This window comes from Cardinium endosymbiont of Philonthus spinipes (assembly GCF_964030745.1).
Classification (GTDB): domain Bacteria; phylum Bacteroidota; class Bacteroidia; order Cytophagales; family Amoebophilaceae; genus Cardinium.
This window is the reverse complement of sequence record NZ_OZ034918.1, coordinates 230,685-288,355: the sequence shown is the minus strand read 5'-3', so window position 1 is coordinate 288,355 and position 57,671 is coordinate 230,685. Positions and strand designations below refer to the sequence as shown.

Annotated in this window: 43 protein-coding genes and 6 tRNA genes (2 of these 49 cut by a window edge); 28 read left to right on the top strand and 21 right to left on the bottom strand. The window is 39.8% G+C overall.

Features of this window, described 5'->3' with window-relative positions; all coding sequences use genetic code 11:
* A protein-coding gene (locus tag AAHM81_RS01160) for a sodium:solute symporter family transporter (protein ID WP_342265534.1) crosses the window boundary here: on the top strand, positions 1-3,340 show its 3' portion. The gene continues 242 nt to the left of window position 1, outside the view; the window shows 3,340 of its 3,582 coding nt (coding positions 243-3,582); its start codon lies beyond the left edge, outside the window; it ends in the stop codon at positions 3,338-3,340.
* A gap of 52 nt (positions 3,341-3,392) precedes the next feature.
* Positions 3,393-5,456, top strand: a complete 2,064-nt coding sequence (locus tag AAHM81_RS01155) for a DNA primase (RefSeq protein ID WP_342265533.1) — start codon at positions 3,393-3,395, stop codon at positions 5,454-5,456.
* A gap of 534 nt (positions 5,457-5,990) precedes the next feature.
* Here AAHM81_RS01155 and AAHM81_RS01150 read toward each other — a convergent pair.
* A tRNA-Arg gene (locus tag AAHM81_RS01150) sits at positions 5,991-6,064 on the bottom strand.
* Between the two features lie 269 nt (positions 6,065-6,333).
* Here AAHM81_RS01150 and AAHM81_RS01145 point away from each other — a divergent pair.
* From AAHM81_RS01145 to AAHM81_RS01070, 16 genes are all read left to right on the top strand, one after another.
* Entirely contained in the window at positions 6,334-7,155 is an 822-nt protein-coding gene (locus AAHM81_RS01145; RefSeq protein ID WP_342265532.1) for a hypothetical protein, read from the top strand.
* A gap of 170 nt (positions 7,156-7,325) precedes the next feature.
* A tRNA-Tyr gene (locus tag AAHM81_RS01140) sits at positions 7,326-7,406 on the top strand.
* A gap of 36 nt (positions 7,407-7,442) precedes the next feature.
* A tRNA-Gly gene (locus AAHM81_RS01135) sits at positions 7,443-7,515 on the top strand.
* Positions 7,516-7,531: 16 nt separating this feature from the next.
* Positions 7,532-7,606: transfer RNA gene (locus tag AAHM81_RS01130), tRNA-Thr, on the top strand.
* Positions 7,607-7,697: 91 nt separating this feature from the next.
* The gene (gene tuf, locus AAHM81_RS01125) at positions 7,698-8,885 is read left to right on the top strand and encodes an elongation factor Tu (protein ID WP_342265531.1); all 1,188 of its coding nucleotides are present in this window, start codon (positions 7,698-7,700) and stop codon (positions 8,883-8,885) included.
* Between the two features lie 70 nt (positions 8,886-8,955).
* Positions 8,956-9,028 (top strand) — tRNA-Trp (locus AAHM81_RS01120).
* Positions 9,029-9,039: 11 nt separating this feature from the next.
* Positions 9,040-9,231 carry a preprotein translocase subunit SecE gene (secE, locus tag AAHM81_RS01115; RefSeq protein ID WP_342265530.1) on the top strand — a complete coding sequence of 64 codons (192 nt, stop codon included), beginning with the start codon at positions 9,040-9,042 and terminating at the stop codon, positions 9,229-9,231.
* A gap of 16 nt (positions 9,232-9,247) precedes the next feature.
* A complete protein-coding gene (gene nusG, locus AAHM81_RS01110; protein ID WP_342265529.1) occupies positions 9,248-9,802 on the top strand; it encodes a transcription termination/antitermination protein NusG in 555 nt (184 codons plus the stop codon).
* Positions 9,803-9,877: 75 nt separating this feature from the next.
* The gene (gene rplK, locus AAHM81_RS01105) at positions 9,878-10,321 is read left to right on the top strand and encodes a 50S ribosomal protein L11 (RefSeq protein ID WP_342265528.1); all 444 of its coding nucleotides are present in this window, start codon (positions 9,878-9,880) and stop codon (positions 10,319-10,321) included.
* An 11-nt stretch (positions 10,322-10,332) separates the two neighbouring features.
* Positions 10,333-11,025, top strand: coding sequence for a 50S ribosomal protein L1 (gene rplA, locus AAHM81_RS01100; RefSeq protein WP_342265527.1), 693 nt, complete (start codon positions 10,333-10,335; stop codon positions 11,023-11,025).
* Between the two features lie 4 nt (positions 11,026-11,029).
* Complete coding sequence (gene rplJ / locus AAHM81_RS01095) at positions 11,030-11,569, top strand: 50S ribosomal protein L10 (protein ID WP_342265526.1); 540 nt, start codon at positions 11,030-11,032, stop codon at positions 11,567-11,569.
* A gap of 199 nt (positions 11,570-11,768) precedes the next feature.
* Positions 11,769-12,146 (top strand): 50S ribosomal protein L7/L12, encoded by a 378-nt coding sequence (gene rplL, locus AAHM81_RS01090; RefSeq protein WP_342265525.1) that lies wholly within the window; start codon positions 11,769-11,771, stop codon positions 12,144-12,146.
* 52 nt (positions 12,147-12,198) lie between these two features.
* Positions 12,199-16,038 (top strand): DNA-directed RNA polymerase subunit beta, encoded by a 3,840-nt coding sequence (gene rpoB / locus AAHM81_RS01085; protein ID WP_342265524.1) that lies wholly within the window; start codon positions 12,199-12,201, stop codon positions 16,036-16,038.
* A 35-nt stretch (positions 16,039-16,073) separates the two neighbouring features.
* The gene (gene rpoC, locus AAHM81_RS01080; protein WP_342265523.1) at positions 16,074-20,369 is read left to right on the top strand and encodes a DNA-directed RNA polymerase subunit beta'; all 4,296 of its coding nucleotides are present in this window, start codon (positions 16,074-16,076) and stop codon (positions 20,367-20,369) included.
* A 200-nt stretch (positions 20,370-20,569) separates the two neighbouring features.
* Positions 20,570-20,782: a hypothetical protein gene (locus tag AAHM81_RS01075; RefSeq protein WP_342265522.1), complete on the top strand. Its 213-nt coding sequence runs from the start codon at positions 20,570-20,572 to the stop codon at positions 20,780-20,782.
* Positions 20,783-21,008: 226 nt separating this feature from the next.
* On the top strand, positions 21,009-21,368 hold the full coding sequence (locus tag AAHM81_RS01070) for a hypothetical protein (RefSeq protein WP_342265521.1): 360 nt from the start codon (positions 21,009-21,011) through the stop codon (positions 21,366-21,368).
* 67 nt (positions 21,369-21,435) lie between these two features.
* Here AAHM81_RS01070 and AAHM81_RS01065 read toward each other — a convergent pair whose 3' ends face one another.
* Both AAHM81_RS01065 and AAHM81_RS01060 read right to left on the bottom strand, forming a co-directional pair.
* Positions 21,436-21,912 (bottom strand): HIT family protein, encoded by a 477-nt coding sequence (locus AAHM81_RS01065; protein WP_342265520.1) that lies wholly within the window; start codon positions 21,910-21,912, stop codon positions 21,436-21,438.
* Positions 21,913-22,079: 167 nt separating this feature from the next.
* Positions 22,080-23,150 carry an Mrp/NBP35 family ATP-binding protein gene (locus tag AAHM81_RS01060; RefSeq protein ID WP_342265767.1) on the bottom strand — a complete coding sequence of 357 codons (1,071 nt, stop codon included), beginning with the start codon at positions 23,148-23,150 and terminating at the stop codon, positions 22,080-22,082.
* A 308-nt stretch (positions 23,151-23,458) separates the two neighbouring features.
* Here AAHM81_RS01060 and AAHM81_RS01055 point away from each other — a divergent pair, with 308 nt between their 5' ends.
* Positions 23,459-24,178, top strand: a complete 720-nt coding sequence (locus tag AAHM81_RS01055; protein ID WP_342265519.1) for a hypothetical protein — start codon at positions 23,459-23,461, stop codon at positions 24,176-24,178.
* Between the two features lie 18 nt (positions 24,179-24,196).
* Positions 24,197-25,271, top strand: a protein-coding gene (gene prfB, locus AAHM81_RS01050) for a peptide chain release factor 2 (RefSeq protein WP_342265518.1) whose coding sequence is annotated in 2 segments (ribosomal slippage) — positions 24,197-24,253 and positions 24,255-25,271 — 1,074 coding nt in all. Because the reading frame shifts where the segments join, the coding sequence is not laid out codon by codon here.
* A gap of 344 nt (positions 25,272-25,615) precedes the next feature.
* On the opposite strand, the gene AAHM81_RS01045 is transcribed toward prfB, so the two are convergent.
* The 10 genes from AAHM81_RS01045 to AAHM81_RS01000 all read right to left on the bottom strand — a co-directional run bounded on the left by AAHM81_RS01045 (position 25,616) and on the right by AAHM81_RS01000 (position 38,716).
* Positions 25,616-25,819: a hypothetical protein gene (locus tag AAHM81_RS01045; protein ID WP_342265517.1), complete on the bottom strand. Its 204-nt coding sequence runs from the start codon at positions 25,817-25,819 to the stop codon at positions 25,616-25,618.
* Complete coding sequence (gene tnpC / locus AAHM81_RS01040; protein ID WP_342265360.1) at positions 25,812-27,257, bottom strand: IS66 family transposase; 1,446 nt, start codon at positions 27,255-27,257, stop codon at positions 25,812-25,814. The genes AAHM81_RS01045 and tnpC overlap by 8 nt, the downstream gene beginning before the upstream one ends.
* A gap of 44 nt (positions 27,258-27,301) precedes the next feature.
* Positions 27,302-27,457 carry a hypothetical protein gene (locus AAHM81_RS01035; RefSeq protein ID WP_342265256.1) on the bottom strand — a complete coding sequence of 52 codons (156 nt, stop codon included), beginning with the start codon at positions 27,455-27,457 and terminating at the stop codon, positions 27,302-27,304.
* A gap of 190 nt (positions 27,458-27,647) precedes the next feature.
* Positions 27,648-29,312, bottom strand: a complete 1,665-nt coding sequence (locus AAHM81_RS01030) for an AAA family ATPase (protein WP_342265516.1) — start codon at positions 29,310-29,312, stop codon at positions 27,648-27,650.
* A gap of 209 nt (positions 29,313-29,521) precedes the next feature.
* Complete coding sequence (locus AAHM81_RS01025) at positions 29,522-31,561, bottom strand: hypothetical protein (protein WP_342265515.1); 2,040 nt, start codon at positions 31,559-31,561, stop codon at positions 29,522-29,524.
* A 208-nt stretch (positions 31,562-31,769) separates the two neighbouring features.
* A complete protein-coding gene (locus tag AAHM81_RS01020) occupies positions 31,770-32,258 on the bottom strand; it encodes a glutathione peroxidase (protein ID WP_342265514.1) in 489 nt (162 codons plus the stop codon).
* 215 nt (positions 32,259-32,473) lie between these two features.
* On the bottom strand, positions 32,474-35,911 hold the full coding sequence (gene dnaE, locus AAHM81_RS01015; RefSeq protein WP_342265513.1) for a DNA polymerase III subunit alpha: 3,438 nt from the start codon (positions 35,909-35,911) through the stop codon (positions 32,474-32,476).
* A gap of 269 nt (positions 35,912-36,180) precedes the next feature.
* A tRNA-His gene (locus AAHM81_RS01010) sits at positions 36,181-36,256 on the bottom strand.
* A 106-nt stretch (positions 36,257-36,362) separates the two neighbouring features.
* A complete protein-coding gene (locus AAHM81_RS01005) occupies positions 36,363-37,586 on the bottom strand; it encodes a hypothetical protein (protein WP_342265512.1) in 1,224 nt (407 codons plus the stop codon).
* Between the two features lie 329 nt (positions 37,587-37,915).
* On the bottom strand, positions 37,916-38,716 hold the full coding sequence (locus AAHM81_RS01000) for a C2H2-type zinc finger protein (RefSeq protein WP_342265511.1): 801 nt from the start codon (positions 38,714-38,716) through the stop codon (positions 37,916-37,918).
* A gap of 297 nt (positions 38,717-39,013) precedes the next feature.
* On the opposite strand from AAHM81_RS01000, the gene AAHM81_RS00995 reads away from it, so the two are divergent.
* From AAHM81_RS00995 to AAHM81_RS00975, 5 genes are all read left to right on the top strand, one after another.
* Positions 39,014-39,478, top strand: coding sequence for a nucleoside deaminase (locus AAHM81_RS00995; RefSeq protein WP_342265766.1), 465 nt, complete (start codon positions 39,014-39,016; stop codon positions 39,476-39,478).
* A 192-nt stretch (positions 39,479-39,670) separates the two neighbouring features.
* The gene (locus AAHM81_RS00990) at positions 39,671-40,309 is read left to right on the top strand and encodes a superoxide dismutase (protein ID WP_342265510.1); all 639 of its coding nucleotides are present in this window, start codon (positions 39,671-39,673) and stop codon (positions 40,307-40,309) included.
* Between the two features lie 172 nt (positions 40,310-40,481).
* Complete coding sequence (gene ftsH / locus AAHM81_RS00985) at positions 40,482-42,485, top strand: ATP-dependent zinc metalloprotease FtsH (protein ID WP_342265509.1); 2,004 nt, start codon at positions 40,482-40,484, stop codon at positions 42,483-42,485.
* 37 nt (positions 42,486-42,522) lie between these two features.
* Positions 42,523-43,803: a hypothetical protein gene (locus tag AAHM81_RS00980; RefSeq protein ID WP_342265508.1), complete on the top strand. Its 1,281-nt coding sequence runs from the start codon at positions 42,523-42,525 to the stop codon at positions 43,801-43,803.
* Entirely contained in the window at positions 43,800-44,549 is a 750-nt protein-coding gene (locus AAHM81_RS00975; RefSeq protein ID WP_342265507.1) for a PASTA domain-containing protein, read from the top strand. Before AAHM81_RS00980 ends, AAHM81_RS00975 begins: the two co-directional genes overlap by 4 nt.
* A 5-nt stretch (positions 44,550-44,554) precedes the next feature.
* Here the strand turns inward: AAHM81_RS00975 and AAHM81_RS00970 are convergent, their stop codons facing one another.
* Positions 44,555-45,364: a hypothetical protein gene (locus AAHM81_RS00970; protein WP_342265506.1), complete on the bottom strand. Its 810-nt coding sequence runs from the start codon at positions 45,362-45,364 to the stop codon at positions 44,555-44,557.
* A 634-nt stretch (positions 45,365-45,998) separates the two neighbouring features.
* On the opposite strand from AAHM81_RS00970, the gene AAHM81_RS00965 reads away from it, so the two are divergent.
* The gene (locus AAHM81_RS00965) at positions 45,999-46,202 is read left to right on the top strand and encodes a histone H1 (RefSeq protein ID WP_342265505.1); all 204 of its coding nucleotides are present in this window, start codon (positions 45,999-46,001) and stop codon (positions 46,200-46,202) included.
* A 272-nt stretch (positions 46,203-46,474) separates the two neighbouring features.
* On the opposite strand, the gene AAHM81_RS00960 is transcribed toward AAHM81_RS00965, so the two are convergent.
* Both AAHM81_RS00960 and AAHM81_RS00955 read right to left on the bottom strand, forming a co-directional pair.
* Entirely contained in the window at positions 46,475-46,678 is a 204-nt protein-coding gene (locus AAHM81_RS00960; RefSeq protein ID WP_342265504.1) for a hypothetical protein, read from the bottom strand.
* A gap of 196 nt (positions 46,679-46,874) precedes the next feature.
* Positions 46,875-47,147 carry a hypothetical protein gene (locus AAHM81_RS00955; protein ID WP_342264990.1) on the bottom strand — a complete coding sequence of 91 codons (273 nt, stop codon included), beginning with the start codon at positions 47,145-47,147 and terminating at the stop codon, positions 46,875-46,877.
* A 179-nt stretch (positions 47,148-47,326) separates the two neighbouring features.
* Here AAHM81_RS00955 and AAHM81_RS00950 point away from each other — a divergent pair, with 179 nt between their 5' ends.
* Positions 47,327-47,812, top strand: coding sequence for an Lrp/AsnC family transcriptional regulator (locus AAHM81_RS00950; protein ID WP_342265503.1), 486 nt, complete (start codon positions 47,327-47,329; stop codon positions 47,810-47,812).
* Positions 47,813-47,858: 46 nt separating this feature from the next.
* Here the strand turns inward: AAHM81_RS00950 and AAHM81_RS00945 are convergent, their stop codons facing one another.
* Positions 47,859-51,389, bottom strand: a complete 3,531-nt coding sequence (locus tag AAHM81_RS00945) for a sodium:solute symporter family transporter (protein ID WP_342265502.1) — start codon at positions 51,387-51,389, stop codon at positions 47,859-47,861.
* 98 nt (positions 51,390-51,487) lie between these two features.
* Here AAHM81_RS00945 and AAHM81_RS00940 point away from each other — a divergent pair, with 98 nt between their 5' ends.
* Complete coding sequence (locus AAHM81_RS00940; protein WP_342264943.1) at positions 51,488-52,516, top strand: IS5 family transposase; 1,029 nt, start codon at positions 51,488-51,490, stop codon at positions 52,514-52,516.
* Between the two features lie 189 nt (positions 52,517-52,705).
* Here the strand turns inward: AAHM81_RS00940 and AAHM81_RS00935 are convergent, their stop codons facing one another.
* The 4 genes from AAHM81_RS00935 to AAHM81_RS00920 form a co-directional block, all read right to left on the bottom strand.
* Positions 52,706-52,873: a hypothetical protein gene (locus AAHM81_RS00935; protein ID WP_342265501.1), complete on the bottom strand. Its 168-nt coding sequence runs from the start codon at positions 52,871-52,873 to the stop codon at positions 52,706-52,708.
* Between the two features lie 212 nt (positions 52,874-53,085).
* Positions 53,086-55,977: a sodium:solute symporter family protein gene (locus tag AAHM81_RS00930; protein WP_342265500.1), complete on the bottom strand. Its 2,892-nt coding sequence runs from the start codon at positions 55,975-55,977 to the stop codon at positions 53,086-53,088.
* A 110-nt stretch (positions 55,978-56,087) separates the two neighbouring features.
* Positions 56,088-57,392 carry a UDP-N-acetylglucosamine 1-carboxyvinyltransferase gene (gene murA / locus AAHM81_RS00925; RefSeq protein ID WP_342265499.1) on the bottom strand — a complete coding sequence of 435 codons (1,305 nt, stop codon included), beginning with the start codon at positions 57,390-57,392 and terminating at the stop codon, positions 56,088-56,090.
* Between the two features lie 90 nt (positions 57,393-57,482).
* Positions 57,483-57,671 carry the final stretch of a DUF4290 domain-containing protein gene (locus AAHM81_RS00920; RefSeq protein WP_342265498.1) on the bottom strand. 375 nt of this gene lie beyond the right edge of the window, so the window shows 189 of its 564 coding nt (coding positions 376-564); its start codon lies beyond the right edge, outside the window; its stop codon occupies positions 57,483-57,485.

Genomic DNA, 57,671 nt, shown 5'->3' with positions numbered 1-57,671 from the left:
ATCTTCCTTTGGCTTGTGGGTTGTTGGCAAATTGGCTTTGCGTATGGGGCCATTTATGTACCATCTTTCTATAGCAGAGACGATAGGCACGATCTATGGTAGATATCCAAGAATTATAGCCTCCTTAGTGGGTATCTGTGGCGCTATTGTCATTGTTACTATGCAAATCAATGTCATAGTCCAGGCCATTGGCATATGTGTGAAAGTAGTGAACCCAGATGTAATGCCTATCTTGGCGACCTTGCTCCTTACCTTTTATTCGACATTTGGTGGCATTCGTGCTGTTACCTTCACAGATGTGCTGCAATTTATAACCTTTGCCATTATTATTCCGCTTTTGGCTTGGTTTATGTTTCTAAAAATAGGTAAACCCATTTCAGAAATCTTTCCCATCTTGCAAAGCCATGCTAAATTTCAATTTAGTCATGTATTCCGTTTTGATGTCCAACTAGTTGGTATGTTGCTGTTACTGTTATCTTTGATTGCTTCCTCTATACTGCCTCAACTGATGCAGCGGGTATATATGTCTTCTGGTCCCCTACAAGCTCAAGAAGTTTTTTCGTATGCTACGCTCTTCAGTATCGCTATATCTATTTTTATCATTTTGATTGGTCTATTTGCTTTTGTAGAGGCACCTGCTTTATCAAAAGACACTATTTGGAACCATAGCATGGGTAATATGTCACCCCTTTTTAAGGGGCTGCTTGCCATTAGTTTGCTCGGTATGGCCATGTCTACAGCTGACTCTTCTTTAAATGCTTGTGCGATTATGGTTGGCCATGATATGGTCAAGGGGCTATGCAATGAAAAAAAGGTGACCGATGCCTTTCAACTTAAAATAGCAAGATGGACCACGTTACTGGTAGGCCTATTGGCTATGATGTTGGCTTTTTACTGTAATGACCTATTGCAGTTGCTCTATTTGGGGCTTGCCGCTTGTGTGCCTATTGTCACCGCTCCTTTTATATTAGCTATATTTGGCTTTCGAGGCACTGCCCGTACTGCTTTGGTTGGAATGGCTACAGGTGTGCTAGTGATGTGGGCTTGGACAAAATGGATATATCCCTTAACAGGTATCGATGGCTCTTTCCTTGCTATGATAGCCAATGGTCTGGCTATGATGGCTGTCCATTACCTACTTAAACAGCCTAAAGGTGTAGGGTGGGTCGAACCCGATAATGCTTTTAAACAAATGCAACAAGCGCAAGCGCGCAAGCGCGCAGAACGTCAAGAAGCCATTAAAAATGCTTGGGCCAATAGAAAAGTTACCTTGGCTGAGCTAAGACCTAGCGATGGTACCCTACGCTTAACGGGGCTCTATATGATTGTTACTGCTATTCTAGGTTATTGGTTTATTAAGCCAGATCTTCTCTATTGGGCTATATGCCAAGGCCTTTTGGGTACGCTTTTTACATCCTATGGTATATTTACACGCTATAAAGCCTTCTTTAGTCAAGCCAGTCCAAATTGGTTGATTGGTTTATGCTGGTTAATAGGATGTGCTTTTTACCTTCCTTTAAATTTACTTTGGTACTGGTGGCATCTAGTTGATCCGATCTTTAATGCATCGTTATCTTTGGCCCATTATACGGTAATCTTATGGGTGTTACCGCTCTATCTGGGCATAAGCGTAGTGGTGGCTGTATTATTAGTAGTCATTTATCCTATCTTTGTTGGGTTGTCTCTTCCTGTTTTATCCTCCCTATTTCCCTTGTTTATGGTAACCCTACTCGTGGTGGCTGTTATTATTTGTTTTAAAGTAAAAGCAGGCCATTATATGGCGCAAAACCTCTACTTGAGAAGTCAAGATAAGATTAGGGCATCTCAAAAGCTAAAAGAATCGCTCTATGATTTGGCTATGGTGCCATCTGCTGCCCTTAATCCTGCTAAAGGCCATGGCGCTGTTTTGGAACAAGTAATAGGCAAAATTGAGCAATCTGTCTCCTTTTTAGATGGCAATATGCCCCTTTATAAGCAAGACTTCCAGAGTATTATCAATAAACTCTATGATTGGGTGGCTTATTTCAATAGAAGGGCAAAGGTCAAAGATCATGCACTACTCCAACCTACTAAAATTACTTTAGACAAGTTGATACGTAAGGTAGAGTTTACTTTATCACAAGAGGTGGCGCATCCACCTAAGTTGTTCGTAGAGCACATAAAAGAACCTAGTGAATGGTTGTTGCCTTATATTATATGCGATATCCATCAAGTAGTCTATTTATTGGTTCAGTCCATTTTACGAGTTGGTAAGGTAGAGGGTTCCGTTCCACCGGTTGTGCGCGTAAAACTCCAACCTACTGCTTTGCAATTCAAGCAAGCCGATCCTATTGATGGCCCTTATCCTGTATATATGCTTTTTCAAGCTACTGCTTTGGTAATAAGCCAGGTTACTACTGTTCCTGAAGTGTTGCCTAAAGTACAGCCTATCTATGATGATATGGTAAGTGCTGTGGGGCTGAAAGGGCAGCAGGCAGCACCACCGTCTATAGACCTCCAACAGGAAACCATATCTAGTATTGTGGAGGCCCATTATGGCTATTGCGAAACGACTGGTGGAGAACAGCAAGCTAGTATATTACTAGTGCTTCCTAATGATGTTGCTGATATTCTCGGTAAAATGACTACAAAACTACCTATAGATTGTTTAACCTTAGATGCCCCTGTTACGCCTAAGGAACACGCAGATTCTATGGTCGAATTAATGCAGTTCCATGACCATGTTGCTCAATTTTCTCATGACATGGATCCTATTGATGTGGGAACGATTTCCGGTCTGCTGTTGTTACTGCGGCAACATTTTGGCTTTAAGCGACATGCTTCGGGCCAACTATTTTATGTACGTGCAGTAGGCATTTCCAAACTAGTGGTAGAATGGGTTTTTCACTCCCCTAAAGTAATTTATGCCTCTTTACTCTATGAGTTGGTCCGTCACACCTGTTTACCCCTTTCTTATGTTAGGGACCACTATAATCTAGGTGTTTATGCCTTTGTACTGAATGTATTGGGCATCGATCAACGTGAATCGTTGGATCATCCTTCTTTGCTATATTTGGAAAACCGGTTACAAAAAGCAGTCAAGGAAGATCATGTACAGCTTTCTGTACTCTTTATAAAACTGGCTGAGCGACTCTATGATTTACGTCATGCTTCAGGCTATATCTACGTACAAGAAGTAATCCATATGGCGCAAGAAACCCTTGCCATAGATGTTAAGCTAGCCAATAGGTACTTGGATCCAGAGATAGGAGCGGCATTAGAAGCAGCAGCTAAAAAAGCGCTAAAGCTTTGCAAGGATAAAGATAAAGGCAGGAGCAAGGATAAAGAACAAGACAGTTAATGCGTGTGGGCTGTTAGATACAAAGTCATTTATATCTATTGTAAAAATGTCTATGATTGTTAGTCAAGAAACCGTTCAAGCTGTTCAACGTGTTGCTTGCATTGAGGAGGTAGTTGCTGATTTTGTCCCCCTTAAAAAAAAGGGACAAAATTTTTGGGCCTGTTGTCCTTTTCATCACGAGCATACCCCTTCCTTTTCCGTATCGCCCACGAAAGGGTTTTATAAATGTTTTGGTTGCGATGCTTCTGGAGATGTTATAAACTTTGTACAGCAAATAGAAGGGTCTACTTTTGTAGAGGCTATTACCTACCTTGCGCAAAGATATGGCATACCGGTAACCTCAGCATCAGATGGTAGCCCCGATTTGCAAGATTATCGAGCAAAAGAAAGCCTCTATATTCTATTGAATTTAGCTAAAAACTATTATATAGATTTACTCTGGCACCACCCAGAAGCAGCTAAGGTAGCATTGCCCTATTTGGCGCAACGGGCTATTCCATCTGCAATAGCAAAAAAGTTTGAGCTGGGCTATAGTCTGGATAAATGGGATGGGTTCTATAGTTTTGCCATAGCAAAAGGGGTAGTATTAGAACAATTGATCGCAGCAGGGTTGGTGGTTCAAAATGGAGCTAAGATTTATGACCGTTTTCGAGGAAGGTTGATGTTTCCTATTCACAATAGTAGTGGGCAAGTCGTTGCCTTTGGCGCACGCCATATGGCTATTAGACCGCTTTCGCAACCTATTTGTGATGAGCAATTTTTAGGAAAAGTGCAGTCGAGCACCGACACATACTCAGTTGTATGTGAGGAGCATAGACCACAAAATTACCATGTGGCAATTGGGTTGCCCAAGAAGCCTACTGCTGGAGATAGCCCTAAGTATGTCAATTCATCTGAAACCCTTGTCTACCAAAAAGGCAGTTTATTATATGGCCTTTCTTTTGCTAAGCAAGCGATCAAACAGGCAAATAATTGTTATCTGGTAGAAGGATATACCGATGTATTGGCCTTTCATAGAGCAGGTGTAGAAGCGGTAGTTGCCTCTGCTGGTACAGCACTTACTGAAAATCAGATAGACCTGTTGCGCCGTTTTGCTACTAAGGTTACATTGGTTTTTGATGGAGACCAAGCGGGTATTGGGGCTGCTCTTCGTGGTATAGATAAATTGTTGGCAAAGGGGCTTGAGGTAAAGGTTATATCATTGCCTGTAGGAGAAGATCCAGATAGCTACCTGGGTAAGGTAGGTGCAGATGCTTTTAATCATTATATCAGTTGTGTGGCGCAAGACTTTATTACCTTTAAGGCTGGTTTTTATCAGTCTACTCAGCAGAGTCCAGCCGAACAAGCAAAGGCTATACGAGAAATTGTACAAAGCATTGTAGCCATTCCAGACGAAATAGAAAGAACCTTATTGCTGAAAAAATGTAGCAAACTTTTTGCTATAGAAGAAGAGGTGCTTTTTACTACCTATCATGCATTGCGCCATCAAACCGCTCCAGTATGGCAGCAAAAAAAAACATTTACTAAGCAGCATAGTAGGCAAAAAAGTAACCCATATGTAGACCCTAAAAACCTTCCTTTGACTGGTAAGCTTGCAGCGAGCATTGAAGCTTATGAACGAGAAATTATGCGTATTCTACTCACTTATGGTGCTACAAAATTAGATGAGGGTAGACCATTGTATGAATATATTCTCTTAGAATTGGCTGATGTGGCCTTTAGATCTACTGATTGCAGCTTGGTTTTTGAGTATTGTAAAGAGGCATTCCAGAAGGGTAGTGTAGTGGATATTCAATGTTGCTTAGATAGCACAGCAGAGCGCATTAGAAAATTGGCCATCAACTTAACCGCTTTTCCTCATGATATTAGCCAAGCTTGGGTGAAAAAATATGGTATTTATACTATAGAAGAAGCGCAACACGTACAAAAAATGAGTTTAGAAGTAATTCTGAGACTAAAAATTCGTTTGGTACAAGAACTTATTGAAGAAAATCGAGCAGCACTGAAACAAGAACTGACTGAAGAAGAGGAAGAACAGTTACTCAAAGTGCACCAAGTGCTTAAGGATTCTGAACGCAGCATTGCCAAACAACTTGGTACAGTAGTTGCCCAATAGCCCCCTTTCAAGACCTATTTCTGAGTATCTATTCACGTCACTGGTTAATAATGAATTTTATTCCACTTTTACATGGAGTATTGGTATACGCAGTACTTATGGCCACTGATAAAAGATTTGGCGAACAGTAAAGGCAATGAAACAATCTATTGTTCAGCGGGAAAAACAGAACTTGCTCACTTCGTGGGCTGCAAACAGGCTGTTTTTCTAATCCGCTGAACAATAGATTGTTTAAAGACTTCCGCTTTACTGAAGCGCCGCATTCCTTTATCGGTGGCCACAATAGCTTTTCTTATCATTACCAGCCCCGCGTCTCCTTCGATAAAAAATGGCGCTCTAGTAAAACACTAACAGCTGAGCGATATATTTTTCAGTGGATTAGAAAATCGTCTGTTTGAAGCCCGCTTGCGGGCTGAGTTTACGACTTTCCCGCTGAAAAATATATCGATTCAGCTATTTACTATCGGGCCAGACTTTTTATCGAAGGAGATAAGGGGCCCCAACCACAGGCGTGAATAGATACAATGCCTTGCGTGGACTTGAAGGGATTCGAACCCCTAACCGCTGCATCCGTAGTGCAGTGCTCTATCCAGTTGAGCTACAAGTCCATTAACCTCCTTTATAACCTATTTCTAATGGTAATTTGCTTATCGAAGTTGGTCTATGCTCCTCAAATACATTTAGCATGCTGCGGTGCTCGACTGCACTTCCTCTAAAAATTGCTCATCACAAATAGGCTATGCAAGCGGTCTATTCTTTAAGCTGGTATGCAAATTTAATAAACAAAAATTTATTTCAAACTAATGTTTTGACATATTTAAAAAAAAAAGTACCTTTGTTAGGTAACATTTTATACACTACAATATTATTAACCCACATGAAAAGCAAGATTCTGCCTTTGTTGTTTTTTTTTACTACTTGCCATATTTTCTCTGCAGCTGCTACCGATAGTGTAGGTGCTCCTGTTGTAGAGGAGCAAGAAAATCAATCCGATACTTATATACCGCTTGTGCAAAACTATCCGAGCTTTACGGTTGAGTTTCTAGGAATGGATTACTTATACAATCTAGATCCGAAGCTATCTGTAAAGTTTCATAACATGAAAAAGTTTGACTGGTCTGGTTTGTTTCGCGGAAATGGGGCTATTCTATATGCGATTCGACTTAATCAATCCCGTTTTGCCTTTTGTCCAGGAATTGGTTGGAGTACTTTATACTATGCGTTTTCAGGTAGAGAAGATTCAGGTAGCGATCATGGAAGGATTTATCCAAAGCTTAAAAGAGCGTCAGAGTCCCGTACAGAGTGTGAGGATATCAAGCATAAGCAGGGGAGGGCAGTGTTAGGTTCTGCTCTTAAGATTCCCTTTATTGATTGCTTACTTAGGTTTCGATTTAATAGTGTGTTAGAGGATCCTAAGGCAGGCTTTCATACTTGGTTGGGTGTTAAGTTTGGTTTTCGTCGACGTCCTTCTATGATTATTAATTACAGGGCCTATAATGATTCGGGTGCTTCGTCGGTTGATAATGGTCATTTTAACCTTAGGCGATATGCTTTGGGTATTCAGGCTGGAGTCGGCTATAGTCGTTTTGGTTTAATAGGTGGTTTTCACTTGACACCCCTTTTTGAAGCAGGTCAGGGTCCTAGTCACTCTGATGCGCTTAGGCCTTTCTCTATTGGTTTGTATATAGATCTTATATAGGTTTTTACTAATAGGGATGTGGTTGGTTGTGTTGTTAAAAGAGGTTTTGTCTTTTCATTCATTTTAGGTTTCTTGTAGAAGATAAATATTTTTCGTAGATTTGCTTGACCCATTCAAGTAGTGGGCATGCTATATTTATATTGCGCTTGTCTTTTTTTTTAGTTATACCTGGGGAGATGCCAGAGCGGCCAATTGGGGCGGACTGTAAATCCGTTGCGTAAGCTTCGAAGGTTCGAATCCTTCTCTCCCCACTAGGTGGTAGTGGTAATAGTTGTAGTGGTATCTAGGCGGGAGTAGCTCAGTTGGTAGAGCGGCAGCCTTCCAAGCTTCAGGTCGCGAGTTCGATCCTCGTCTCCCGCTCTTTGATTGCTATAGGGCCGGTGTAGCTCAGTGGTAGAGTGCTTCCTTGGTAAGGAAGAGGTCACGGGTTCAAGTCCCGTCATTGGCTCCATTTTGGAATGGAGAAGTTAGTTTTGGGTAGCCCCCAAAAATGTATTGGATGAATTATTTATTGTATTGAAAGTATAAAGAATTATTAAACTATGGCAAAGGAGACATTTAATCGGTTAAAGCCCCATGTAAACATTGGTACCATTGGCCACGTTGACCATGGAAAAACAACACTGACGGCTGCTATTACTACTGTTTTGGCTAAGCAAGGGTTGGCGGAAAAGAAAGAGTTTTCAGCCATTGATGCAGCTCCAGAGGAAAAGGAGCGGGGTATTACCATTAATACTGCTCATGTAGAATATCAAACCAAAAACAGGCACTATGCCCATGTTGATTGTCCAGGTCATAAGGATTATGTTAAAAACATGATTACAGGTGCTGCTCAGATGGATGGGGCGATTCTTTTGGTTGCCGCTACAGATGGCGCGATGCCTCAAACCAGGGAGCATATTCTTTTGGCTAGCCAGATTGGTGTGCCACGTATCGTGGTATTTTTAAATAAGGTAGATCTGGTAGATGATCCTGAAATGATTGAGTTGGTGGAGCTTGAAATTAGAGAGTTGTTAAATGCTTATAAGTTTGATGGTGATAATACTCCTATTATTCGTGGTTCTGCGCTGGGTGCTTTAAATGGAGAGCAGCAGTGGGAAGCAAAAGTTGAGGAATTGATGGATGCGGTAGATAGTTATATTCCCCTTCCTGTACGATTGGTAGATCAAGATTTCTTAATGCCGGTAGAAGGGGTATGTACCATTACCGGTCGTGGAACGGTTGTAACTGGTAGAATTGAAAAGGGGGTGATTACTACTGGTAGCCCTGTTGAGATTATTGGTATGGGAGCTGATAAGTTGACTTCTACTGTTACAGGTGTGGAAATGTTTCGAAAAAACTTGGATAGAGGAGAGGCTGGTGATAATGTAGGGCTACTGCTTCGTGGTGTAGATAAGGCTTCTATTCAGCGCGGCATGGTGGTTTGTAAGCCAGGAAGTGTTAAGCCGCATAGCAAGTTTAAAGCTGAGGTTTATGTATTAACGAAACAAGAGGGAGGGCGCCATACACCATTCTTTAACAAGTATAGGCCGCAGTGCTATTTTAGAACAACAGATGTTACAGGTGAGGTAAGGTTGCCTGAGGGGACTGAAATGGTTATGCCAGGTGATAATGTTAATTTGGAAATTACCCTAATTCACAGTATTGCTATGGAAGTAGGATTGCGTTTTGCGATTCGTGAAGGAGGTAGAACGGTTGGTGCTGGAAGGGTTACTGATATTATTGAATAGCCTGTTTTTTGACCATTTTTTTTCTGAATAAAAAATCACTGTTTCTATTTCTAGTTATGGTATAAACAATACGGGTGTAGCTCAACTGGTAGAGTGGTGGTCTCCAAAACCATAGGCTGGGAGTTCGAGTCTCTCCACCCGTGCGTCAAATAATATGTCAAAAGTAAAGATATTTATACAGAATCTGATACAGGAAGTAAGGCATAAGATTACTTGGCCTCCCTACCATAAGTTGCAAAATAGTGCGCTGCTTGTGCTTGTGGCCTCCTTTGTATTTGCGCTTCTTATTGGGCTCATGGATTGGTCTTTAAAAAAAGCTTTTGTCTGGTTTTATAATGCTTTTTAAACAGTGGATGGGTTGAATGAATGCGTTACAATGGTATGTGCTTAAAGTAGTCGCTAAGCAAGAAGAAAAAATAAAGGCTAATCTGCAGGTAGAACTTGCAAGAAATAATTTACAACATATTGTTGGTGACCTATTAATACCTTACGAAAAGGTTTATGAGGTTCGTGCTGGAAAAAAATATGTAAAAAATAGGCATTTATTTCCTGGCTATATATTCTTGCAGGCAGACTTATCAAATGATTTTCTTGTGCAGTTACTAAAAAGTATAACAGGTGCTTTAGGATTTTTAGGGGTGAGGGGATGGCGTGGTACGCCTGTTCCATTGAGTCAAGTAGAAATAGACCGGATTATTGGTAAAACTGGTAGTCTTGAGCCTAGTCATCTCAAGTTGCATACTATTTTTGCGTTAGGGGAAGTAGTGGAAATTATAGATGGGCCTTTTGCAGGCTTTTCTGGAAATGTACAGGAGATTTTTGAAGAGAAGAAAACACTAAATGTGGTGGTTAAAATCTTTGATGAACGGAGTACTCCTGTAGAGTTAAGTTATACGCAGGTTAAAAAGGTTTTTTAATCAAAGTAGCGCATTTGCGCCTTTGGATTTTTTTCGACCGAAAAAATCTAAAGGGTTTTATAAAATTCATATAGTATGTCTAAGCCAATTTTAGGTTATGTAAAGTTGCGGGTTAAAGGTGGATCAGCCAATCCATCTCCACCAGTAGGTCCAGCCTTGGGTAGTAAGGGTATCAATATCATGGAGTTCTGTAAGCAATTTAATGCCAGAACTAAGGATCAACAAGGAGAAATTGTACCTGTAATCATTACTGTTTATCAAGATAAGTCTTTTGACTTTATCATTAAAACATCCCCTGCGGTAGTTTCTATTATGAAGCTTGCTCAGATTACCAAAGGCTCCCCTGAGTCCAATAGGCGTAAGGTGGCTACAATTACCTGGGATCAGATTGGACAAATTGCAACGGATAAGCTTCCAGATTTAAATACCTTAAATGTACATGCAGCCATGCGTATGATAGCTGGAACAGCAAGAAGTATGGGTGTTACAGTACAAGGTACTGCCCCTTGGGTTAAATAAAAGATAGGAAAATGGCCATTCAAAAAAGGAATAAACATAGCACGACGGTTGCTTCAAAAGAGGTATACCATTTAAGTGAGGCTGTTCAGCTGGTGCAAAAAAATACTTTTACAAAGTTTGATGCTTCCATGGATGTTGCAGTTCGTTTGGGTGTGGATCCTAAAAAATCTGACCAGATGGTGAGGGGCACCGTATCCCTGCCACATGGAACAGGTAAGTCTTGCAGAATTTTAGTGCTCTGTACAGCCGATAAAGAACAAGAAGCCAAGCAAGCTGGAGCTGACTATGTGGGATTAGATGACTATATAGACAAGATAGCAGCCGGATGGACAGATGTAGATGTGATTATCACCATGCCAACCGTTATGGTGAAACTGGGCAAGCTTGGTAAGATCTTAGGGCCTCGTGGGCTAATGCCCAATCCTAAGGTTGGTACGGTAACCATGGATGTTGCCAAAATGGTTAGAGAGGTAAAGAGCGGAAAGGTAAGCTTTAAGGTCGATAAGTATGGCATTGTACATAGTAGTGTGGGCCGCGTCTCTTTCCCTCAGGAAAAGATCGTAGAGAATGTGACGGAGTTGTTGCGAGCGATTGTTAAGTTAAAGCCTGCCTCCTCAAAAGGGCTTTATGTAAATAGTATTAGTCTTTCTAGCACGATGAGTAGAGGCGTTTTCGTAGATAGGAGCATTGCCGTTGGGCTTTAGAAAAATGAAACGAGAAGAAAAATTACAGGTTATAGAAAATCTAGTGGAAAGATTTTCTACTTTCGACTGTTTTTATGTGGTGGACGCTATGGGTCTTACCGTGGAACAGGTAAACAAGTTTAGAAAAAGTTGTGCAGAACAAAATATAGTCTATCAAGTAGCTAAGAATACTTTGATACAGAAGGCACTGGAGCGATCTGAAAAGTGCGCTGCTTATGCTCCTTCTTTTTCCAGTATATTAAAGGGTTTTTCTGGTATTTTGTTTAGCCGCGACAGCGGGCGTGCTCCCGGAAAAATGTTAAAAGCTTTTTTGGAAGCTGAAAAATTAAGCCTACCTGTGTTGAAGGGTGCTTCTATTCATGGTGAACTATTTATTGGTGTAGAACACCTAGATGCCTTGAGTAACCTAAAATCAAAAGAGGAGGTTTTGGGCGATATTATGGCGCTTTTGAAAGCTCCTATTTTAAATGTTGTGGCTGCGATTCAGTCTGGAGAAAAACGTTTAATGGGAGTAGTAGAAACTTTGTCAAAAGCATCCACTTAACAAAAGACTGCTTTCGAGGCTTGTTTATGCTGAGCGATTTGTAGAAGACAGGGGTGTGCAAGGCCAGAGCCTACTAGATGTAGGGGAGGATTTAACCACCAGATGGATGTGCAAATTACCAGTAGTAGCTCAAAAGCAGCTTAAGGGAAGTTTCTCTATATTTTTGTATCTATCTAAATCTTATAAACCTTTATAAATTATGGCCGAGTTAAAAGTGTTAGCCGAACAACTTGTTAATTTAACGGTTAAGCAGGCAAATGAGCTATCTGATATTTTGAAAAATGATTATGGTATTGAACCCGCTGCTGCAGCGCCTATGATGGTGGCAGCTGGTCCTGCTGCTGCAGCTGACGCCGCCCCAGAAAAAACAACTTTTGATGTAGTGGTTAAATCAGGAGGTGCCTCTAAGTTGGCAGTGGTAAAACTGGTAAAAGAAATAACAGGATTGAATTTAAAAGAGGCCAAGGAGTTTGTAGATGGGGTACCAGCTACGATGAAAGAAAACCTTCCTAAGGAAGAAGCAGAGACGATTAAAAGAAAATTAGAAGAGGCTGGTGCAGAGGTTGAGTTGAAGTAAGCTTGTAGCACCTTTGTGAAGAAAAAACAATCTAGTAAAATAAAATTGCCATATGCCTTCTGCTGATGCCGCTGCAAACTATACTGATTTGCTTGAAATCCAGTTAAAGTCTTTTAGGGACTTTTTTCAACTGGGTGTTAGTCCAGAAAATAGAACTAGTGAGGGGCTCTATAAAGTTTTTATGGACCATTTTCCTATTGAAGATTCTAAGCGAAATTATATTCTGGAGTTTATTGATTACAATCTAGAGCTTCCCCAATATACTCCTCGGGAGTGTATTGAGCGTGGGTTGACCTATGATGTTCCCTTGAAAGCAAAGTTGCGCTTGTTGCAAAATGACGAGCATACTGGAAAATATGAAGGAGTGGAGCAAGAGGTTTTTTTGGGTAATGTGCCCTATATGACCGATCAAGGCTCCTTTATTTTGAGTGGTGTGGAGCGTGTAGTTGTTTCTCAAGTGCATAAGTCTTCTGGTATTTTCTTTTTTCAGAATAAACATATTAGTGGCTCAAATGTGTACGCTGCTAAAGTAGTTCCTGCCAAAGGTGTTTGGATTGAATTTTCAGTTGATATCAATTCGGTAATGTATATTTACCTAGACAGGAAAAAGAAAATACCGATTACTACTATGCTACGTGCTATTGGGTATAGTAGTGATAAGGATATCTTAGATATTTTTGGTCTTGCAGAGGAGGTGGCAGTCAGTAGAGAAGCGTTGGAAAAACATATGGGCCGTAAATTAGCTGCCCGTGTTTTACAAAGCTGTGAGGAACGTTATGTAGATGAAGAGACTGGTGAAGAATATGTGCGTATCACGCATGAAGTCCTTGTAGAGCGCAATACTGTATTGGATGAAGCAATTATAGAGCTGATTCTATCCTATGAGGTCGCTTCTATTATCTTGCATAAATCAGAAGCAACTTATACGGATTATCATCTTGTCTATAATTCTTTTGGAAAGGATAACACCAATGATACCAAAGAGGCAATAGAACAAATTTACCGTCAGTTGCGTAATGCAGAGGCTCCTGATGAGCAGACGGCTCGTGAAACGGTAGAAAGCCTTTTTTTTAGCAGTAAGCGCTACACCTTGGGTGAAGTGGGGCGTTACAGGATCAATAAAAAATTAAATTTAGACATTCCGGTAAAAACTTCTGTATTGACCCAAGAAGATATCATACAGATTATTCATTATCTCATCAAAGTAGTCAATGGTAAGGCAGAAGTAGATGATATTGATCACTTAAGCAATCGCCGTGTTCGTTCTGTTGGCGAGCAGCTTTTTGCCCAATTTGGTGTAGGGCTTTCCCGCTTGGCTAGAACCATTAGGGAGCGCATTAACATTAGGGATAATGAGCTGTTTAAGCCTGCAGATCTGATTAATGCACGTACACTTTCCTCTGTTATCAATTCTTTTTTTGGTATTAATCCACTTTCTCAGTTGATTGATCAAGTGAACCCACTGGCAGAGATTACCCATAAGCGGCGTGTATCTGCGTTAGGGCCTGGTGGGCTTTCTAGAGATCGTGCTGGCTTTGAGGTTCGTGACGTACACTATTCCCATTATGGAAGGTTGTGTACCATTGAAACACCAGAGGGTATGAACATTGGCTTGATTTCTTCGCTTTGTATGTATGCCCGTGTAAACAATATGGGCTTTATTGAGACCCCTTATAGACGTGTAGAAAATGGAAAAGTTGATCTGAGTGGTGCTATCTGTTACCTAAGTGCTGCAGAAGAAGAGCATGCTAATTTCGCCCCGGCTAATGTGGGCTTAGATGCAAATGGCGTGATCTTAGATAGTCGTGTTAAAGTCCGTAACGGGGATGAATATCCTCTGGTAAAACCAGAGCAGGTTAACTATATGGATGTGGCCAGTAGTCAGATCGCTTCGGTTGCTGCTTCTTTGATTCCATTTTTGGAGCACAATGATGCCAGCCGTGCGTTGATGGGTTCTAACATGCAACGTCAGGCCGTTCCGTTGATTCGACCAGATGTGCCTATCGTTTGCACCGGTGTAGAAAAGAGGGTAGCCAAAGAGTTTAGGGGGTTGCCTATTGCAGAGGGTAGTGGTCTGGTGACCTATGTAGATAGTAGAAAAATTGTGGTCCAGTATGATCGCTCTGCAGAAGAAGCGCTCGTTGCATTTGATGATGCTTCGGTAACCTACTCCATGGATAAATTTAGGGGTACCAATCGCAGTACTTGTATTAATCTCTCACCCATCGTTTCTAAAGGAAATCGCGTAGAAAAAGGTCAGGTGCTTTGTGAAGGTTATGCTACTAAAAATGCTGAGTTGGCACTGGGTAAAAATCTAAAAGTGGCTTTCCTATCTTGGAAAGGGTATACTTTTGAAGATGGTATTGTGATCTCTGAACGTATTGTGCGGGATGATGTTTTTACCTCTATTCATATTAAAGAATTTATTCTAGAGGTTAAGGATACCAAATTTGGTGCAGAGGAGTTGACCAATGAAATTCCAAATGTTAGTGAAGAAGCGATTGCCAAGTTAGACCTTGATGGAATCGTTAAGGTGGGTACAGAGGTTAAAGAAGGAGATATTTTAATTGGTAAAATTACACCAAAAGGAGAGATAGATGTTACCCCAGAAGCAAGACTTTTGAAGGCTATTTTTGGCGATAAAGCAGGTGATGTAAAGAATACTTCCTTGAGAGTTCCATCTGGCATGGAAGGCATTGTGATTGATACTAAAATTTTCTCTAGCCCTGAAAGAAATAAGGAAAGCAAGGAAAAAGTCAAAAAAGAACTAGAACTATTAAAGAAAGCGCATACAAAGAATTTACTAAAGTTGCGTGATATAGCGATTAAAAAATTATCAGTTGTTTTAGATGGAGTGGCCACTAATGGTATCTATCACCAATTTGGTGATGAAATTATTGCGGAAGGGACCAAACTGACAGCGCTGTTAATTGCTGAAAAGCTCTTTCCTGCTAAAAATATTTACCGTGATGAGTCCCTTTACAATGTTCCAGCAGAAGCCAATTTACTTGGAGATCTTGTACTGAGCAATTGGACAGCTGATGCATCCAAAAATGATCTAGTGCAGCGTACTGTAGCTGGTTACATTAAAAAGTGTACGGAATCTATTGTACGTTTTAAACGTGAAAGGTTTACGCTAGAAGCGGGTGATGGGCTACCCAAAGGGGTTGTCAAAGTAGCTAAGGTCTATATTGCAGAAAAAAGAAAGCTCAAGGTTGGTGATAAGATGTCTGGACGGCATGGTAATAAAGGTATTGTTTGCAAGATCGTTCCCCAAGAGGATATGCCATTTTTAGCAGATGGTACACCAGTAGATGTTGTCTTGAGTCCACTAGGGTTGCCTTCTCGTATGAACTTAGGTCAGTTATATGAAACCGTTTTGGGTTGGGCTGGTGAGCAGTTGGGCAAACGGTATACCAATCCTATTTTTGAGGGTATGACCTTAGATCAGATTTCTGGTGAGCTGGAGCAAGCTGGTTTACCTGCTTTTGGTAAAACAACCGTTTATGATGGAGGAACAGGGATGCCATTTAGCCAAAAAGTTACCGTTGGTGTGGTGTATCTCCTTAAACTTGCCCATTTAGTAGACGATAAGATGCATGCCCGTTCTACAGGACCTTATTCCTTGATTACGCAGCAGCCATTAGGCGGTAAAGCCCAATTTGGTGGACAAAGATTTGGTGAAATGGAAGTATGGGCGCTTGAAGCATATGGTGCTGCTTATACTTTACAAGAAATGCTCAATACCAAATCAGATGATGTAGTGGGCAGATCTAAAGCCTATGAAGCAATTGTGAAAGGTAATAATATTCCAAAGCCAAATTTATCCGAATCATTTAATGTATTGATTCATGAACTAAGGGGACTAGGTCTTGAAATTACACTTGTATAGTACAGTTTGACATATTTAACATTGCTTTTAACCATATGAAGTTTAAAAGAAACAGGGCACAATCCACTCAATTTTCTGGTATTATTGCCAGTCTTTCCTCCCCAGAGGTTATTTTATCTCGTTCATCGGGGGAAGTGACCCTTCCAGAAACCATTAATTATAGAACCCATAAGCCTGAAACCAAAGGGTTGTTTTGTGAGCGTATATTTGGCCCTGTAAAAGACTGGGAGTGCCATTGTGGTAAATACAAAGGCATTCGCTATAAAGGCATTGTATGCGATAGGTGTGGTGTTGAAATTACAGAAAAGAAACAGCGTAGGCAACGGGTGGGCCACATTGAATTGGTAGTACCAGTCACGCATATTTGGTACTTTAGAGTGCTCCCTAGCAAGATTAGTTATTTGCTCGGTATACCTACTAAAAAAGTGGAGCAGATTGTATACTATGAGCGTTATGTAGTGATTCAACCTGGTATTAAAAAAGAAGATGGTATAGCTGCCATGGATCTTCTCTCCGAGGATGAGTACTTGGATATTCTAGATCAGTTACCCGAAGACAATCAATTACTCAGCAATTCAGATCCAAATAAATTTATTGCACTCATTGGCTCAGAAGCTATTGAACGTGCATTAAAGGGGCTGGACTTAGAAAAGCTTTCAGTTGAATTAAGAGAACAACTACTCACCGATGCTTCTCAACAACGTCGACTAGAAATTGTTAAAAGGTTAAAAATTGTAGAAGGATTTAGAGATGTCCATAAGAAAGTAGAAAATCGTCCAGAATGGATGGTGATGCGTATATTGCCTGTTATTCCTCCTGAACTGCGTCCTCTTTTCTCATTGGGCGGTGGTAAGTTCGCTACTTCTGACTTAAATGACCTTTATAGAAGGGTTATTATTAGAAACAATAGACTCAAAAGATTGTTAGATATCAAGGCTCCTCAGATCATCATACGTAATGAAATGCGTATGTTGCAGGAAGCTGTCGATTCTTTATTTGATAATTCCCGTAAGGTAAATTCTGTTGCTTCGGAGGGTATTCGGCCATTAAAATCCCTTTCCGATATGTTGAAAGGTAAGCAAGGCCGTTTTAGGCAGAATTTGCTCGGTAAACGTGTGGATTATTCCGGTAGATCTGTTATTGTGGTGGGGCCTGAGTTGCGGTTACACGAGTGCGGGTTGCCTAAAGAGATGGCCGTTGAGTTATTTATGCCCTTTATCATACGTAGGCTTATAGAGCGTGGTGTAGCAGAAACTGTAAAAGTTGCTAAAAGGTTAATAGAAGAAAAAGATCCGGTTATTTGGGATGTATTGGAGAATGTACTCAAAGGCCATCCCGTATTGCTCAACCGTGCACCAACCCTACACCGATTAGGTATACAAGCCTTTCAACCTAAGTTGATTGAAGGTAAAGCCATTCAACTACACCCTTTGGTTTGTACTGCTTTCAATGCCGATTTTGATGGGGATCAAATGGCTGTTCACGTTCCGCTTGGGCAGGAGGCCATTGCCGAAGCCTCATTACTGATGTTGGCATCCTACAATGTATTGAATCCCTCCAATGGCATTCCTATTACCATTCCATCTCGTGATATGATTTTAGGATTGCATTACCTCACCAAAGGCAGGCGTAGTACGCCCGATCATTTTGTATTAGGGGAGGGGATGTCTTTTTATGCGCCTGAGGAAGTATTGATTGCATTGGCACATGAAAAGGTTTCTAAACATGCTTACATCAAACTTCGACTTCCTACTACGCATGCAGATGGTAGGGTCGAGCATGCGTTTATAGAAACGACAGTTGGTAGAGTATTGTTCAATGAATATTGTCCAACTGGAATGGCCTTTGTGAACGAAACCCTTAATGTGCGGAATATGCAGCGCATTGTAACAGATATGTACAGTAAATTTGGTACAGTTGTTACCGTCGAGTTTTTAGATAATATTAAAGCTTTAGGGTTCAATACTGCATTCAAGGCAGGGATGACCATTGGGCTAGATGATGTAAAGATACCTGATAATAAACATGAACTCATTGCCCAAGCTACCACAGAGGTAGAGTCCATTTGGGGCAATTATATGTTGGGGTTGATAACCGATAATGAAAGATACAACCAAGTTATCGACGTTTGGACCAGAACCAATACACGTATTACCAACCAACTCATGGAACAGTTGGAGCAAGATCAAGACGCCTTTAATTCCGTTTACATGATGATGATTTCTGGTGCAAGGGGATCCCGCGAACAGGTGCGTCAGTTGGGTGGTATGAAAGGATTAATTGGTAGGCCTCAAAAAAGCACACAAGGTGCTGTAGGCGAAATTATTGAGCATCCTATTATTTCTAACTTCCAAGAGGGGTTGAATGTGATTGAATATTTTATTGCTACGCATGGTGCTAGAAAGGGATTGGCTGATACTGCTTTGAAAACAGCAGATGCAGGTTACCTAACCAGAAGGTTGGTAGATGTAGCTCAAGACTTAACCGTTATTGAAGAAGATTGCGCTACCCTTAAGGGTATTAGTGTTACTGCGGTGAAAGTTGAAAATAGAGTGGTTGAATCCCTTGCAGAACGTATTCTAGGGCGTGTGGTTGTAGAGGATGTTTTGGATCCTCAAACAGGTGCATTGCTGGTTGCGCGTGGCCAGGCAATTGATGAGCAAATTGCTGCTAATATTGAAAAGGTTGGCCTTGAAGAAGTATTGGTACGTTCTGTATTGACATGTGATTTATCTCAAGGAGTTTGTGTAAAATGTTATGGTCGAAACTTAGCCACAGGCAATATGGTATCTGTTGGTGAAGCAGTGGGGGTTATTGCTGCACAATCCATTGGTCAGCCTGGTACACAGCTTACCATGAGAACCTTCCATGTAGGAGGTATTGCCTCTAACGTCACCGTTGATGCTAAGGTCAAAGCCAAATATGCAGGTGTGGTAAATTTTGAAGACCTGATCGTTACCAGCTATGTGGATGCAAATGGTCAGCCAGTAGAAGTGGTCATGAGTCGCTCTGCTGAGTTGCAGATCTTAGATGTTGATACAAGAAAAGTATTAATTAGCAGCCACTTACCATATGGTTCTCATCTTAAGGTAAAAAATAATCAAATTATAAGTTACGATCAAGAGCTTTACCATTGGGATCCTTATAATGTGGTGTTATTGGCTACACAAGATGGTATGGTGAACTTCCTAGGCCTTGAGGAGGGTATTACCTATCAAGAAGAGTTTGATGAACAAACTGGTCGTAAAGCAAAGGTCATGATTGAATCTAGAGATAAGACCAAACATCCAAGTGTAGTTTTATGTGATGATGCCGGTGTGACCATTGCCTCCTATACCCTTCCTATTAAAGCACAGTTAGCCGTAGAAGTAGGAGACAAAGTGCATAAAGGAGAAGTACTTGCTAGGGTTCCCCGTATTATCAATCAATCTCGAGATATTACTGGTGGTTTGCCACGTGTAGTTGAGCTTTTTGAGGCAAGGAAGCCTGCCAATACTGCCTTTATTAGTGAGTTGAGTGGGGTGGTAACCTATGGGGGTATTAAAAGAGGCAATAGAGAAATTTTTATTGAATCTAAAGAAGGCATACAGGTCAAATATATGATCCCATTGTCTAAACATATTCTGGTTCAAGATAACGACTATGTTAAAGTAGGAGAGGTGATCACAGATGGTGCAGTAGCTGCTGCTGATCTGTTGGTTACAAAAGGTCCATTGGTTGCTCAGGAGTATATCATGAATGAGTTGCAAAACGTATACCGTTTACAAGGCGAGAAAATCAATAACAAACATATTGAAATCATCATCAAGCAGATGATGCGTAAAGTAGAGGTAACTGATCCAGGAGATACCGCCCTGTTGCATGGACAAATCATTGATAAAGTCAAATTCTTTGAGGAGAATGACAGAATTCGTGATAAGTCTATTGTGTTAGCACCCGGAGATTCTAAACTATTTAAACAGGGGCAATTTGTTTCTTCTAGTAGGTTGCAACAAGAGAACGAGAAACTTAAGGCACAAGGGTTGGTACCTGTAGAAGCAAAGCCGATAGAATTAGCTGTTGCTCAGCCAAAATTGCAAGGTATTACACAAATCTCCTTGGCTACAGAAAGCTTCTTATCTGCAGCTTCTTTCCAAGAAACAGCTAAGGTATTGAGTGATGCAGGTATTAGCGCCAAGTATGATAAGCTAAAAGGATTGAAAGAGAATATTATTGTAGGTCATTTGATTCCTGCTGGAACTGGTATGCGCCGCTATGAAAAATTGGTCGTAACTGCTAAAAAAGAGTACGATGCTTTGGTCTCTGCTAAAGTTGCTGCAACAGCAGGATAGATGAATGGGTGATACTTGAACAGAAGTGAGATATTTTTCTTTTTCATTTAATCTTACGAGTTTTATTATCCATAATGCTATTATATAGTATCTATTCACGTCACTGGTTAATAAGGAATTTTATTCCACTTTTTCCTTGATAAAAAAGTGGCCAAAAAATCAAGCCCTCGGCAAAAAGTTCCGGAACCCACCCCTTACAGATGGAAAAACAGAAGTCGCCCGCTGCGCGGGCTTCAAAGGAATCTGTTTTTCCTAATCATCTGCAAGGGGTGGCTTCTATTTCGAAACTTTTTACAGGGGCATTGTATTACTATGGCCATAGTGTTGAACAGATACATTATATAGGATTATGGATAAGTTTAACAACTTACCCACAATCCTACATAATCTGCTATAATTTTATATTTTTATAAATCACTTTTTGTAGCGTTTCTGTTGAAACTTCACACCTCCCAGTAGTTTTAAGTATATATATTTGGAAATAGATTTACTTTTTTGTAAGTAGTAGGTGAGTGGGTAGGCGGATATTTTGAATACATTACACAAATGAAGTTAATAATTATAAATGCTTAGGCTATTGTATTAAATAATATTGCTTACTGTTTGTGATGAATTGCAGCATGATGAAGCGTTTATACTGTGAAAAAAAACAGCTATCTTAGGTTAGTCTTATTGAGTGAGCTATTGGTTTTTGCCTTCTTAACGTCTTGTGCTCATGCCAGGAAAGAGCTACGTCATAACGACCCTCCTCAGGAAACCCTAACTCTGCAGGTATTAGAAGATAGGCAGGTCAATGAAGAAACAGAAACAGGCGTAAACTTAAGGGATAGGTTTGGTCAATTTGGCCAATATTGCACATGGAGTACTGTGAAAAGCATTACAAAGGTGATTGCAGTGGGCATAATAGCTTATGGTGTTTGGGAGTTGGCAACCTATGTGGCGATTAGTCTAAATAACTCAAGGGCAAAAGCTACACCAAGGCCTTCTAGATGTGGCTAGGCAGATTCTACAATGGCTATGCTGCCATAATCATTAAACGATAGGGTCGCCATTGGCTAAATAGCTGCTAATTTTTTAAAAAACTAGCTATTGCTGCTAATTTTTCATCTGATTCCCGTTCTGCATCGTGAGAAGAAATATAGCCAGGGTAGCTATCAAATTTTGTTTTAATAGTGGATACATGCCGCTTCCAACTACTCCCTTTGGTTCTATGTAATGGGATTAGTTTAGCATGTAGGTGGTCTACGCCATACCCTTCAAAGACAAGGGCTGTTCGCCCAACAGTTGGAAATCTACTGACCAATAGATTAGATACCTGTTTAGCTGCTTCCATTAAGTTATTGATCTCTTCTGATGGATGGTCAAAAATATAGCTAGTCAAGTGGTGCTTGGGGATCACCACTGTAAACCCTTCTGTATTAGGAAATATCGATAAAAAAGCCATATAGCCTCTATCTTCCCATATCTTATGACACGGTGCTAGCCCCATTACGATCTGACAAAAGATACATTCTTGTGTGGATAGATTTGTAGGTGTTTGCATGGCACTTTAGGCATGTTATGCTTGCTGGAATCTTTTCTAACCATCTTAGTCCATTAAATTTAGCCAACAAATTTAAACAAACCAAGGCTAGTGCAATAGCGCGTGGTCAAATTTCTGTATTAGCAACGACAAACAGTAGGGATGCCAAAGCCTGTTTTACAAGAAATCTATTGATTATCCTGCTTGTAGGTAGCATTTTGAATAGAGATTTGTTGTGCGAGCATTTTAGCAATTGTATGAAAAGGCATAATGGGTTTAGCTGGCATGGTACCCAAATCACCATGTTGACAAATCATGGAAAGTAGCGGAATTTGGCCTAAAAAAGGTATGGATGCTTGTTCTGCTAACCGTTTGCCTCCATCCTTTCCAAAAATATAATGAGGCTTGCTTCCATTTTTTTGTTCTGTTAGAAAGTAGGACATATTTTCGATCAACCCTAAGATTGGTACCCTGATCTGCTCTTTTCTAAACATGGCAATTGCCTTTGTAGCATCGATTAATGCGATTTTTTGCGGTGTAGTAACCACTATAGCGCCTGTAATGGAAACTGTTTGCACCAATGTAAGGTGAATATCACTGGTTCCGGGGGGAAGATCGATGAGTAAATAGTCTAATGTACCCCAATCCGTATCTTGTAATAATTGTTTAAAAGCCGCACTGGCCATAGGCCCACGCCATACAATCGCCTCCTGCATATTGGATAAAAATCCAATGGAAAGCAATTGCACGTTGTAACGGTTTATAGGAATGATATGGTTCTTGCCATCTCGTTTCATCACAGTTGGTCTACTGGTTACACAACCCCACATGGTGGGAATAGAGGGGCCAAATATATCTGCATCTAAAAGTCCTACATGCGCACCACTGTTGGATAGTGCAAGCGCCAAATGGGTCGCAATGGTAGATTTTCCAACACCACCCTTTCCAGAAGCAATCGCAATGATGTTTTTAACACCAGGTAGCACGGAGGAGGAAGAACGCCCCGAAGTAACTTTTGCTGTGAAGGTAATGACAATCTCAAACTCATCCATTACTGCTGCATGAATCGCTTGTATACAAGCCCGTTTGATCACTTCTTGCAACGGACACGCTGGAGTAGTCAATATAATGGTAAAAGAAATAGTGGTGCCATCTATATGCAGCTTATCAATCATGCCTAAAGACACAAGATCTTTCTTTAAATCAGGATCATCTACCTTACGTAAAGCTTCTAATACCTTTGTTTTTACGTTGTTCATGCTTGCTTGTTGGGGTTCACTAGATCCATTTGGTGCTGATGATAAATAGGCGAATGGCACCATATTCCTAACCAATAAACTCTCTAAAATAAGATAAAATTTATAAAATTTTTATAAATTGGGCCCATTGGGGTCCATGCAATCGATCAAACGCTATACCTGCATCTTTGATTACATCCAGATTACAAAAATTGTACCTATTGTTTAATAGAAATTATATCACTATATACAATTGTTAAGGAAAAATAAGTTTTAAATGTAAGACTTATTCTATATTTTTTGATTTTATTTCTCTAATCTTTATGCGTATGCAGCCAAGAAAAGTTGGGTTTATAGTTTTTGTATGCTTGTTTTTTGTATTCCTCTTTTTTTTTAGATCTATTTCTAGTACCCTTGCCTTAGGGGTAGATTTTATAGAAAAAGCCCATTTTAATGAAGATGGATCTGGTCAATTTAGCATTGAAGTAGATTTAACCAAGACCAGTAAATTGATTTCGGTGATTAAATATTTAAATAAAGACTATAAATCTGAAGGTATCACTAAATCTATTGGGTATAAAGCTTTTAGTAAAGCTCAAGAGCGTTTTGAGAAAATAGCTGATATCAGCCAGGTCTCTGTGAGTTATAATGAAAAGATGCTTAATTTTCAGCTAGCCTTTAGATTTAATACCATTCAAGCGCTCAATAAAGCCATACGAAAAATTAACAAAGGCTTGGACCCTTCTAAAATAACCTATTTTAGCCTTGATGATGGACTCTTTGTTCGTCAGGATGTCAATGGTGTTGCACAAAAAATACTCTTTTATCAACAATATGATAATTGCTTGATTAAAAGTTTAGATTTGGCTTCCTTTTTTAAGGAAACCACCTATACGACCATCTATACCTTCGATAAAGAAATTGAAAGTTTTAGCAATCCTCTGAGTGAGCTCACCAAGGATAAAAAAGCTGTACGCATTACCCACTATGTCTTCGCACCTGATCAAATAGAAGAGTCTATAGGGAATCGCGTTCACTATGTGAAATAAATGTTTAAAATAAATGTTATGCAAACCAAATATAGCCATTTAGAAGAAAGAATAGAGACTTTAAAAGACTGTCTTTGACTATGCTGGTAAAACCAGTCAACTTCAGCTACTAGAAGAAGCAGTTGCAGCCCCTTCATTTTGGTCTAATCCAGCGCAGGCCCAGCAAACCATTCAACAAATTAAATGCTTAAAAGAAGTCATTGATCAATTCAATAGGCTACAGGAACAGTGGGAAGAGCTGCTGTTATTAGAAGTCTTATTTTCAGAGGACACAGGGCTGCAAGATGAGTTAGAGCTTGTATCATCATCTCTTGTTACCTTATTAGAGGAAGTTGAATTAAAAAAAATGTTGAATGGCCAAGAGGATCATTTAGATGCTATTATAGATATAAAGCCGGGTGCAGGTGGCACAGAAAGCCAAGATTGGGCCTATATGCTGGTTCGTATGTATACTATGTGGGCCACCAAAAAAGGTTATATGGTTAAAACGATACACTATCAACCAGGAGATAGTGCCGGCATCAAGGCTGTTACATTAGAGATAATTGGCCCCTATGCGTATGGATATATAAAAGCGGAAGTGGGTATTCATCGTTTGGTTCGGCTCTCTCCTTTTGATGCTGCAGGCAAACGGCATACTTCGTTTGCTTCTATATATGCAGCGCCTGTGATCGATGATTCCATAAAAATTGAAATAAGCCCTGCAGATTTAAGCTGGGATACTTTTCGATCTGGTGGAGCTGGAGGTCAAAATGTCAATAAAGTAGAGACAGCTGTTCGTGTCAAGCATATTCCCTCTGGCACTGTGGTAGAGTGTCAACAAGAGCGTTCTCAACTACAAAATAGGGATAAAGCCTTGCAATTGCTTAAATCTAAACTCTATCAACAAGAATTAGAAAAGAGAAGAGCTAAACAGCAACAAATAGAACAGAGCAAAAAAAAGATTGAGTTTGGCGCTCAGATTAGGAGTTATGTATTGCATCCTTATAAAACTATTAAAGATAATCGAACTGGATATGAGCGAAAAGATGTAGAAAATGTTCTAGATGGAGATCTGGATGGGTTTATAAAAGCGTATTTATTACAACTATAGTGGACTGAAGCATTCGGACAAAAAAGTGATAATTTGTTTCTGTATATTTTAGCTTAACCATGTTACAATAGAGTTATCAAAATGGGCAGAAAAAGATTAGAAGTTGTAGCTCGGAAGAAAAGACTAAAATAGTTTTAGCTTTACTAAAAGAAGATTCAACGATTTTATTCTAGTATTAAATATCAAAAACCTATGCATCTCTATCTTGAATATTTATAAAGTATCCATTCACGCCTCTGGCTGGCCGCCTTATCTCCTTCGATAAAAAGTCTGGCCCGATAGTAAATAGCTGAATCGATACATTTTTCAGCGGGAAAATCGTGAACTCAGCCCGCAAGCGGGCTTCAAACAGACGATTTTCTAATCCGCTGAAAAATATATCGCTCAGGTGTTAGTGTTTTACTAGAGCGCCATTTTTTTATCGAAGGAGACGCGGGGGCTGGTAATGGACTAGCCACTTGCTTTTTCAGCCAAACGTAGCGTATGCGTTTAACGCTATGTCCATAGTAGAAAAATGGTATCCTTTCAGGGGTGTGGTTTTTAGGCAATAATATTTTGGAGTTGTTTGAAAGGATTTAGGTTTTGTTGTCTCCAGGTTAGGTACAAAGAGATGATTCGCTCTACGAATCTATTGCCCCGTTCGGATTGCGTAAAGTAGCAGTTTTTACGATATAGGACGTAATGCCTGATTTGTCTTTCGGCCAAGTTATTAGTCAGGGGAATGTTTAGTGGATCTTTGCAAAATTTCCACAGCATAGGCTCTGCTCTCATGATATTTCTGGCTACTCGATTAGCCTGGACCGCCCCTGGTGTGCTAGCAATAGCTTTTAGGCCATACCAGATCCGTTTACGCAATTTTCTAATGCGTCTTAAAAAGGTAAACAGCTCTATAGTATCTTTGGCAAAGGCTCGATGTAAGGAAAATAGTTCACTAGCCATCTTTTTTAAATAAAAACCCAATACTTTAACGCCACTATGGCAACTATGAGCAAATCTTTCAAAATCTCTGGCTAAGTGTGACCAACAGAGTTGCCGATGGGTAGGTGGAAAGTAATTGTAGGCCGCATATCTATCACTAACAATAATCTGTTTCTTAGGTTTTAATCCACTACTTTCTAAAATTTTCTTACTTCTGGATTTTGTTAGTTTAAGGAGGGTAACCATAGGATTAGTAAAAATCCAGCACCAACCTAGTTTACCACTATTAAAATGACCAGTTTCGTCTATATGTAGTACCTGACTTGCTCTAATGGCTGCTTCTATTGATTGGTAGGCTGATTGACACTTAGAGGCTACCCTTCCTTCGCTATTAGAGATGCTACCAAGACTGATATCAAGGTTAAAAATATCTTTTAATATATGGCGAACTTCCTGCTTCGAGTTTTTATAAAAGCCTGTTAGGGAACTAATCACTGATTTAATTCTAGGACCAAAGGTATCTGAGGTAACACCTTGAGGAAGAGAAGCAGTATGGCGTTTGCCACATTGTCTGCAACGTCCATGGTGCACATGATAATTGATTACATGTGGCTTGATCTCCGGAATATCTATTTTTTGATGAATATAAGGCTTGGCAGCCATCGATACATGACCACCACAGGAACATGAATCTGAAATAGATAACTCAATAACTTCATCTGCTAACAGCTTGGTACGGGTAGTACCTGGATGGCCAGGTTGACCGCCTCTGTTACGTGTGCTTTTTACTTTATTACGCTTGATCTTATATAATTCCTTGGAACTAGGAATCGAGGAAGTTTTAGAGGTGAGACCTAACTTGTCTTTTAATTTGCAATTTTCTTCACTTAAAGATTTATTGGCGGCCGATAGAGAGGTAATAACTTCTTTTAAAGAACTATTGTTAGCGGTTAATACGGCAATCTCTCCACGCAATGCGGCATTATCTGCCTCTAGCACGCTAATACTCGATTTGAGAAGGCTAATTTCTGATTGTAAGGAAATAACTATCGAGGATAAAGAATCCATCTCTTTGATGTGGAATGAAACTAAAGAAAACTAAACTTAAAAAGTTATTTGAGATTTTGCAACCCTAAAAAACCACACCGCTGAATCGTTACGAAAAATGCCCCTGTAAAAAGTTGGGAAATAGGCCTCATCCCTTGCAGATGATTAGGAAAAACAGATTCCTTTGAAGCCCGCGCAGCGGGCGACTTCTGTTTTTCCATCTGTAAGGGATGAGGTCCCCAACTTTTTACCGAGGGCTTGATTTTTTGTCCACTTTTTTATCAAGAAAAAAGTGGAATACAATTCATTATTAACCAGTGACGTGAATAGATACTTTATAAAAGGTAGGCTGGCAAATGGGAAAAAGTAGGAAACAAAATTATTGAAAATTTGTCGTAATAAATCAGTCCATTATACTTCTCTGTTTACGGTTTCATGTGCCCAACTATCTATCATTCTGGTTTCCTCATTAAAGTTAAGACCTAAAAGTATAAGGGCTTTTTGTCTGAGTAAGTAAGGCTTATAATACCCGGTTGCTTTGATTTGATCTAAGGCCATTTGACCAGTGGATTTATACTTAAGCTCTATAATATAGATGGCTGTGCCTAATTCTAAAACAATATCTGACCTGCCTTGGCTGGAAGCGGATTCACTATACATCTGCATTCTCCTACCACCTAAAAAGCCCAATCCTTGTAGCAGCATATGTAAATTGCTATGGTATTGTTTTTCTTGTTTGGTATCCAGGTAATAAGGAAGTGTAGCAAAAACTGTATTGATGTGATCTATAAAAGTTTCAATTTTTTTAGCAGATAAGGCGTTTCTGATGGTATCTCGTTCTTGAATAAAATAATCCTTTACGCTCTTTTCTAAACTAGACTGTATACTTTTCTGGAAAGACGCTGCTATTTCTTTATTGGGAAATTTTAATCTATATAGACTGGTAGCTTCATTATAATCGTCAATGGTCAGATAGCCGGTTTGAAACATCAGAGACTTTAAGCTAATCTCATTTCTGCTTTCTGTATACATTAACTCTTCTCTGACGGCCTCTATTTGGAAGTTTTCCATATTCATATCAAACCTATCAGGATCTGCTAGCATCTGATTAATGAGTAAGCTTGGACTGCCTGACTCGTACCAGTAGTTGGCTAGTTCGCCAGAGTCTAAAAATCGTAGCGTAGACCACGGATTGTATACACTTAGACCATTCTGATGAAATCTATACCCATTGTAATAAGCTGCAATACGCTGCATTACTTCTGATTCAGTGACTTTTTTGTTTTCTTTTTCGCTCCATTTTTCAGCAATATCTTTCAAATTGTTTGAGAATGTGGTTAGCATTTCTTCTTGCGTGTAACCAAACATAGCATCCGCAGATGCATCAATGGTAATGTCTTTTAAATGATTGGCACCTGAAAACACATCAGATAAACTGAATTTGCTTACCCCAGTGATAAAGGTAAATTGAAAATATTTGTTGAGGGATTTCAAAGTCATAAAGAAATCTTTCATAACCTTTATATTGGATTGCTCTAGATCGGAGCCTTTGGTTAGATGAACAATTGGTGCATCATATTCGTCTATCAATACTACTATTTTAGACTCATAATTACATTGCCTGATCTCTTTCTTGGAGCTAGCGCTGTTTAAGTTTACCAACTGCAAGACTAAATTCTCTAAAGTGTCTTTGATAGTCTGGTCCTCTATTACGAATCCATATAGCCAGGCTATTTTTTTTAGAGCGCTTTTGATCGATTTTTTTAATTCCTCTGGTGTATCATTGGTCAACCTAGACAGGTCCAAATTAATTACTGGATACTTCTTCCATTCATACCCATTTTCCGGTTTACCTATATGATAGTCTTTAAATACTTCTTGTTCACCGTTGCATATGGTAGCTAGTGTGTCGATAAATAAAGACTTGCCAAATCTACGAGGACGGGCTATAAAGATAGGATTCCTCTTTTCAATCAATGCTTGTGCATATCTTGTTTTATCTACGTAGTAGCCTGTTTCAATCACTGATTTAACATCTGAGTAGCCAATCGGCAGTGCATCTATCTTACGCATCATTTTATCTCCTTATATTGATCATTTGTTATAAACCAAACCATACCAAGACGAATATAAGGTAAAATTTAGATGTATGAATTATTAGATCGGTAAGGAAAGTTTTAAACTGGCTAATATTATTTATATCGCTGAAAATAAATTATATATACCATAAATCCACCTAGGTTAACGGCATTGAGTGAACTATATGGCAACAACAGAAAAATAATTTACATGACACTTGGGTGGATAAAGTTCCACAATTTTAAGTTTAAATCTAAATCATTAGAATTAAGCTCGCGCTTTATTAATTTCAATTCTTCTATTTTTTTTGGTATTTTGTCTATTATTTGGTTTATGGTACGCTGCTCTAGAGTTTTATTCAGATTTTCTAGTTTTTCTTGACTATCGCGTTTGGACGAAGCTTCTAAAAATGCCAAGTTTTCTTTTAACTCATCTAGATGCTGCAATATTTCGTTTAATTTTGGCTTTAACTCGGTGGTCAATACGGAAACACTATATGCAGAATTGGATATTTTTGTTTCTATTGCTTCGTTTTTTCTAACTGCAATAGCATCCAGATCCTTATACAGATTACTTAAATCTAATGATTGTTTTTGCGCTTCTATGCTGTCTATCATGTTTTGTAAATGTTCTATATAATATGACTCTAGTTTAGATTGTTGTATTTCCTTTATACACTTTATAACACTATTATACTCAGTTTCTAATGATCGGATTAGGCGCTCAACTGATTTTACTATATCATCCCGTTTGGTGTCCCATTGGTTTATTATTTGCATGGTATCTTGCCCGATAAATGCTCCTTCACCCAGTGAAATATTTTGCTGCTCTGGGACATCATTATTAAAGCTTTCAGAGCAATTAAAAGTATCTTCAGACGCTTCCTCTGAGTTATGCTTAAATGGTTCATTATTAACCGTCCACGGTAAAGATAGGTCGCAGTCTTCATCTGAAAGCCATGCTTGTTGTGCATTTTTACCTTCGAAATGCATTGCAAGCAACTCAACATTTTCGCTATTTTCTTCCCTTAGACTACCACGCTCCTCGTCTTGGACCAGCTCGTTGGGTGGTTTTAATGCAGGAAGGATAATACCTTGCTTAGGCGTACTATGATAGGTGTTACACTGACTAGATGGCAGATCGATATACTGATTTGCGCCATTATTAGACCGCTTAGGTGTAGTCTTTAATAGGCTTACTTCTTGGTTAGATGGTTGATTTATTTCTGATTGTACGTTTTGGCTACAAAATGTTTCGTTGGCCTGTTTCTGCATGTTATCAGAAGGTTCCCCCTCTCCTATGGTGCGTGATTGTGGTATGTCCGTTTGCATTGTTTTTGAAACGCCATTAGCGCATTGAATAGATGTTGCATAAGACATTCTATCTTCGAGTAGATGATTTTCTAATGGAATAAAACAATAATGGTCTTCTTTTTTAATATAACAATAGGGTTTTGAATAGCTATTTAAATCTATAAGTGAATCGCAAGCATATTCAGATTGCAATAGCGATTTCCTAATCTGTCCAGGGAGTATTAAATAATATTTTATGCATACCTGAGATTGATCGGGCCATGGCTCAGATGTTTCTATCAGATGCTTTACCAAATCAACGGGAGAATAACCATCTTTTACCAAAAGAAAACCCACTTGTTCGCCACTTTGAAGTTTCATATCACCCAGATCTAAAGAAAAAGTATGCTTATCGCCAGAACTTGTTCTTTGGCAAACCATAAAGGAAGATGCCCACTTGGATTTTGCATTGGGATTTATAGCATGCTGCTTAAAAGGAATACTGCTAAAGTATTCAGCTGCTATTGCACGCCAATCCCCGACATTTCCAAAATCGATGGATTCCTTATCATGTAAACATAAACGAAACAACGATTGTCTCGATATGTCTTTTTTGTCTTTTATGTCTTTTTTATAAAAAGGTGCAGAGGATACTATACTCCAACAAACCGGATTCGCTCTGTCCAAAATGGTGATACTGCCTACATATCTGGGGAAAGTGTAGGGTATAAATTTACCAGCAGGTGGAACTACTTCGGGCGAAGTATTACTTTTTTTATAACACGCGAGAAACCCTGTTAACAACAGACAACTACCACATACTGCCATTAACAAAATACGGTATAGTAGTTTTCGAACTGAGGAACAGGCAGAAATAGGGGCCTCTATAGGGGGCTTATTATCGCCTACATAGGCTTTGCAAGAGGGAGCATAATCAGTATTCATATCTTCCATTTTTATAAAATCCAAAGGGACAAGAACAAAATAGTCCTTGTTTTTAAATCATAAACTTTTTTGTTTAAAACAACAAATTTTTACACTTATTTAACTATAAAAATGTGATTTTGAACTTAAAACAAAAACAATACAAACTGACTGAAAGATTGTTGCCATTTATAAGACAATCGCTGAAATGGAGGCTATTATCTGAAAAGGTAGGCCACTAGTCTTGACCTAGTGCAGCTTCTACTGCTTCTATTACCTTTGGGGCCAAAGGATCTGTTGCAGAAGAAAACCATGTGATGCATTCACCATTTTTTCCTATCAAGTATTTATGAAAATTCCACTTTGGACGCCCCCATATAGAGACTTGTGTGGCAGCCCATGCATAAAATGGATGGATGGCTTTTCCACGCACAGCTGTTAGCTGTGTAATAGGAAAAGTAACAGAACTACACTTATTTTTTATAGCAGCTGCTATATCACACGCCATATCGACCTCTTGTTTTCCAAAGCTTTGAGAAGACACTCCAAGCACGGTAAAGCCTTGGGCATGGTAACGATCGTGTAGCTTTTGCAATGCATCAAACTGACGGGCAAACCCACAGCGTGAAGCTGTATTCACCACCAATACCACTTGCGCAACACCGCTACCAAGATCAAAAGTAGTACCATCTAATAAGGTAAAGGAAAAATTTGCATGGTTGCTCATAATCAATACTATTGATATAGCCGCTCTTTCATAGAAGCGCAGAATGGATGAAATGGCAAAAAATCAGTTTAAACAAAACTGGCAATAGACTGCGTGCAAAACGTGCTTATGCAGCATTGGCGCTTTGCGAAAGCGCTATTAATTTAAGCTTAATAATATTAAAATGCAATATCATACAACCAATAGATCTCTTTTGAAACTCGATTGCTAAGGGATTAAGTAAATAGATTAAAATCAATAGACAACTGGTCCAGTAATCCAAATAGCTCATTGTTGAGTTCTACACGGTATTGGGTAGAGCGCGTTGGAATGGTAATCTGCGCTTCATGGTCTATAATGGATATCTTAATAAGCGATTTTCCTGGATAACGTTTGATGCAAGCTTCTAATTCGTCCACCAATGGCAGGTTGATTTGGTTCTGTTCCAGCTGCAAATGAACCCCTTTAGCCATTTTTTCGCGCATCTCCTCTAACAGATTAATGGTTTGGGGTTTAAAGGTTTGCATTTCTTGGTTCCCATAACGTGTGGCTACATGGCCTGTCAGAAAGAGTAATTTACCTGCTTCTAATAGATGTTTGTGTTTTAAGTAGTCTTCTCCAAAAAGTGCAAAATTGAGCGACCCATGGTAATCATCTAATGTGAGTAAGGCAAAGGCATTGCCCTTTCCATTTTGCTTAATGGTAACGGCAGTAAGCATACCCGCTATGGTCACTGTTTTTCGACTAGCTGTTAATATATTTTGAGTGGTTACATTGCAAAAGCTTGCGATATCCACCTTAAATGGATCGAGTGGATGGCCAGAAATATAAAAACCAACCAGCTCCTTCTCTATACGCAATTGTTCCAATGGTTCATAAGGCGCACAATCAACCGGTTCTGGCCTTTTAATGGCACTATAGGCCGTTGCTCCAAAGAGTGATTGCATCGCTTCCATCCGCTCTTTTTGCATGCGATTGCGGTATTGTATGACTTTTTCTATAAAACTGCTACCGGCTGCTTCATAAACATATTGCCTTCTATGGAATTCCTTAAAGGTATCAAAAGCACCAGATAAAGCAAGCGCTTCCATGGTTTTCTTGTTGACCGTTTTGAGTTGAACCGACTCGGCAAAATCAAAAATATCTTTAAAAGCACCTTGCTCTGCTCTTGCTGCTATAATAGCGGTAACAGCTGCCTCACCAGCGCCTTTAATGGCACCTAGGCCAAAGCGTATCTCTTTATGGAGACCAGCACTAAAATTAACCTGGCTTTTATTGATATCAGGGCCTAGTACAGAGAGGCCTTGCTGGCGGCTTTCTTCCATAAAGAAAGCGATTTTTTCAATATCACCCTGGTTGTGGGTTAATACAGCAGCCATATATTCGGTAGGATAATGGGCTTTTAAATAAGCAGTTTGGTAGGCAATAAGAGAATAGGCTGCTGCATGGGATCGGTTAAAACCATATTGCGCAAATTTTTCCATAATCTCAAAAACAGCCAATGCTTTTTCTTTAGGAATCTGATGTTTTTGTACTGATCCTGCTATAAAAACATCGCGTTGTCTGGCCATTTCTGCTGCATTTTTTTTACCCATAGCTTTGCGCAACAAATCGGCACCACCTAGGGTATAGCCTGCCATGGCTTGGGCTGTTTGTATGATCTGCTCTTGGTAAATCATAATGCCATAGGTGGGTTTTAGAATAGTCTCTAAAAGGGGATGGGGGTATTCAATGGGCTCTTTGCCATGCTTACGGGCAATAAAATTGGGAATAAACTGCATAGGACCTGGCCTATAGAGCGAATTCATGGCAATAAGCTCTTCCATCGTAGTGGGCTGGAGCTTTATCAGCCATTGGCGCATGCCTTCTGACTCAAACTGAAAAGTTCCTTTGGTATTACCAGATTGGTATAGCTTAAACGTAAGCGGATCGTCTAATGGAATCTGGTCTATATCTATAGTAATGCCTCTATTTTGTTGAATCAATAAGAGGGCATCTTTAATAATACTCAGCGTCTTGAGCCCCAAGAAATCCATTTTCAACATGCCTACACCCTCTAGGACTGATCCATCATATTGGGTAACCAATAAGTCAGAATTTTTATCTGTTTTGACTGGGATATACTCTACAATATCATTGGGTGCAATGATGATGCCTGCGGCATGAATACCCGTATGGCGTACCAGTCCTTCTAAGGTTGCAGCCAGATCTAGTACTTTTCCTTCGGGGGTGGCAATGGCTTTTTTGATCTCAGCCAGTTCTTTTACCTCTTCAAAGGCTTCTGACAGTGTAATGCCTAATTTATCTGGTATCAGCTTGGTGAGGTAGTTGGCTCTGGCCAAGGGAACGCCCAGCACACGTGCCACATCACGTATGGCTGATTTAGCCGCCATGCTGCCAAAGGTAATAATGGAAGCAACTTGGTTTCTACCATATTTTTGAATGACATAATCGATTACTTTTTTACGGCCTTCGTCATCAAAGTCTACATCTATATCAGGCATGGAAACCCGCTCTGGATTCAAAAAGCGTTCAAAAAGCAGATCATAGCGGAGAGGATCTATTTTGGTAATACCTATACAAAAAGCCACTAGTGAACCGGCTACAGAGCCCCGCCCTGGCCCTACAATGACATCCAAGCGCACAGCAGCCTCAATAAAGTCCTGTACAATTAAAAAATAGCCCGCAAAGCCAGTTTGGGCAATAATGGCCAATTCATAGTTCAATCTACTTTCTACTTCCATAGATAGGGCCCCATACTTGGAACGGGCACCAGAAAAAGCCAAATGGGCCAAATATACATTGGGATCTGAAAAGCCATTTGGGAGTTGAAAAATAGGCAGCAGCACATCACGGGTTAAAGAGGGCGTTTCTATCTTTTCTACCAATGCTAGCGTATTGGTAATAGCAGCTGGCACATCTGCAAAAAGCAATGCCATCTCTTCGGGTGACTTTAAAAAGAATTGGTCGTTGCTAAAGCGCATGCGATTGGGATCATTGTAATCTTTCCCGGTCTGCAAACAGAGCAATACATCCTGAGCAAGGCTGTCCTGCTGCGTGGTGTAGTGGACATCATTGGTAGCAATAACTGGCACATGATATTTTTGCGCCCAACGGAGCAATACGGCATTGCAAATTTCTTGCTCCTTGATGCCATGTCTTTGTAGCTCTATATAGTAATCTTCTCCAAATAGCTCTAACCATTCTATAAAAAGTTTTTCTGCAGCTGCCTCACCATGGCGAATAATGGTTTTAGGAATCTCTGCACCTAAGCAACAGGTAGTGGCAATTAAGCCTTCTTTATATTGTTTGAGTAAGGCTTTGTCAATGCGTGGTTTATAATAATACCCCTCTAAGAAACCCAGAGAACAGAGCCTGGTAATATTTCGATAGCCTACCGCATTTTTAGCGAGTAACAACTGGTGGTAACGGGTTTTATCTTTATGGTCATGTCGGTCAGGTGCCATATAAAACTCACATCCTATAATGGGCTTTATTCCTTCTTTAGTGGCTGCAGCAACGAAATGGGGAACCCCAAACATATTGCCATGGTCTGTAATGGCCAGTGCATGCATGCCCAACCGTTTATTGGCCGCTACCAAACGTTCTACTTTGGCTGCACCATCCAATAGGGAATATTCTGTATGGCAATGTAAATGGCAAAAGTTGTGCATTATTTAAGGGGTATGTATATCGACTTTCGAGGTGGTTTTTTCCATAAGTTATTGTTTCTTTAGTCGTAATGACAAATGGATATCCATGACGCATGGTGCAAGATACATAGTTTTATAGATAGAATCCACTCGGAATGTGTTAAGTGATTCGACTTGTTTGATGAGTCAGCCAGTAAAGGCATGGTTAGACAGCTATAGGAGGAACACTACATGTTAGCTGCAGGAAAGAAAAAGGAATGGCTGTAAGCAGTAGGAGGCTATCAAAAAACGGGTGAAAGACGGGATTCGAACCCGCGACCCTTGGTACCACAAACCAATGCTCTAACCAGCTGAGCTACATTCACCATAAAAAGCAAGACCTATATAGCCGTATAGGCTAAACAAGCACCCGATTTTCAAATTTAATCAAAAAAAATAAAAATTTCAAAAAATAGATCTCCTGCTACGTTGCTTATGGTGAGGCAGAATCAGCCATAATGAGCGTAGCCCAAAATGCCAATAGCGCTATATAACAGGCAGGGGCTATAGGGGTATTATACCTGTAAAAAAGGTAGAAACAAATAGCTGTAGCCGATTTCCCAAATAGACTACTGCCCAAGGCGGTAGCCAATCCTATTGTGGTATAGGGGGTTGCTGTAGCCACTTGTTCTTTGGACCAAATGGTTAGAAAGCAGCTAAAGAGTACACCTAAAAAAATCAGCCAACAACGCACTATGGTTACATAAAAGATAGAAGCACCTTCTAATCCTGCAAAGAGGGGAATAATGGATAAGGCCATCAGCCCACTGGCTACTGCCATCAGGTTATTGTGGTCATACTTGTGACCTACTTTAGCGATCCAGCCAATTAATAGTATATCTAATGCCATAAAGATGGGTAGATATTGCATCATAGTGGAATAGGTAATGGTGGTCACCATAGGTACAAAACCATTCATAAATAGAAAAGGGATGGTATAGGCCACGTAACCAAATCCAGTTACTATAGCAATGCGCATAATGGGCCAACGTGATTGCCAAAGTTGTAGCCAGATAGATGGTTGTTGAGGGTGCCAGTCTGCTTCCATTGCTGTTCTGCTGCATCTCAAACAAACTACATTCAATAATGTAGCTAGTGCAGCGATTAAAAAGGGTAGTCGCCAGTATAGAATGGGATTATGGATCGATGTCAAACAAGTACCAACAGCTCCAGCAGATAAAATACCCACCATAGTAGACACCTCATAACTTGCAGAAAGTTTCTTGGCTTGTTGCATCGCCTGTCCTTTAAGGAGGTAAATTTTGGCAATGTTGTGTTCTCCCGCTGCACATGCCTCTGCGCACATCCTAGCGGCCAGCAGCAAGATAATGGTCCATAGCGATCCCTCTGAATAGATGGGTAAGCAACCCATAACCACCAAACTGACGCCCACACCCAAAAGGGTATAGCGCAATGTGACCTTTTCTTTTCTCTTTTGGGCTATTTTGCTAAAAAAAAGGAGTCCAAATGGTTTGGCTATCCAGGAGATTATAAATGGGCTATAGCCCCATATCAACTGAACCACTGGCTCTTTTTGAGGAAAGAAAAGAGGGGCAATAATCGGCACCAAATAACCATATAAGGCATTATCAAAATGAATAAGGCCATTGGCCATTAATATGGATAGTTGTGGCTTACCTACAAATTTTACTTGCATCTATTATGGCATTATACTTTTTTACCAAATAAAAATAGCAAATCTTTCTTAGGATATGAATAAATGATTGGATAACCTGATTTTTGGGCGATAAATGATCTGTTTTCCAGCTAGAAATCCATACACTAAGACCGCTATGTGCGGCTTCAAAACGACATGTGATTTTCTGGCCCGCTTCTAAGCAGCCTCATTCTATGAAGTTTCTTTTTTTGTATAACCCACACTGTTGGGTATAACCCGAGGTGTGGGTGGGGGCTGAAAAACAGCTATTTAAAAAGTTTATTTTACTGAACTGTCAAATTCCTTGACTGGCGGCCAGAATACCCTATTCAATTCAGTTGAATGTCATTGGAATTTTTTGCTTCATGTTTCTTCTTTTGATGTTTTTTTAAACTATCTTGGTTTTTGTAACGCTTCTCGCACCTATCACATCCGAATGGCTTGTCATCCGTGTGGGTTTTTTTATGTCTGTTTAAAGTACTTTGTTGATTAAAGCCTTTCCCACAACTTGCACATTTGTGTGATTTACTATTTTTATGGATTTTTTGATGTGTGTTTAAATTGACTTTTTGGCTACAGCATTTCCCACAAAATTCACATTGGAATGGTTTTGCGCCTGTATGGGTTTTTTCATGTTCTGTTAAATACTGTTTGCGACCAAAGCATTTCCCACAAGTTTCACATTGGTATTGTTTTTCGCCTGTATGGATTTTTTTATGTGTTTGTAAACTACCTTTTTGACTAAAGTATTTCCAACAAGTTTCACATTGGTATTGTTTTTTGTCTCTATGGGTTTTTTTATGTGCCTTATTATGGCTGTGCAAGGCACCCATAATATCATCCTTCGGGTCGAGCTTGTTACTGAATACTGTTTCATTATCTCTGTGCGAGGTAACCATAATATCATCCTCCGGGTCGAGCTTGTTCTTGAATACTGTTTCACATATACAACATCGGGAAGTTGGATTTTCAATTCTTGATGCTTTCCACTCTTCATCGTTCGCACCTAAGCCACCAGATAGCTGGCTGCACCCCATCTGCGTAACTAGCGCAAGTACACCAACTGCTGGCAATATTCCTTTTGAAAAGGCAAAACCCTTGCGGATCGATTTATTTTTTTCTATATTCATAGTTGTAATTGGTTTTCAATTATAGTTTAGTTTAGCATGCGCCCATGCATTAAGAGAACATACCAATGGACGTAGGATGCGCTTAGTGGTAAGTAGGTCACTTAATGTGTGGGCTTTGCTCTTGCAGTAGCTATACTGTTGCAGTACTCCTTAAAGGAGCTGATCTCCAGTGCAATATTACGAAAATATATTACCCATTCCAACATACTTTGTATAAAAGTTGTCTAAACTTTGCTTCATCAGCAGCAGTTAATATAGTTTGCTAACGCTGTGGAATCAAATGAGCTACCCCATTATATGGAGCCTATTCAACCTGTGAATGACGATCTTTTCTTTATGCAAGCAGCGTTAAAGGAAGCAGCACGTGCAGCTGAAGCAGGGGAGGTGCCGGTTGGCGCAGTGGTCGTTGCGGATCGCAAGATTATTGCACGTGGCTATAACCAGGTAGAAAGATTAAAAGACCCTACTGCCCATGCAGAGCTATTGGCTATAACTGCTGCGGCTAACTACTTGAATAGCAAGTACCTGCCTAACTGTACCCTATATGTTACCCTGGAACCCTGTGTCATGTGCAGCGGTGCACTCTACTGGTCTCAAATCAAACGGTTGGTTTTTGGGGCTAGTGATCCTAAAAGAGGCTATCAAACCCTCACTAATGCTGCACTGCACCCACGAACAACAGTCGAGCCCCATATTTTAGCAAAAGAAAGCAACCAGTTGCTGATTTGTTTTTTTAAAAAGTTAAGAAACACTATATTGTAGCACAACAAGCTAACTGGGCTTCTTTTGAAACGTTATATGCCAATGGCAATTTTTGATGCCGAAGCGCGTCCATGCTCCTCAAATACAGCTGAGTGTTCTGTGGTGCTCGACTGCGCTTCTCCTAAAAATTCCTTATTACAAGGAGCTTTCAAAAGCAGGCTATTGTGTCTTTACCTTAAAACTTAGATGCTTATGATTTTTACACTGCCCCCTTTGCCTTATGCCTACAACGCACTAGTACCTAGCATAGATGCCCAAACTATGGAGATCCACCATACCAAACACCATCAAACCTATGTGGATAAACTCAATCAGGCTATAGCGGGCACTGCCATAGCAACTGTAGAAGGAACGGAAATATCGGTATTAACCCACCTCCTAAAAGATATAAGCGCCTACCATATCGTTGTACGGAACAATGCTGGTGGCCACTTTAACCATTTGTTTTTCTGGAATAACCTTGCACCTAATGGTACTCAAGCGGTTGGAGCCAACTTATTGCATGCATTGGAGCAATCATTTGGAAGCTTTGAGGGCTTTAAAGAGGCCTTTACAGCAGCAGCAGTAGCCCATTTTGGTTCTGGATGGGCCTGGTTATCTGTAGCTAAAAAAGATGGTAGTTTATTTATCTCTACAACGACCAATCAAGATAATCCACTGATGAATACCACGCCTGTTCAAGAACAAGGTGTGCCTATTTTAGGATTAGACCTATGGGAACATGCCTATTACCTGCTTTATCAAAATAGACGCTTAGCCTATATAGAAGCCTTTTGGAAAATTGTTGATTGGGAGGCTGTGGAGGGTAGGCGCATAGCAGCAAGACAATAAAAATCTGAATAAGGCCAACGCTACATAATAAAATAACATAAGCACAAATTGTTACAAGCCATCCCTTTGAATGGCAATCATCATTCAGCTCTTTATAGTCTTTTTCAATGCTTTTTTGTAAATTTGCATCTGCGCTTAGCAAAAAAATAGCTGTTCAATTTAAAACCAGATTATGAAACCTAGAGAAAAAAAGTTTGTGCAACACAATGCGCCTCAGTCCATTTTTGTATTAGCTATATTAGTCATATTGGGGTTGATTTTTTATTACAGCAAGGAAAAAAGCAGTATTGCCATTTCTGAAAAACGTTTTGAAGCAATGATGCTGAACCAGGAGGTAAAGTCGGTTACTTTAATCACCAATCAGCACCTAGTGGAGGTAGCGCTTAAAGCGGATGCATTAAAAAAAGAACATTACCAAAAGGAGCTAGCAGGAAGAACTGCTTGGAAAAGTTCCAGTGGGGTGGTCTACACTTTTCGAATACCTAACTTCGATATCTTCGATAAAAAATTCGCAGAAATAGAAGCTAAAATGGACCCCGAAACTAGAATAGGCTATATCTGTGAAGAACGCTCCGAGCCTGCTAGTTTTATCAACTGGTCTTTTTTGCTAACGCTATTCCTTATCTACTGGTTCTTTATTCGTAAACCAGGTAATGGTATGGCAGGGCCTGGCACACAGCTTTTCAATATGAATACCTTAAAAGCAACTATCTTTGATAAAGATAATCAGTTAAAAGTTACATTCCAAGATGTAGCGGGTATGAAAGAGGCGAAAGAAGAGGTAAAAGAGGTGGTAGACTTTTTAAAAATGCCGGAAAAATTTACGATGCTTGGCGGAAAAATTCCTAAAGGTGTGTTGCTGGTAGGTCCTCCAGGAACGGGTAAAACCTTACTGGCTAAAGCGGTGGCTGGCGAAGCAGGTGTACCTGTAATTTGTCTTTCTGGATCAGATTTTGTGGAAATGTTTGTGGGCATAGGTGCGGCGCGTGTGCGTGACCTCTTTAAAAAAGCAAAGGAAAAGGCACCTTGTATTATTTTTATCGATGAAATCGATGCAGTGGGTAGAACACGGGGAAAAGCCAATATGCCTGGCGTCAATGATGAACGTGAAAATACTTTGAACTCTCTTCTGGTAGAGATGGATGGCTTCTCAACCAATTCTGGTGTAATTGTGATCGGTGCCACCAATAGGGCAGAGGTGCTAGATCCTGCTTTGCTTCGCCCAGGTCGGTTTGATAGACAGGTTACCATAGATAATCCAGATGTGGTGGATAGAGAAGCGATTATACGCTGCCACAGCAAAAGGCTCAAGCTAGAACGACATATTCGCATCAAACAACTGGCAGAACAAACCCCCGGGTTTTCTGGAGCCGATCTTTCTAATATGTGTAATGAGGCGGCTTTAATAGCGGCCAGAAAAAACCGAAAGTTTGTAACGATGAGCGACTTTCATGCAGCTATAGATCGAATTATTGGCGGATTAGAGAAGAAAAACAAGCTAATCTCTCCAGAAGAGAAGAAAATCGTAGCCTACCATGAAGCAGGCCATGCGATTGCTGGATGGTTTTTAGAGCATGCCCATCCACTGGTCAAGGTAAGCATTATACCACGTGGTATAGCGGCATTGGGTTATGCACAATATTTACCGAAGGAACAATTTGTTTATCAAGAAAATCAATTGTTGGACGAATTGGCTATGGCACTGGGGGGCAGAGCGGCCGAGGAACTTATTTTTGGAAAAATCTCTACTGGTGCACTAAATGATTTGGAACGTACTACTAAACTGGCCTATAGCATGGTGACCATCTATGGCATGAACCCTAAAGTAGGGCATCTTTCTTTTCACAACTCCAAACAAGCAGACTATACGTTCACAAAGCCTTACTCGGAAAAAACAGCATATACCATAGATGAAGAGGTAAAAGCGATTATAGATCGTGCATATGAACGGGTGAAAGCATTGCTCAAAGAAAAGATTGATAAGCTGACCCTTTTGGCTGAAGCGTTATTGGTTAGAGAAACGATACTGAAATCAGATCTAGAGCGTTTAATAGGGAAACGCTTTGCTAAAGAGGCTAACGAGGTGGCTGTTGAAGATGGGTCGCAAGCGCTACCAAGCGAAGTACAAGCTGATGATGTAGAGGCAACCTCGCCTACATCCAATGATGTAGCTTAAATGTAAGGAAGAGCAAGTGCAAAAAATAGGTGTGCTTATGGGCGGGTTTACCCCCGAACGACATATATCACTAGAAAGTGGTCGGAATGTCTATAGTAAACTGATAACCTCTACCAAGTACGCCCCCCTGCCGCTTTTTTTATCTGGCTCTAAGGAGGCGTATCGTATTTTTACACTGCCTGCTGCGCTGTTGTTAAAAGACAATGCAGATGATATCCATGATGCACTCTTGCATCCAACTATATGGCATAGATCAGAAGCATTAGTAGCCCCTATTAGGGAAGCAGCGGCTTCCATTACAAAATATTATGCAAAAGAAGCTGTTTTTACACCGGAAGAGCTTAACTTTTCTGCCTTACAAGAAAGGGTAGATTTTATCTTTATAGCCTTGCATGGTAGGCCTGGAGAAGATGGCACTTTACAAAAGCTATTAGAGGCCTATGATATACCTTATAATGGATCTGGTATAGCCACTGCTGCTTTGACCATTGATAAGTATGCAACCAATCAATTGTTAGCCCAAAAAGGCTTTCCCATTGCACAACAACTTTTGATTACAAAAAAAGAGTGGACTTATGATCAGCATAGCGTTGTCTCTGCGATAGAGGAGACATTGACCTATCCGATTATTGCCAAGCCAGTAGATGATGGTTGCAGTGCAGGCGTGGTGCGGATCACAGATCAGGCCATGTTGATGGCTTATGCATCGGCCAGTTTTAGAGTCAGATCACTGATTGCTGCTGATTTGATGGAAACATTGGGGTTGCACGCGGCAGACCATATTCCTAGGCAAGAGCGATTTTTGCTAGAAACATTGATCCAAAAAGATGGAGAAAGCCTGGATTGTTTGGAAATCACAACAGGGTTACTAACCCATATAGGTTCTAATGGTGGCACCTTATATGAAGTCTTTGAGCCATCAGAAACGGTAGCAGCGGATGCAATCCTTTCATTAGAAGAAAAATTTTTAGCAGGAGAGGGTCATAATATTACCCCTGCTCGCTTTCATAGCGATCCTAAAGCAGCTGCAAGGATCAGTAGCAGGGTAAAGGAGCAATTGGCAACTATTGCAGAAGTTTTAAACCTACAAGGCTATGCCCGAATAGATGCATTTGTAAAAATCTATGCTGACCAAAAAGTAGCAGTTTGGGTGGTTGAAGTCAATGCGCTACCTGCTATGACACCGGCAACCTGTATTTTTCACCAATCTGCTTTAAATGGCTATACCCCCTTTGATTTTATAGATGCCATTATTCAATATGGATACACCAAAAGAAATTTCGCTGTTTCTGCAGCAGCGTTAACTGCAGATCCATGAACAAAGAAAAGCTAAAAAAGATTGCACAACACATTTTTTACATGTGTTGCTTAAGTATAGCCATGCTATATATATTTTTCTATATGGTATTGCCCTATATTACGCGTCAAGGCAAAATCGTTGAAGTACCTGATCTAACAGGTGTACATTTAGAAGCATTGGATGAAAAGCTGAGCAAAGATCATTTGCGTTACGTTATAACAGACAATAGCGGTTACTCTGAACAGCTTCCTCCTTTTACCGTTTTACAACAATTTCCTGCAGCAGGTGCTTGGGTCAAAGAAAACAGAAAAATCTATTTAACTTTAAATGCAGAACATCCTCCCCTTGTATCTATGCCCAATCTTATTGAGGGGTCTATTAAACAGGCACAACTGCTCCTAAAGAACAAGGGGCTAAAGCTGGGGACCATCAAATATGTTGCCGACATTACAGAATATGCTGTTTTAGAACAATGGCACAATCGCCAACCTATACCTACTGGCAAACTGATTCATAAAGGATCTACTATTGACTTAGTGGTGAGCGCTGGACTAGGTAACCAAATCATTGAGGTGCCCAATGTGGTAGGCATACCTTTAGAGGAAGCTGGTTTAATATTATTAGAACGGGGCATACAGATAGGCGTGCAACATCATGTTACAAAAAAAGATATATCCATTGGTACGGTTACCAAACAAAAACCCGAGGCAGGCAGCAAGGTACCATTAGGCACTACCATGAATCTATGGGTGGTTAAAGGTTAACCAATCTAGCATAGCCACTCAAATTCTATTTTTTTACCTCTATTCTTAAGGAAATTTACAAAACCATTTTTAACAGCAGAAGTGCCTGCACAAACTACAAGTGGCAGTAGCGCATGAATATTTTGTAAATAAACTATGTGACCCGCATAAAACTTGGAGTAAAAGGTATCTTTATTAAGCTCATTAAAATGCTCCATAAGTAATTTTTTTAAATAGGCCAGCTCCTCATTATAGCTGGGATTACCTTTCTTCACCTCTGTGCTAATAGATTGCTCCAACTCAGTTAATCTTTCAACCAGCTCTCCATACTTCTGGGGTCTTATTTGAAATAGCATATCTACTAATTCCAACACCATATTCAAACAAGCTTGCTTACGTAGTTCAGGAATTTTCCTGCAACTTGCACGAATTAGGACCAAAGCATCTGAATCTTTTCCAAAGATCTCATCCACCTTGCCAAAAACTTGTTTTCCCTGCTTCCACACTTTCTGCAGCTTGTCAACAGCTAACTTTCCGAGTGTACCAATAAAAGGAAGTTGACTATACTGGTCCACCCAGTTATAGAGATCTAAAATTACCGTTTCAGGATTTTCAGAATCCAGCATCACACTACTATACCATAACTGGCATCGAGACAAGGCTATATCATTAAAAACGTATGCATCTTCGAATTCATCTTCTTTTAAAAAAATGTACGCATCAAGCGCTTGACCCTCCTCACTTGACCCTTGACCATCCATATTACAGACAGTAGACCTACTAAATCCATTACAAGATGGGATTAGTAGGAACACAAACAGCATATTCCTTATCATGACTTGCCTTTTTAGCGTAAAAAATTTGACTTATTTCTTGTAACAGTATATTACTAAAAATTTAATACAAAGCAAATATTTTAAGGTATCTGTTCAGGCAATGGTGATGGCTTAAGGAATTTTACTTATTTTTTTACTCAGTACTGTGATTGAAAACGCATTTTTTCCAGTTTTTTAAGGAACTTCATTACACACCTGTGGCTGGGCCCCTTATCTCCTTCGATAAAAAGTCTGGCCCGATAGTAAATAGCTGAAAAAGATATCGCTCAGCTGTTCGTGTTTTACTAGAGCGCCATTTTTTATCGAAGGAGACGCGTGGCTGATCATGATAAGAAAAGCTATTGTGGCCGCATTTCTTTATTGGTGGCCATAAGTGCTGCGTATACCAATACTCTATGTAAAAAATGCTGTTCTATTTAATAGTCAATAATATTTATCTCTTAAGTTGAAAAATCACTAGGTGAAAAATTTTAAGAAATATCAGAACAATTCGATAAAAAATTATTAGATTCATAGAGATAACAGAAAGACAAATAGCGACCTTATGCAGGGTCTAATATTTGAGTATCATAGTTTAGTCACGGGCTGGACAACCATCTAGTAAACATAAATAGCGACCATTAATTACTATATCATGAATCGATTTGCAGAATTAAAAACATTAGTACTTTCCTTGGAAGATGAGTTTCAGAAATTTTATGAGAAGGACAATAAGGCAGCGGGAACACGAGTCCGTAAAGGAATGCAAACGTTAAAAAAAATTGCACAGGAAATTCGAGCGAATGTATCGGCATCCAAAGCCTCTATGGACCATTCAAATGATGCAGATGGTAAATAAGTTTAACAAGTGTACCTGTTTAAGTATGGGGTAAACAAAAGTTGTTCAAGCTAATCTCTGGCCGAGCCCCCTTATCTCCTTCGATAAAAAGTCTGGCCCGATAGTAAATAGCTGAATCGATATCTTTTTCAGCGGGAAAATCGTGAACTCAGCCCGCAAGCGGGCTTCACACAGACGATTTTCTAATCCGCTGAAAAATATATAGCTCAGCTGTTCGTGTTTTACTAGAGCGCCATTTTTTTATCGAAGGAGACGCGGCTGCTGGTAATGGATTAGCCACTTGCTTTTTTGTGTCCGTTCAGCACTGTGGCAGAAAACGTGTTTCTCCCTTTCTTTATCAGTATCTGTTCAACACTATGGCCATAGTGATAAAATGCCCCTGTAAAAAGTTTCGAAATAGAAGCCACCCCTTGCAGATGATTGGGAAAAACAGCTTCCTTTGAAGCCCGCACAGCGGGCGATTTCTGTTTTCCCATCTGTAAGGGGTGGCTTCCGGAACTTTTTACCGAGGGCTTGATTTTTTGTCCACTTTTTTATCAAGAAAAAAGGTATCCATTCACGCCTCTGGCTGGCCGCCTTATCTCCTTCGATAAAAAGTCTGGCCCGATAGTAAATAGCTGAATCGATATCTTTTTCAGCGGGAAAATCGTGAACTCAGCCCGCAAGCGGGCTTCAAACAGACGATTTTCTAATCCGCTGAAAAAGATATCGCTCAGGGGTTAGTGTTTTACTAGAGCGCCATTTTTTTATCGAAGGAGACGCGGGGGCTGGTAATGGACTAGCCACTTGTTTTTTCAGCCAAACGTAGCGTATGCGTTTAACGCTATGTCCATAGTAGAAAAATGCCCCTGTAAAAAGTGGGGAAATAGGCCTCATCCCTTGCAGATGATTAGGAAAAACAGATTCCTTTGAAGCCCGCGCAGCGGGCGACTTCTGTTTTTCCATCTGTAAGGGGTGAGGTCCCCCAACTTTTTACCGAGGGCTTGATTTTTTGTCCACTTTTTTATCAAGAAAAAAGTGGAATACAATTCATTATTAACCAGTGACGTGAATAGATACGAAAAAAGTGGAATAAAATTCATTATTAACCAGTGACGTGAATAGATACCTTTATCAAGAAAAAAGTGGAATACAATTCATTAGCAGATACAATGGAATTGGATAAAACAGATAAACTTATATTAAATATTCTTCAAGTTGATTCAAAGATCACCAATGTGGCGCTTGCACAAAAAATCAATCTCTCTCCTGCAGCTACGCTTGAACGGGTAAAAAAGCTAGAACAGTATGGAATCATCACCAATTATTGGGTACAAGTGGATCATGTTAAGTTGGGTTTCTTGGTCCATCTAATTGTTGGCATTCGCCTTCAACAAGCCAGAGCTGAACAGGTTAAATTGTTTAAACTGACAGTTGATAAAATAGCATCTATTACAACTTGCTATCAAGTAATAGGTGAGTTTGATTTTATTTTAATGGTCTATGTTGACCACTTATCTAGTTACCAGACGATGGTAGTAGAAAAAATCTATGCACTTCCTTTTGTGGACCATGTAAAAACTTTATCCGTTATCCAACTCGTTAAAAACAAGCAGCTATTCTTAGAATAGTATTTCTATGTAAATATGAACCAGTGACATGAACGACAGCATACATTCACCACTTTGTTCCTTTCTTATTTAAAATTTCCCAGCAAATATCATTCATTTCGGTTATCCAGTTTAAAATTTTATTTTTTTTAGCCCATGGGATATAAAATGCCATGGTCTCTTTTGCAATTCTTTTTTGATCTGCTGGTTTGCGAAAATGTAAGGTTCTGATATTGTGTAGTCTATCGGCTAGCTTAACCTGTACTACACGAATATCTTTACATTGCTCCAATAGACTTTTGTTTTCTATGTCATCTAATTTCCATCGATAACCACTGGTATGGTAGTGGGTCACCATATCTACAATATAGGCCACCTCAGGACCATACATCAGCTCTATTTGGGCCAATGGAATTGGTGTGTCTTCTACTATGTCGTGTAACAAGCCTGCTAAGAGGGTTGTAGGATCTTTTGTAACTTCTAATAGTATTTTGGCAACTGCCATAGGATGGGTATAGTAAGGTGCACCAGATTTACGTGTTACCAGCCCGTGGGCGTTTTTAATAAACGTAATGGTCTTTTCTATTATCTCTTTGGTCAAGGCTGTTTCCGTGGCAAGCGATGCGATCAATTCCTTTTCTTGCGCTAGGCTTTCTGCTGTTTCACTTGTTTTGTTCCCCAAGGCAGTAGGATCGTAGGTTTTAAAGCGCATGACGTTTTGGCCAGCTATGGGCAATACATAACAACATGTTAAGGCCTCCTGCTGTTCTATGATCAGGTCGTACCCACCATGTGCTTGAACAATTTGCCCGCTTTCTGCTTGATAAAGTTGGTGCTCTGTTTTAGGTAGGTGGGTATGGAGTGTTTCGCCTGTGACATCATATGTGTGTGCTACATTGTGTATGCTTGTATTGGTACTAATCAGAAAAGCTAGTGCAGGTAGGGTCAGTGTAGTATCGTAACGGAGTACGGTATCAGCAATGGTTAGGGTGACTATATGGTCTGTAATCTGTTCACTTTTGCTAATTCCCAATAGATTTATTGTTAAAAGACGTTCAAAAAGTGACGGGTCTGCTATCAGATGTGTTACCTTAGTTTGGTTCCTTAAAAGTAGGGCTATAGGTTCTCCTAATGCCCGTGTAGTATGATGTGCTTTTAAGATGGCCAGGTTAATGTCTACTGGTTGTACTGCTTTTTGATGGAGTGTTAGAATACGTTCTTCTTTTACCCTTTTTAGTAGTACATTGCTGAATTTGCGTAATTTCTTCATGAAGAGGTTTAGATCTATTTCAAGTTTTCTTTGACCATGTGTATGGAAGTAGTAACAAGGTGCTTGCAATATGGCTTCGGTTTCCCGCAACATCTTGCTACTGTAGATGGGGTGGAGTCTAGACCAGTTCACTTGGTTATAGATTGCTTCTAGCGCTGCTTTGCGTTCGTAGTTTCGGTTCAGCGCTATAATTTTAAATTGTGTATCCATTTTGTCATGTAGGTATTTATAGGCTCCAAAACCTATTAATGCAGCTACCAAAAGCGCTGTGGCAAAAACAAGCTCAATAGACAATGTATTATAGTTGGTCCAAATTGAATGCCAAAAAGGTATATGAGGTGGTACAAATAGGTGGAGTATCATAGCTAGCACCAACATACCAATGGCTATTTTTAAGGAAGCAAGCACACTGCCTAAAGTTAGGCTAGCTATCAACAATGCAAAAACCATTGGCCGAAAGTAGTCTAACTTTGCAAATTGTATACTCGAAACAAAAAGGAATAGAAATAACAAAACAGGCCATGCCAAGTAGAGTATGGGATGACCACCCTGCTGATAACTATGAAAAGATGGATAAATAGCTAAGGTCGTTCCAAAGGCCATGACCAGAATATACCAATAGATATAAGGAGCAAAGTAGCTTTTCTGCATAAAGCAAAGAGCTATAAAAGTATGGATAATGAAATAGATGCCCAATAGTATGAAGGTGGATTTCCGTTTTGGAAAGCGGCTTTGCCAATAGGCTTTAGTAAAGGGTAATTTCCCATCTTGTAGCCTTCTTAGCCACCAGCGTTTGGTCTCTTGATTTGCCAAATCCAGTGGACTAAGGTCCTTGATACCTACCCAGCCAGTATTAGGCCGTTTAGGGAGGAGATAATGTGTGATAATCAAAGCAATTGTGCTAAAGTAAAAAGATTTATGAAAAGGTGCTGATAAGGTGATTTTATAAAAAAAATGATAGGCTATGATGGCTATATTCATTCCGATGGTTAATACGATGGCAGTTGAGCGGGGCCTAAAACCCAAAATGGCCATGATGAATGGAACAACCAGTGCAGGGTAGCAGCTTATTATGTAGTTACGGAATTCAATAAAATAATTGATACTGAACATCATAAAACTACTGACTATACCTATTAAAGTAGAAGCAGTACGTGCAATTTTGAGTGCATGTTGCTTTACCCATTGGGTTGAGCCAGATAGTACAGGTAATACATCATTTGTAAATAGAACAGAAGCAATATGCAGATAAGAGTCAGCAGTAGACATCAGTAAAGCAATAATAGCCGTTATGAAGATGCCACGTATTCCGGGAAAGTGCACCAGGTTAACCAGATAGTTTATAACATGTCCGTTGGATGGGATAGGATGATTACCTACATGCAACGCCATCACAATGCTTAAACAAACTATAGTAAGGATAACTTGGATAAAAGTACTGATATAAAACCCTTTTGAAGCTTGTTGTATAGAGGATGACATATAAAATCGTTGAATCCATGCAGGAAAAAATGGATGACATAAACCATATACGCATGCATATAGGCCATCTTGTAATAACTTATGCAGCCTTAGTGCCTCTTTAGTAGCCAGTTGTGGCAGTTCAGCCAGCTGTTGCCAACTAGCTAGTGGCTTTTTAGCATAGTATAAACAGATAAAAATCATGATAGGGAAGCAAACGCCAAAAAGAAAAAATTGATATATGTCTGTTAGTGCTACAGCTCTAGCTCCTCCCAATGTTGTATAGCTTATAACAAGTAGTGCTAAAATGATACCTGAGTTGGCTGAAATCCCTTCTATATCAGGCCATAGGGTATTTGTAATACTTAGGCTAACCTTAAACTGAGGTGCTAACATAGCAATGGATAGCAGTATGCCAAAGATGGCTGTGATCACTCGAACAGTTGGACCGTAAAGGCTCCCCATTGACTCAGCTATAGAAAAATGGCCTGCGAATGCTTTCATTCTTAAGAGTATGCATCTTGATACTAAGGCTAGTATAATGAAATAAATTAAATCAAGCGTTTTATAAATACTTTCCTGATAGAAATCGTCTAATGCAAGCAAACTTCTACCCCCATAAATGGTGGCTATTATGGAAATAGCAATTATAAATTGGCCCATTTTTCTATTCCCAACCGCATAGTCTTGGAAGGTTGCAATCCCTTTACTACAATAGAGCCCAATGGCTAGTGTTAGGATTAAGAATATTCCTATAATCACCAAATCGATATGCATATTGATTTTTTTAAATCCACATTTTTTGTATAGTATAATGAAATAAGCAATAAATTGAGGCCGTTGCAATAGACCTTTACGATTTGCCATAAAAAGTATCTTTTTATTTTTTAGAAGAAGGTAAAAAAAGGTTAAATTCTATTGATTTTTTTAGGTATTGATGCTTAAAACTTTTAATAATATTGTGTATGTCGCTCAAGCAAACTAAGCAATTAAGTTTTTCAGATATTTCCGCCAATAAGCGTAAGTGCAAACACACTTTCTTTGATCAAATCAACAAGCTAGTTAATTGGTCAGTAGTAGAAAAAGCACTCCGATTACATTATCCTAAAGGTTTACGTTTATCAGGCAAACCGGCCTATAGTCCTCTGCTTCTATTCAAAATGCTATTGCTACAGACGTGGTATGGCTTGAGCGACTATGCAGTCGAAGAAGAAGTGAATGATCGTATCACTTTTAGCAGATTTTGTGGTATTTCGATGGATAGTTCTGTTCCAGATCATAGTGTACTAAGTAGATTTAGAACTACCCTTACAGAGAAGAATGCTTTAGAAAAGTTATTGCATATCATTAATAATCAGCTATCTGATCATGGTGTATTGGTTCAAAACGGTTCAGCAGCTGTAGATGCTTCTATTACCCCTACCCCTAGACGCCCTAAAGGTAAAAAAAGCTACGATCTGCATGAAGATGGAACCATAACCACAGCTGAAAGTTATCAAAAAGGAGTAGATCCAGAAGCAAGTTGGATAAAAAAAGGCCATCATCTCTACTATGGCTATAAGCGGCATGTTCTTGTGGAAAGCAAAGAGGGGTTGGTGCTAGCCGTAGGTACCACAAAAGCATCTAGTCATGATAGTGGGCATTTACAGGTATTATTGGATAAAGTAAGGCTAAAATCAGGCAGCAGACTCTATGCAGATAAAGGCTATAGCGGGTCGCCCAACGAAAATTTACTAAAGAAAAAGAAGTTAAAATCAGCTATTCAGAAAAAAGGGGCTAGAAACAATCCTTTATCACCCACTGCTAAACGGTTTAATAAATTAGTATCTAAAACGCGCTATAAAGTAGAACGGGTATTTGGAAGTATTAAAAGTTGGTTCCGTAGCTCAGGAGCCAGATATATAGGCCTTGCTAAAACCCATACGCAACATGTTATGGAGGCAATAGCCTATAACTTATATAGGTCCCCAAACATCATATTAAGAGGTATCTAGGGGAATGGTGTGTCCAAAATAGATTGAAAATGACTAAAAAATCAGTAAATAAATAGTTTTATACCACTATAACATCAAATATGGCAAGGAAATAACCCTGGAAGATTAATCAAAATTATACCTTCAACCTATCACAACGGCCTCAAATTTTTATTTTTTTTGAAAATAAAATTATTAACTCTTATTTATTTACTTGACTAGCAGCACTATAAAAAAATCTCGTATCTGTTCAACACTATGGCCATAGTGATAAAATGCCCCTGTAAAAAGTTTCGAAATAGAAGCCACCCCTTGCAGATGATTGGGAAAAACAGATTCCTTTGAAGCCCGCGCAGCGGGCGACTTCTGTTTTTCCATCTGTAAGGGGTGGGTTCCGGAACTTTTTGCCGAGGGCTTGATTTTTTGTCCACTTTTTTATCAAGAAAAAAGTGGAATACAATTCATTATTAACCAGTGACGTGAATAGATACAAAATCTCTCTGCTATAAAAAAGTAGCGGTAGGGGGGTATGTTCTTGAAGATGCGATGCGTAGCAAATTGGCTTGGTTGGGTTTGTAGCGGTGCTGGCTCTATTGAGTTAGATCAGTAGGGTCATAAGTTTTAAAATGCATGACTGTTTCCCCAGCTATAGGTAATATGTAAAGAGCGGTTAAGTACTCTTTATTTTCTATGACTTCAATATAACCACCATGCGCCCGCACAATTTGTCTACTTTCTGCTTGATAGAGCTGTTGTTCTGTTTTGGGTAGGTAAACAAGTGTGGCTTCATCTGTGCTATCATATATTGGCTGTGCATGTTGTATGCTAGTATCTGTGCTGATAAAAAAGGCCAATGCAGGTAGGGTAGTGGTTTGCTGGTCCGTTTGTATAGCGTTTGCATCACGGTAGCGGAGCATGGTATCCATAATTGTTAAGGTAACTATATGATCTGTAGCTTGTTCACTCTTACTGGTTGCCAATAAGTTTATAGTTAAAAAACGTTCAAACAGCTCTGGATCTGTTATCAACTGTTTTGCCTCTGTTTGGTTGCGCAAGAGTAGTTGCATAGGTTCCCCTAATGTACCAATGGTACTATGTACTTTTAAGATAATAGGTTCAATGGCTACTGGTTGGATAGCCTGCTTATTAAGCTTTAGGCTGTACGCTTCTTTGGCGCTTTGTAGCAATAGGCTGCTGAATTCACTGAGTTTTTGTATAAAGCTGTTGACATCGTCTCCAAGCTTTTGTTGCCCTTGTGCATAGAGGTATTGACAAGGTGCTTTGAGTGCTTCACCAATGGTTTGTAACATTTCGCTGCCATAGGTAGGGTCTAGCCTAGACCAGTTCACTTGGCTATAGATAGATTCTAGGGCTGCTTTGCGCTCGTAGCTTCGAGCTAGTGCTATAACGCCAAGTTTTACATTTGCTCTATTACGTAGGCATGTATACAGGCTAAAGCCTATCAATGCGGCTACTCCAGTAGCTACAGCAAAAATGATTTCTATAGAAATTTCGTTATAATAGGACCAAAATAGATGCCAAAAAGGAATATGAGGGGGGATGTATTGACGATGTACCAGTATGGTTAGCACCAGCATGCCAATTCCTATTTTGAATGATAAGAGGACAATACCCAGCCCTATGCTGGTGATGACCAGTGCGCAAACCATAGGGCTAAAGTGACCCAGTTTTGCAAACTGTATTGAGGAAATAAAAAGTAATAGCCATAACAGCCCAGGCCATATACTATGTAGCATGGAGTTGCCTCCTGGTTTATAGGAGTGCAAAGCTGGATAAATGGCTAAGAGGGTCCCAATAGCCATTACAGCTATATACCAATAGCTATAAGTAAAAAAATATGATTTCTCCATACACCACAAGGCTACAAATGTACTACTGATTAAGTAGATACCCAGCGATATAAAAGTAGTATGCTGCTTTGGAAAAAGGCTTTCCCAATATTTTTTAGTTGATAAAGCCTTACATTCTGCTATACACCTTAACCACCAGCGCTTGGTTTCCTGGTTTTGTAGCTCTAGCGGACTACGGTCTTTGATCCCTATCCAGCCGGTATTGGGATGTTTTGGGAGTAGATAATGGCCAAAAATAAGCGTACAAAAGCTAATCATCATAGCAATGGCTAGGTTTACATTGGCTTGGTGGTAGGTATAAGTGTGGACAAATCTTGAGTATAATACAAAACAGCCAGAGATAGTCATAGCTATGAGTACAACTGTTCTGTGGGGTCTAAAGCCTAAAATAGCCATGGTCCACGGAATGCTTACAACAGGTATGTATATTTCCGTTCCTTTGGCGATAAGTTTATAAATGTTGCCCTTGTAAGCTAGTGCACTATATAAGGCTAGTATGCCAATCAGCAGAATGGCTATTCTACCTGCTTTCAACTTTTTAATGGATGCATTTGCTCCTTGAAAAGATGTTGTTGGTAATAAATCATGGACAAAAACAACTGATAACAAATGTAAAGCAGAGTCAATCGTGGACATAAGTAGGGCAAGGACTGTAATCATTATGATCGCTTTTATACCTGGAATTTGGGTCAGGTTAATTAGATAATTAATTACATCTTGTTTGCCTTTTAAGGTATGTCCCCCTAGATGCAACGCGATGGCTATGCATAATACCAATAGGCTGATACAAAAAAGTGTGATCGCTCCACTAGTAAAGACTTTTTTAGCTTTCGGCATCGATGTGGAAATATATAGTCTTTGTATATACAGTGGCGCAAGAATAACTAATAATACACGAATCCCATAGAAGAAATATTCTTTTAGTGATTGGGTTGAAAATATATACCTATAGTCGGTAAACTGTGTGAGTTGTTTCAAGCCTGTCCATCCCTCTGCAAGAGATATTTTAGCATAGCGCAGTAATAAAAAAGCAATTAAAGGGAATGTACACCCAAAACAGAGAAATTGAAAAACGTCGGTCATAGCAATTGATCTGGCCCCACCAAATGCTGCATATAGAATAACCACCAATCCTGTAGCAATAGGAAGCCACTGGGTAAGGTCTTCTTTCATATCTGAAAGTGTAAAATGAACAATTCCTAGTACAGCCTTAAGTTGTGCTACGACCAAACCCAACATAACCAGCACCACGGTAGCGGCTGTGATTTTACGTACTATGGGACCATATAGCTTACCAATAGACTCCGCTATGGAAAAATCTCCTAAAAACTCAGCCATACGCACTATGAGTACTCTGGCCCCCAAATAGGTTGCTAAGAAAAGGATTAGGAAAGCTACTAGGTCTTTAAAGCCAAGAAAATAGTAGTCAGATATGTCACCTAAAACGCCTACATGCGCCACGCTGGCGACCAAGGAACAAACAATAACAAAGGTAGACAACTCATTGCCTAGTGCATAGTCCCTAAATGTTTTGATGCCTTTAGCGTGGTAAAGACCAATCAGGATGTTTAATACTAAGAATAAACTTACAATTACTAAATCGATTTGCATAGCATTATTTGTTTGTAGATGGATGATGCAACTACTGCAAGCTTTAAATTTAATACCAATAATGGCAACTTTGCAAGTGGAGTAGGGTTAAAAAGTATACTTTGACACACTTAAACCCTTTCAATCGATGCACCTAGGGCATTGAGGCGTTGGTCAATGCATTCATAGCCTCGATCAATTTGACCAACGTTTTCAATTATACTGGTTCCTTCTGCAGCTAGTGCAGCAATTAACAGCGCAATACCTGCTCTAATATCACTTGAACTCATATGGACGCCACGTAGCTTGTGGCTATTACCTAAGCCTACTATATGTACTCTGTGTGGATCGCACAACACCAGTCTTGCCCCCATTTCAATCAAATGGTCTACAAAAAAGAGCCTGCTTTCAAACATCTTCTGATGGATTAAAATATGGCCTTGTGCATGTACGGCAGTTACTACTGCAATACTGAGTAAATCAGCGGGTATGCCTGGCCAAATTGCATCGTAAAGGGTTACGAGGTTTCCATCCATCTCTGTTTGAATAGCATAGCAGGGTTGCGCTGGAATATGCAATGTGTTATGTTGTTTTTCTAGACGAATGCCCAACTTTTCAAAACAATACCAAACGGGTGCAAAAAGTTTAATAGGAACATCTGTAATGGTTAGGGTTGATTGGGTGGCTGCGGCTAGCCCAATAAAGCTGCCAATTTCCAACATATCTGGTAAAATGGTATGTGTTGTGCCGCCTAGTGTTGGCACTCCCTCTATCGTTAAGCGATTAGAACCAATACCTGTAATGTGCGCACCCATGGCCACCAGCATATGGCAAAGTTGTTGTATATGCGGTTCACAAGCTGCGGGGTAAATAGTGGTTTTGCCTTGAGCCATGCTGGCAGCCATGATCACATTAGCTGTGGCCGTTACTGATGCTTCTGGCATCAGTACATCAGCTCCTTTCAATGCATTGCAGGAGACCATCCAAGTTGCTTGACCCTCCTGGTAGTGAAAAGCCACACCTAGTTGCGTGAGTCCTTCAAAATGGGCATGCAAGCCCCTGCGTCCAATTCGATCTCCTCCAGGTTTGGCTATAACTACTTTCTTGAAACGGATGAGGAGGGAAGGCAGCAACATAATAGAGCCCCTTACTTTAGTGTATTCCTGACGAAATGCTGCTGTAACCATCGTATCTTCTTTGAGATGCGCAGCACAAAATTGGTAGCTTCCATTGCCCAATGGGCTAATTTCCACCCCCAAAAGGGTCAGTAGCCTCATCACACTCTGAACATCGGCAATAGCTGGAAGATTGTGTAGGGTTACTACTGTATCAGTCAGTAAGGTGGCACATATTACCTGCAATGCTTCATTTTTGGAACCTTGTGGCTTGATAATACCAGATAACTGGCGTCCCCCATGGACAATAAATTTACTCATCTGTCGCAATTAAATTGTATAAGGCTTCTTTTGAAGCTCGCTTATGGTCAGGAATTTGTAGGACCTATACTTGCCACGCTTATAGTTGGACTACTTTTTATTGTTATTTGATTTTAGGTAATGTTTGTTTCTAGCTTTTTGACCATTTGCTCCTTCATCGGGCAGGGTGCGTATGATTTCTACATCAAGTCTTGTACCATCTGGTAGCATTCGCTTGATGTCTTGCATGATTCTTTCATTATTGATATAATCGTTGTTCCATGTGCTACTAAAGCGACG

Bases quoted from the DNA above. Each gene is read 5' to 3' on its own strand.
- AAHM81_RS01155 (WP_342265533.1), top strand. From the start codon at position 3,393: ATGATTGTTAGTCAAGAAACCGTTCAAGCTGTTCAACGTGTTGCTTGC.
- AAHM81_RS01145 (WP_342265532.1), top strand. From the start codon at position 6,334: ATGAAAAGCAAGATTCTGCCTTTGTTGTTTTTTTTTACTACTTGCCAT.
- tuf (WP_342265531.1), top strand. From the start codon at position 7,698: ATGGCAAAGGAGACATTTAATCGGTTAAAGCCCCATGTAAACATTGGT.
- secE (WP_342265530.1), top strand. From the start codon at position 9,040: ATGTCAAAAGTAAAGATATTTATACAGAATCTGATACAGGAAGTAAGG.
- nusG (WP_342265529.1), top strand. From the start codon at position 9,248: ATGAATGCGTTACAATGGTATGTGCTTAAAGTAGTCGCTAAGCAAGAA.
- rplK (WP_342265528.1), top strand. From the start codon at position 9,878: ATGTCTAAGCCAATTTTAGGTTATGTAAAGTTGCGGGTTAAAGGTGGA.
- rplA (WP_342265527.1), top strand. From the start codon at position 10,333: ATGGCCATTCAAAAAAGGAATAAACATAGCACGACGGTTGCTTCAAAA.
- rplJ (WP_342265526.1), top strand. From the start codon at position 11,030: ATGAAACGAGAAGAAAAATTACAGGTTATAGAAAATCTAGTGGAAAGA.
- rplL (WP_342265525.1), top strand. From the start codon at position 11,769: ATGGCCGAGTTAAAAGTGTTAGCCGAACAACTTGTTAATTTAACGGTT.
- rpoB (WP_342265524.1), top strand. From the start codon at position 12,199: ATGCCTTCTGCTGATGCCGCTGCAAACTATACTGATTTGCTTGAAATC.
- rpoC (WP_342265523.1), top strand. From the start codon at position 16,074: ATGAAGTTTAAAAGAAACAGGGCACAATCCACTCAATTTTCTGGTATT.
- AAHM81_RS01075 (WP_342265522.1), top strand. From the start codon at position 20,570: ATGGAAAAACAGAAGTCGCCCGCTGCGCGGGCTTCAAAGGAATCTGTT.
- AAHM81_RS01065 (WP_342265520.1), bottom strand. From the start codon at position 21,912: ATGCAAACACCTACAAATCTATCCACACAAGAATGTATCTTTTGTCAG.
- AAHM81_RS01060 (WP_342265767.1), bottom strand. From the start codon at position 23,150: ATGAACAACGTAAAAACAAAGGTATTAGAAGCTTTACGTAAGGTAGAT.
- AAHM81_RS01055 (WP_342265519.1), top strand. From the start codon at position 23,459: ATGCAGCCAAGAAAAGTTGGGTTTATAGTTTTTGTATGCTTGTTTTTT.
- tnpC (WP_342265360.1), bottom strand. From the start codon at position 27,257: ATGGATTCTTTATCCTCGATAGTTATTTCCTTACAATCAGAAATTAGC.
- AAHM81_RS01035 (WP_342265256.1), bottom strand. From the start codon at position 27,457: ATGGAAAAACAGAAGTCGCCCGCTGCGCGGGCTTCAAAGGAATCTGTT.
- AAHM81_RS01030 (WP_342265516.1), bottom strand. From the start codon at position 29,312: ATGATGCGTAAGATAGATGCACTGCCGATTGGCTACTCAGATGTTAAA.
- AAHM81_RS01025 (WP_342265515.1), bottom strand. From the start codon at position 31,561: ATGGAAGATATGAATACTGATTATGCTCCCTCTTGCAAAGCCTATGTA.
- AAHM81_RS01020 (WP_342265514.1), bottom strand. From the start codon at position 32,258: ATGAGCAACCATGCAAATTTTTCCTTTACCTTATTAGATGGTACTACT.
- dnaE (WP_342265513.1), bottom strand. From the start codon at position 35,911: ATGCACAACTTTTGCCATTTACATTGCCATACAGAATATTCCCTATTG.
- AAHM81_RS01005 (WP_342265512.1), bottom strand. From the start codon at position 37,586: ATGCAAGTAAAATTTGTAGGTAAGCCACAACTATCCATATTAATGGCC.
- AAHM81_RS01000 (WP_342265511.1), bottom strand. From the start codon at position 38,716: ATGAATATAGAAAAAAATAAATCGATCCGCAAGGGTTTTGCCTTTTCA.
- AAHM81_RS00995 (WP_342265766.1), top strand. From the start codon at position 39,014: ATGGAGCCTATTCAACCTGTGAATGACGATCTTTTCTTTATGCAAGCA.
- AAHM81_RS00990 (WP_342265510.1), top strand. From the start codon at position 39,671: ATGATTTTTACACTGCCCCCTTTGCCTTATGCCTACAACGCACTAGTA.
- ftsH (WP_342265509.1), top strand. From the start codon at position 40,482: ATGAAACCTAGAGAAAAAAAGTTTGTGCAACACAATGCGCCTCAGTCC.
- AAHM81_RS00980 (WP_342265508.1), top strand. From the start codon at position 42,523: ATGGGCGGGTTTACCCCCGAACGACATATATCACTAGAAAGTGGTCGG.
- AAHM81_RS00975 (WP_342265507.1), top strand. From the start codon at position 43,800: ATGAACAAAGAAAAGCTAAAAAAGATTGCACAACACATTTTTTACATG.
- AAHM81_RS00970 (WP_342265506.1), bottom strand. From the start codon at position 45,364: ATGATAAGGAATATGCTGTTTGTGTTCCTACTAATCCCATCTTGTAAT.
- AAHM81_RS00965 (WP_342265505.1), top strand. From the start codon at position 45,999: ATGAATCGATTTGCAGAATTAAAAACATTAGTACTTTCCTTGGAAGAT.
- AAHM81_RS00960 (WP_342265504.1), bottom strand. From the start codon at position 46,678: ATGGGAAAACAGAAATCGCCCGCTGTGCGGGCTTCAAAGGAAGCTGTT.
- AAHM81_RS00955 (WP_342264990.1), bottom strand. From the start codon at position 47,147: ATGGAAAAACAGAAGTCGCCCGCTGCGCGGGCTTCAAAGGAATCTGTT.
- AAHM81_RS00945 (WP_342265502.1), bottom strand. From the start codon at position 51,389: ATGGCAAATCGTAAAGGTCTATTGCAACGGCCTCAATTTATTGCTTAT.
- AAHM81_RS00940 (WP_342264943.1), top strand. From the start codon at position 51,488: ATGTCGCTCAAGCAAACTAAGCAATTAAGTTTTTCAGATATTTCCGCC.
- AAHM81_RS00935 (WP_342265501.1), bottom strand. From the start codon at position 52,873: ATGGAAAAACAGAAGTCGCCCGCTGCGCGGGCTTCAAAGGAATCTGTT.
- AAHM81_RS00930 (WP_342265500.1), bottom strand. From the start codon at position 55,977: ATGCAAATCGATTTAGTAATTGTAAGTTTATTCTTAGTATTAAACATC.
- murA (WP_342265499.1), bottom strand. From the start codon at position 57,392: ATGAGTAAATTTATTGTCCATGGGGGACGCCAGTTATCTGGTATTATC.